At 69.2% G+C, this 48,291-nt stretch carries 45 protein-coding genes and 1 riboswitch; of the genes, 21 read left to right on the top strand and 24 right to left on the bottom strand.

Annotation, left to right across the window (positions count from 1 at the left end; all coding sequences use genetic code 11):
- The first annotated feature begins 197 nt into the window (after positions 1-197).
- Both ACODR1_RS22310 and ACODR1_RS22315 read left to right on the top strand, forming a co-directional pair.
- A complete protein-coding gene (locus tag ACODR1_RS22310; RefSeq protein WP_488882395.1) occupies positions 198-3,995 on the top strand; it encodes a LamG-like jellyroll fold domain-containing protein in 3,798 nt (1,265 codons plus the stop codon).
- A complete protein-coding gene (locus ACODR1_RS22315; RefSeq protein WP_488882396.1) occupies positions 3,992-4,450 on the top strand; it encodes a GlcG/HbpS family heme-binding protein in 459 nt (152 codons plus the stop codon). The genes ACODR1_RS22310 and ACODR1_RS22315 overlap by 4 nt, the downstream gene beginning before the upstream one ends.
- A 103-nt stretch (positions 4,451-4,553) precedes the next feature.
- On the opposite strand, the gene ACODR1_RS22320 is transcribed toward ACODR1_RS22315, so the two are convergent.
- Positions 4,554-5,132, bottom strand: coding sequence for a type 1 glutamine amidotransferase family protein (locus ACODR1_RS22320; RefSeq protein ID WP_488882397.1), 579 nt, complete (start codon positions 5,130-5,132; stop codon positions 4,554-4,556).
- Entirely contained in the window at positions 5,132-5,452 is a 321-nt protein-coding gene (locus tag ACODR1_RS22325) for a heavy metal-binding domain-containing protein (RefSeq protein ID WP_058349561.1), read from the bottom strand. The genes ACODR1_RS22320 and ACODR1_RS22325 overlap by 1 nt, the downstream gene beginning before the upstream one ends.
- 66 nt (positions 5,453-5,518) lie before the next feature.
- On the opposite strand from ACODR1_RS22325, the gene msrB reads away from it, so the two are divergent.
- Positions 5,519-5,998 carry a peptide-methionine (R)-S-oxide reductase MsrB gene (gene msrB / locus ACODR1_RS22330; RefSeq protein WP_101719817.1) on the top strand — a complete coding sequence of 160 codons (480 nt, stop codon included), beginning with the start codon at positions 5,519-5,521 and terminating at the stop codon, positions 5,996-5,998.
- Positions 5,999-6,318: 320 nt separating this feature from the next.
- Here the strand turns inward: msrB and ACODR1_RS22335 are convergent, their stop codons facing one another.
- The 11 genes from ACODR1_RS22335 to ACODR1_RS22385 form a co-directional block, all read right to left on the bottom strand.
- A complete protein-coding gene (locus ACODR1_RS22335; RefSeq protein WP_488882398.1) occupies positions 6,319-6,708 on the bottom strand; it encodes a hypothetical protein in 390 nt (129 codons plus the stop codon).
- Positions 6,709-6,777: 69 nt separating this feature from the next.
- Positions 6,778-7,215: a hypothetical protein gene (locus tag ACODR1_RS22340; protein WP_488882399.1), complete on the bottom strand. Its 438-nt coding sequence runs from the start codon at positions 7,213-7,215 to the stop codon at positions 6,778-6,780.
- Between the two features lie 10 nt (positions 7,216-7,225).
- Positions 7,226-7,579 carry a DUF1428 domain-containing protein gene (locus ACODR1_RS22345; protein WP_488882400.1) on the bottom strand — a complete coding sequence of 118 codons (354 nt, stop codon included), beginning with the start codon at positions 7,577-7,579 and terminating at the stop codon, positions 7,226-7,228.
- 79 nt (positions 7,580-7,658) lie between these two features.
- Positions 7,659-9,020, bottom strand: coding sequence for a S41 family peptidase (locus ACODR1_RS22350; RefSeq protein WP_488882401.1), 1,362 nt, complete (start codon positions 9,018-9,020; stop codon positions 7,659-7,661).
- Between the two features lie 21 nt (positions 9,021-9,041).
- Complete coding sequence (locus ACODR1_RS22355) at positions 9,042-9,203, bottom strand: hypothetical protein (protein ID WP_488882402.1); 162 nt, start codon at positions 9,201-9,203, stop codon at positions 9,042-9,044.
- On the bottom strand, positions 9,200-9,712 hold the full coding sequence (locus tag ACODR1_RS22360) for an ATPase (protein ID WP_488882403.1): 513 nt from the start codon (positions 9,710-9,712) through the stop codon (positions 9,200-9,202). Before ACODR1_RS22360 ends, ACODR1_RS22355 begins: the two co-directional genes overlap by 4 nt.
- An 83-nt stretch (positions 9,713-9,795) precedes the next feature.
- The gene (gene thiC, locus ACODR1_RS22365) at positions 9,796-11,634 is read right to left on the bottom strand and encodes a phosphomethylpyrimidine synthase ThiC (RefSeq protein WP_488882404.1); all 1,839 of its coding nucleotides are present in this window, start codon (positions 11,632-11,634) and stop codon (positions 9,796-9,798) included.
- Positions 11,635-11,708: 74 nt separating this feature from the next.
- Positions 11,709-11,814, bottom strand: a riboswitch (TPP riboswitch).
- Between the two features lie 50 nt (positions 11,815-11,864).
- Positions 11,865-12,056, bottom strand: a complete 192-nt coding sequence (locus ACODR1_RS22370) for a hypothetical protein (RefSeq protein WP_488882405.1) — start codon at positions 12,054-12,056, stop codon at positions 11,865-11,867.
- A 20-nt stretch (positions 12,057-12,076) separates the two neighbouring features.
- Positions 12,077-12,925, bottom strand: a complete 849-nt coding sequence (gene ypfJ / locus ACODR1_RS22375; RefSeq protein ID WP_488882406.1) for a KPN_02809 family neutral zinc metallopeptidase — start codon at positions 12,923-12,925, stop codon at positions 12,077-12,079.
- 14 nt (positions 12,926-12,939) lie between these two features.
- Entirely contained in the window at positions 12,940-13,329 is a 390-nt protein-coding gene (locus ACODR1_RS22380) for a hypothetical protein (protein WP_488882407.1), read from the bottom strand.
- 43 nt (positions 13,330-13,372) lie between these two features.
- A complete protein-coding gene (locus ACODR1_RS22385) occupies positions 13,373-13,990 on the bottom strand; it encodes a tetratricopeptide repeat protein (protein WP_488882408.1) in 618 nt (205 codons plus the stop codon).
- A 217-nt stretch (positions 13,991-14,207) separates the two neighbouring features.
- Between ACODR1_RS22385 and cuyA the strand changes: the two genes are divergently transcribed.
- A complete protein-coding gene (gene cuyA / locus ACODR1_RS22390) occupies positions 14,208-15,209 on the top strand; it encodes a D-cysteate sulfo-lyase (RefSeq protein ID WP_488882409.1) in 1,002 nt (333 codons plus the stop codon).
- A gap of 131 nt (positions 15,210-15,340) precedes the next feature.
- Positions 15,341-16,003, top strand: a complete 663-nt coding sequence (gene cuyB, locus ACODR1_RS22395; RefSeq protein ID WP_488882410.1) for a cysteate racemase — start codon at positions 15,341-15,343, stop codon at positions 16,001-16,003.
- Positions 16,004-16,247: 244 nt separating this feature from the next.
- Here cuyB and ACODR1_RS22400 read toward each other — a convergent pair whose 3' ends face one another.
- From ACODR1_RS22400 to ACODR1_RS22410, 3 genes are all read right to left on the bottom strand, one after another.
- Positions 16,248-18,194 (bottom strand): transglycosylase domain-containing protein, encoded by a 1,947-nt coding sequence (locus ACODR1_RS22400; RefSeq protein WP_488882411.1) that lies wholly within the window; start codon positions 18,192-18,194, stop codon positions 16,248-16,250.
- 221 nt (positions 18,195-18,415) lie between these two features.
- Positions 18,416-19,438, bottom strand: coding sequence for a sensor histidine kinase (locus tag ACODR1_RS22405; protein WP_488882412.1), 1,023 nt, complete (start codon positions 19,436-19,438; stop codon positions 18,416-18,418).
- An 84-nt stretch (positions 19,439-19,522) separates the two neighbouring features.
- Entirely contained in the window at positions 19,523-19,702 is a 180-nt protein-coding gene (locus ACODR1_RS22410) for a hypothetical protein (protein ID WP_101719805.1), read from the bottom strand.
- 501 nt (positions 19,703-20,203) lie between these two features.
- Between ACODR1_RS22410 and ACODR1_RS22415 the strand changes: the two genes are divergently transcribed.
- Positions 20,204-21,841 carry a pectate lyase gene (locus ACODR1_RS22415; RefSeq protein WP_488882413.1) on the top strand — a complete coding sequence of 546 codons (1,638 nt, stop codon included), beginning with the start codon at positions 20,204-20,206 and terminating at the stop codon, positions 21,839-21,841.
- A 116-nt stretch (positions 21,842-21,957) separates the two neighbouring features.
- Here ACODR1_RS22415 and ACODR1_RS22420 read toward each other — a convergent pair whose 3' ends face one another.
- Entirely contained in the window at positions 21,958-23,469 is a 1,512-nt protein-coding gene (locus ACODR1_RS22420) for a DUF885 domain-containing protein (RefSeq protein ID WP_488882414.1), read from the bottom strand.
- A gap of 57 nt (positions 23,470-23,526) precedes the next feature.
- Positions 23,527-23,847 (bottom strand): ArsR/SmtB family transcription factor, encoded by a 321-nt coding sequence (locus ACODR1_RS22425; RefSeq protein ID WP_488882415.1) that lies wholly within the window; start codon positions 23,845-23,847, stop codon positions 23,527-23,529.
- Between the two features lie 84 nt (positions 23,848-23,931).
- On the opposite strand from ACODR1_RS22425, the gene ACODR1_RS22430 reads away from it, so the two are divergent.
- The 3 genes from ACODR1_RS22430 (at position 23,932) to ACODR1_RS22440 (ending at position 27,114) form a co-directional block, all read left to right on the top strand.
- The gene (locus ACODR1_RS22430; protein WP_488882416.1) at positions 23,932-24,279 is read left to right on the top strand and encodes a putative quinol monooxygenase; all 348 of its coding nucleotides are present in this window, start codon (positions 23,932-23,934) and stop codon (positions 24,277-24,279) included.
- 283 nt (positions 24,280-24,562) lie between these two features.
- Positions 24,563-25,141: a hypothetical protein gene (locus ACODR1_RS22435; RefSeq protein ID WP_488882417.1), complete on the top strand. Its 579-nt coding sequence runs from the start codon at positions 24,563-24,565 to the stop codon at positions 25,139-25,141.
- A 146-nt stretch (positions 25,142-25,287) separates the two neighbouring features.
- Positions 25,288-27,114 carry a glycoside hydrolase family 9 protein gene (locus ACODR1_RS22440; protein WP_488882418.1) on the top strand — a complete coding sequence of 609 codons (1,827 nt, stop codon included), beginning with the start codon at positions 25,288-25,290 and terminating at the stop codon, positions 27,112-27,114.
- A 6-nt stretch (positions 27,115-27,120) separates the two neighbouring features.
- Here the strand turns inward: ACODR1_RS22440 and ACODR1_RS22445 are convergent, their stop codons facing one another.
- Together ACODR1_RS22445 and ACODR1_RS22450 are read right to left on the bottom strand one after the other, a co-directional pair.
- Positions 27,121-27,549, bottom strand: coding sequence for a DUF6491 family protein (locus ACODR1_RS22445; RefSeq protein WP_488882419.1), 429 nt, complete (start codon positions 27,547-27,549; stop codon positions 27,121-27,123).
- 74 nt (positions 27,550-27,623) lie between these two features.
- Positions 27,624-28,025 (bottom strand): MerC domain-containing protein, encoded by a 402-nt coding sequence (locus ACODR1_RS22450; RefSeq protein WP_488882420.1) that lies wholly within the window; start codon positions 28,023-28,025, stop codon positions 27,624-27,626.
- 243 nt (positions 28,026-28,268) lie between these two features.
- On the opposite strand from ACODR1_RS22450, the gene ACODR1_RS22455 reads away from it, so the two are divergent.
- Positions 28,269-29,732 (top strand): catalase, encoded by a 1,464-nt coding sequence (locus tag ACODR1_RS22455; RefSeq protein ID WP_488882421.1) that lies wholly within the window; start codon positions 28,269-28,271, stop codon positions 29,730-29,732.
- A gap of 70 nt (positions 29,733-29,802) precedes the next feature.
- Here the strand turns inward: ACODR1_RS22455 and efp are convergent, their stop codons facing one another.
- Entirely contained in the window at positions 29,803-30,369 is a 567-nt protein-coding gene (gene efp, locus ACODR1_RS22460) for an elongation factor P (protein ID WP_101719796.1), read from the bottom strand.
- Positions 30,370-30,504: 135 nt separating this feature from the next.
- Here efp and epmA point away from each other — a divergent pair, with 135 nt between their 5' ends.
- The 9 genes from epmA (at position 30,505) to ACODR1_RS22505 (ending at position 43,575) form a co-directional block, all read left to right on the top strand.
- Entirely contained in the window at positions 30,505-31,557 is a 1,053-nt protein-coding gene (epmA, locus tag ACODR1_RS22465; protein ID WP_488882422.1) for an EF-P lysine aminoacylase EpmA, read from the top strand.
- Positions 31,558-31,666: 109 nt separating this feature from the next.
- Positions 31,667-32,107, top strand: a complete 441-nt coding sequence (locus ACODR1_RS22470) for a VOC family protein (protein ID WP_488882423.1) — start codon at positions 31,667-31,669, stop codon at positions 32,105-32,107.
- 67 nt (positions 32,108-32,174) lie between these two features.
- Complete coding sequence (locus ACODR1_RS22475) at positions 32,175-33,218, top strand: lysine-2,3-aminomutase-like protein (protein WP_488882424.1); 1,044 nt, start codon at positions 32,175-32,177, stop codon at positions 33,216-33,218.
- A 4-nt stretch (positions 33,219-33,222) separates the two neighbouring features.
- Positions 33,223-33,984 (top strand): pseudouridine synthase, encoded by a 762-nt coding sequence (locus ACODR1_RS22480; RefSeq protein WP_488882425.1) that lies wholly within the window; start codon positions 33,223-33,225, stop codon positions 33,982-33,984.
- Between the two features lie 148 nt (positions 33,985-34,132).
- Positions 34,133-34,369, top strand: a complete 237-nt coding sequence (locus ACODR1_RS22485) for a BA14K family protein (protein ID WP_277796285.1) — start codon at positions 34,133-34,135, stop codon at positions 34,367-34,369.
- Between the two features lie 139 nt (positions 34,370-34,508).
- On the top strand, positions 34,509-35,816 hold the full coding sequence (locus ACODR1_RS22490; RefSeq protein ID WP_488882426.1) for an efflux RND transporter periplasmic adaptor subunit: 1,308 nt from the start codon (positions 34,509-34,511) through the stop codon (positions 35,814-35,816).
- Between the two features lie 15 nt (positions 35,817-35,831).
- A complete protein-coding gene (locus ACODR1_RS22495) occupies positions 35,832-38,945 on the top strand; it encodes a multidrug efflux RND transporter permease subunit (protein WP_488882427.1) in 3,114 nt (1,037 codons plus the stop codon).
- Positions 38,942-42,145 (top strand): efflux RND transporter permease subunit, encoded by a 3,204-nt coding sequence (locus tag ACODR1_RS22500; protein ID WP_488882428.1) that lies wholly within the window; start codon positions 38,942-38,944, stop codon positions 42,143-42,145. Before ACODR1_RS22495 ends, ACODR1_RS22500 begins: the two co-directional genes overlap by 4 nt.
- Positions 42,142-43,575: an efflux transporter outer membrane subunit gene (locus ACODR1_RS22505; RefSeq protein WP_488882429.1), complete on the top strand. Its 1,434-nt coding sequence runs from the start codon at positions 42,142-42,144 to the stop codon at positions 43,573-43,575. The genes ACODR1_RS22500 and ACODR1_RS22505 overlap by 4 nt, the downstream gene beginning before the upstream one ends.
- A gap of 113 nt (positions 43,576-43,688) precedes the next feature.
- On the opposite strand, the gene ACODR1_RS22510 is transcribed toward ACODR1_RS22505, so the two are convergent.
- Complete coding sequence (locus ACODR1_RS22510; RefSeq protein ID WP_488882430.1) at positions 43,689-44,057, bottom strand: CZB domain-containing protein; 369 nt, start codon at positions 44,055-44,057, stop codon at positions 43,689-43,691.
- Between the two features lie 215 nt (positions 44,058-44,272).
- Between ACODR1_RS22510 and ACODR1_RS22515 the strand changes: the two genes are divergently transcribed.
- Entirely contained in the window at positions 44,273-44,542 is a 270-nt protein-coding gene (locus ACODR1_RS22515; protein WP_488882431.1) for a FecR/PupR family sigma factor regulator, read from the top strand.
- Positions 44,543-44,666: 124 nt separating this feature from the next.
- Here the strand turns inward: ACODR1_RS22515 and ACODR1_RS22520 are convergent, their stop codons facing one another.
- Positions 44,667-47,666 carry a TonB-dependent receptor domain-containing protein gene (locus tag ACODR1_RS22520; RefSeq protein WP_488882432.1) on the bottom strand — a complete coding sequence of 1,000 codons (3,000 nt, stop codon included), beginning with the start codon at positions 47,664-47,666 and terminating at the stop codon, positions 44,667-44,669.
- A gap of 226 nt (positions 47,667-47,892) precedes the next feature.
- Between ACODR1_RS22520 and ACODR1_RS22525 the strand changes: the two genes are divergently transcribed.
- A complete protein-coding gene (locus ACODR1_RS22525) occupies positions 47,893-48,099 on the top strand; it encodes a hypothetical protein (RefSeq protein WP_058346819.1) in 207 nt (68 codons plus the stop codon).
- Here the strand turns inward: ACODR1_RS22525 and ACODR1_RS22530 are convergent.
- Positions 48,066-48,291, bottom strand: a 226-nt coding sequence (locus tag ACODR1_RS22530) for a hypothetical protein (RefSeq protein ID WP_488882433.1), incomplete at its 5' end; no start/stop codon positions are given. The two genes, ACODR1_RS22525 and ACODR1_RS22530, sit on opposite strands and share 34 nt — an antisense overlap.

Raw genomic sequence — 48,291 nt, forward strand, 5'->3', positions numbered from 1 at the left:
CCCCCCAGCACCGCCTTCGGCGGCCCCCTCAGTCGCTTCGCGACAGCTCCCCCAGAGGGGGAGCATCTCGCGCAGCGCATGCCCTCCTCTAGGCGTATCAGGCCAAGGCCGGTTTGCAACGCGAGCCGCCCGCGCTAAAAGCGTCGCAGGAACCATGACACCGGTTTCCAATAAGAACGACTAGGGAGTGAAGCGTAGTGAAATCGGCGCTCTTTCTGGCTTCGGCCTTCTCGGTAATCGCCGCCGCCGGCGCGGCCTCGGCGGCCGCCCCTGCCGAACCCGCCCTCCTCTTCCACGTTTCCGGCGACAAGGGCCTGAAGGCCGACTACGCCGCCGGCGACGCCATCCCCAACTTCGCCGACAAGGTGGCGGTGATCCCCACCGGCAAGGCCGGCCCCGCCCTCTCGGCCCAGGACGACGGCATCCTGGCCTGGAACGCGCCAGGCAACATCCAGGCCCAGCGCGGCACGCTGTCGTTCTTCTGGCGCTCGGGATATCCGGTCGGCGTCGCGCCCTTCGTGATCTTCCGCGTCGGCTACGCCGACCACACCAGCTGGGACATGGCGTTCCTCCGCATCGACTGGAACGGCCACGGCTTCGACGCCTTCGTCACCGACAACGGCCTGGCGCGCACCCGCGTCTCGTTCAAGCTCGACAAGCCGCCGACCGCCGACGCCTGGACGCATCTGGCCTTCACCTGGGACGAACAGACCGGCGTGCAGCTGTTCGTCGACGGCAAGCCCGTGGCGAAGAAGGAGGCCAAGCGGGTCTATGACGCGGGCCTGGACCAATTCGGCATCGCCGGCCGGGTGATCGCCCCGCACCAGGTGCAGAGCCGCTACAACTTCCTGCGCGGCGGGGATCTTGACGAGATCCGCGTCTACGACCGCGCGCTGGACGCCGCCGGCGTCGCCGCCCTGGCCCGCAACGAGGCTCTCCCCGCCGCCGCCCCGGTCCCGACGCTGGAGGATCCGGCCACGCGCGCGGCCTGGCGCCTGCGCCACGGCTGGACGGGCGAGGCCCCGCCCCTGCTGACCGATCCGGCCACCCGCATCCGCAAGGTCGAGTTCACAGACGCCAAGGACATCAAGGAATGGATGTGGCGGGCCAACGACGGCATCCCCGAGACCACCTGGCCCGGCGTCTACAACCGCTCGCGCCTGGAGGGCCGCGACGACTATTTCCCGCTGCCGGACTGGAACACCTATGTCGAGGGCGGCAAGGCGCTGACGCTGGCCCTGCCCGACGAGCCGATCAGCCGCCTGGAGATCCAGGGCACGGCCTATGGCGACCTGACCTGGGCCGCGAAGGCCGGTGAAAAGGGTACGAAGATCGGCGTGCGGCCCAAGGGCCTCTACCGCTCGGTGACCACCCTGGCCCAGCCGCTGAAGGGCGGCGTGCTGACCTTCACCAACACCGACCAGGAAACCCCGATCCAGGAGCTCTGGGCCTATGACGTCTCGTCCGGCAAGGAGCCCGACGGCGTCTTCAAGATGAACTACACGGTCCGCGCCGAGGTGGCGCCGGACTATCTGAACCTCTCCGACCTCAACGCCTATGTCGCCGGGCGCTTCCCGGCCGGCGAGCGGGCGACGGTGGTGGCCATTCCGGACGCTGCCCCGCAGCGCAAGCGCCCCGCCGCCGATCTCTCCGCGCCCGGCCTGCCGATCGTCCACGTGATGATCCCGTCGGGCTTCGGCGACGCGCCAGCCGCGCAAGCCCTGGCCCGCAACTGGGCCTATGGCTGGGAGAACGCCCGCGACGGCCTGGACGGGATCGCGCTCGACATCCCCGCCCTGCCCGGCGCCGCAGGGACCACGATCCCGCTGAACATCCAGGTCAAGGACCCGATCTGGCCGGGCCGCAACATGATCGACGTCTCGGTCTCGGTGAAGGCCGGGCAGGCCCGCACCCTGTGGCTGGACCTGCGCGACCGGGTCCTGACCGCCGACAGCCTCTACCTGACCATCGCCGCCGACAGCGCCGAGTTCGGGCCCAAGGCGCTGGACGGGGCCAAGGTGCGGCTGGTGTTCAAGGCCCGCGAGGAGGCCAAGGCCGAGCACGTGGCCGACCGCTTCAACCAGGTGAAGGACAACTGGGCCTTCCTGGTGGAAGAGCACACCACCTCCAAGCGCCAGGGCCTCTATCGCCGTCTCTACGCCGACATCTCCGACCTGCTGCGCGTGGATCCAGACCACAAGGAAGGCCGCGAATACTGGGGCGACATCACCTATGGCAGCCAGGGCTGGCCGGCCTTCGAGCAGCCCAAGGCGCCTGACGGCGTGCCGCTGTGGGCCTTCCGCCAGACCGAAGACCTCAAGCGGGTGGCCAAGTTCATCAACTGGTGGATCGACGAGCGCCAGGTTCCGTACGGCGACTTCGGCGGCGGCCTGTCGGACGACACCGACCTTCTGCAGCAATGGCCGGGCCTGGCGCTGATGGGCGTCGATCCCGACAAGGTGAAGGGTTCGCTGAACCTGCTGACCGACGCGGTCTACCGCAACGGCATGTTCACGAACGGCCTGTCGACCATCGCCACCGACGAGCTGCACGCCTACGAGGAGGGCATCAACTCCAACAGCGAGGCGATGTATCTCGACTACGGCGACCCGCTGGCCGTCGAGCGGCTGTTCACGACGGTGAAGGCCCTGCCGGGGATCATCGATCGCAATCCGGCCGGCCACGTCCACTTCAACACCAACTGGTACAGCGGCTCGATCTCCTACCGCGAAGGCCCGTGGGAGTGGCAGAAGCCCTATTCGTTCGGCGTGGTGCACCCGGCGATCCTGATCGGCGACTACAACCGCGACCAGACCGCCCGCGACATCGTGCTGGGCCTGGCCGACGGCTATCTGGCCCACGCCAAGGCCGACGGCTCCTATCCCAACGAAATCAACTGGCGCACGGACGCCGAGCGCGGCGGCACGGTGCTGCAGGGCTCGGGCGCGGGCGGGCCGTTCCAGATCTTCTGGCAGGCCTGGCGCTGGACGGGGGAGCCCAAGTACCTGGCCCCGATCCAGTGGCGGATCGGCAAGAACGGGGTCAAATCGCTGAACGACCTCAACGACAACGCCCTGTCGATGCTGAACCTGGGCGACGCCAACAAGGACGCCATCGTCAAATCGGCCGCCAAGGGCGGGCCTATGGAGCGCTTCGCCGCCTGGAGCCTGACCGGCGACAAGACCTGGCTCGAAAAGGCCTATGCCGACGAGATCCAGTGGGCCGACCAGCACATGTATATGCACACCGACGGCCACTGGTGGTCGGACCGGGTGGAGATCCCGTCCGACGTGCTGCAACGCTCGCGCCTGGGCGGCATCGCCAACAAGCGCGGCCAGATGACGCCGGGCCACCTGGTCAGCTGGCGCTTCGAGGGCGGCGGCTCGAAAGCCGTCGGGGGCGAGGACGTGGCCATCCTGGTCAAGGACGGGACGGCCAAAGGCTTCAAGGTCGTGGCCTACAACCTGTCGGACAAGCCGGTGACGGCGACCATGACAGGCTGGATGGTCGCGCCCGGCCAGTGGACGCTGACGCAAGGGATCGACACCACGGGCGACGACGCCATCGACAGTGCGGGCGAGACGCGGCAGGTCGCCTTCGAGCGCACCAAGAGCGTCAGCGTGGTGCTGCAGCCGGGCCAGACCACGATCATCGACATGGCCCTGGCGACGCCGGGCGACGATCCCGCCCAGCGCGCCGATCTCGGCATCGGCCGCGGCGACGTGACGGTGAAGGGCTCGGCGGTCACCGCCAAGGTCCACAGCCTCGGCGCCCAGGACGCGACGGCCTCGAAGCTGGAACTGGTCGACGCCTCGGGCAAGGTGCTGGCCAGCGCCGCCGTCCCGGCCCTGGCCGCGCCCAGGGACCTGCTGCCCAAGGTCCACACCGCCCGCCTGAAGATCCCCGCCGGCGCCAGGCCGTCGGAACTGCGGCTGCGCATCGTCAGCGACCAGCCGCAGATCACCGCCCTCAACGACGAGGTGAAGCTGCCATGATCCGTATCGCACTGATCGCCGCCGGCCTGCTGGCGGCCTCCACCGCCTGGGCGGCCGAGCCCTATGGCCGCAACGTCACGCTGAAGGAGGCCAAGGCCGTGGCCGCCGCCGCCGAGGCCGAGGCGGCCAAGGCCGGCGTCGCCGTGGCCATCACGGTGGTCGAGCCGAACGGACAGCCGGTTCTGGTCTGGAAGATGGACGGGGCCTCTTACTCGGCCCCGGAGGTCTCGCGCCGCAAGGCCGAGACCGCCACCGCCTATCGCCGGCCGACCAAGGCGTTCCAGGACGCGGTGAAGGGCGGCAACCTCAACGCCATCTCCAACGGCGCCCTGGCCATCGAGGGCGGCGAGTTGCTGCTGGTCGAGGGCAGGATCGTCGGGGCGGTCGGCGTGGCCGGCGCCACGCCCGAGCAGGACGGCGTCCTGGCCCGGGCGAGCGCGGCGGCGGTGAAGTGAGTGAGCTTCTCGTCCTTCGACAAGCTCAGGATGAGGAACTCAAGTCCGCGTCGGCAATCACCCTCGTCCTGAGCCTGTCGAAGGACGAGGGTGACGCAGGGCCTCAGCCCTGGCCGAACTCGCGGGCGAACATCGCCACGTAGCCGTCCAGGCGCTCGGAGGCTTCCGGCGCGATCAGCCGGGTGACCTCGGCCGAGAAGGTGACCGGGGCCGAGCCGGCGGCGGTGACGATCCTGCCGTCGACCACCGCGCGGGGGCTTTCGACATAGCCTTCGGCGCCGGCGTAGCCGGGGGCCTGCTCGGCCAGCCAGTCCTTGCCGTTGGAGGTGTGGGCCTTGCCCGCCAGCAGGCCGGCCTTGGCCAGGGCGATGGTCGCCCCGCAGATGCCGGCGACGATCTTGCCGTCGGCGTGGGCCTGGCGCAGCAGGCTGAACACCGCGTCGTTCTCGTACCCCTGCCAGGCCTCGGAGCCGATCAGCAGATAGGCGTCGGCGTCCGACAGCACCGGATCGTCGAACCGGTAGTCGGCGGCGGCCAGGATCCCGCCGATCGAGGTCTCGGGATCACCAGTGGGGGTGGCGATCTCGATCTGGACGCCGAAATATTCACGCAAGGACGCCAGCACGGGACCGGCTTCCCAGTCGGCCCAGCCGGGCTGGAGGAAGGCGACGGCGATCGTCATCAGCGCAGCTTCACGGCGGTGCCGGCGGCGGTGACCATCAGCATGCCGTTGTCGGCGCCAAGGGCCTCGTAGTCGAGATCCACGCCCACCACGGCGTCGGCGCCCTGGCGGCGGGCCTCGTCGATCATTTCCTGCAGGGCGATGTCGCGCGCCTCGCGCAGGGCCTTCTCGTAGCCGCCGGCGCGGCCGCCGATGATGTTGGTGATGCCGGCGAACAGGTCGCGGAAGATGTGCGCGCCGATGATCGCCTCGCCCGAGACGACGCCCAGGGTGGCCACGGTCTCGCGCTCGGCGACGTACGGAGTGGTCGAGGTGATCATGCGGTTCCCGTCCCTTGATGCGGCCTGCCCTACCGGCGGGCCGTGCGAGCCCCTAGATTGGCACGCATGACCCAAGCCGCCACCCTCTCTTCCACAGGTTTCGACCTGACCCCGCCCACCGAAGCCGAGCGCGAACGCCTGGAAGGCGACCTGACCGCCGAGGAGGCCCGCGTCCTGCTGCACCACGGCACCGAGGCGCCGTTCTGCGGCGGCCTGCTGGGCGAAAAAAGCCCCGGCGTCTACGGCTGCCGGCTGTGCGGCCTGCCGCTGTTCAAGCACGAGACCAAGTTCGAGAGCGGCACCGGCTGGCCCAGCTTCTACGCGCCGTTCGACGAGGACCACGTCAAGGCCGTGCGCGACACCTCCTACGGCATGGTGCGCATCGAGACCCGCTGCGCGCGCTGCGACAGCCACCAGGGCCACGTCTTTCCCGACGGCCCGGCGCCGACCCGCCTGCGCTACTGCATCAACTCGGTGTCGCTGCAGTTCGTGAAGGCCGGCGATCCCCTGCCCGACCCGCTGCATCGCGGCGATCGCCTGCCATAGACGGCTGGACGCCTCTCGCAGGGGCGCCCAAATGCAAGGCAAAGCTTTCCCCGGCGGAACTTCGACCCTCGGTGGAAAAAATGGATTGCTCGGCACAACTATAAAGAGCATGGTCAATTCGAGGCCGCAGGTGCGGCGACTCGCTCGGACGGCGCTCCCTAGGCGACGGCCCGAACCGCCCGCGCACAACCTCCGGCAGGGTTGTGGCGCTCCATGGCGGACGCGTCGGGAGAAGGCCCCTTCCCCCCAGTCTTCTCCCGACGCGAACCCGTTTTCCGAAAACGTGACTGCTCAGACGTGACTGTTCAGGGCGCGACAATTCAGGGCGCGACGGGGCCGTAGGCGACATAGCCGCGCTCGACCATTCGGCGCAGGGCCTCGTAGGCGGCCGACAGCTCGTCATAGGCCAGGCGCAGGCCAGCCAGCTTCTCGACCTCGGCGGCGTCCGGCGCGCGGCCCGACTGGCCTATGGCCAGCGCCATGGCCGCCCAGCGCGCCCGGGCCTGGGCCGTGGACACGGCCAGCTTCTGGAAATGGCCGGCGTCCAGCCGTCCCAGGGCCTGGGCCATGATCTCTCGATTGGAGAGAAAGGCCGTGTAGTCGATCTGCTCAAGGTGGCCGCGCAGGCGGCGCTGCTCCTGGGGATCGATGTCCTGCGGCTCGAAATGGTCGCTGAAGCGACGCGTGCTGGACGTGACGGTAGACGACATGACGGCCTCCCTGACCGCATCGTTCTGGCCGCTGAGTCTGCGCCTCGCCCCTTAAGCGGTCGTTACCCGTCAATCGGGCGTCAGCAGTCCCTGCAACCCGACGATCATGGCGATGATCCCGAAGATCGCCAAGACCAGTCCCGCCCCTTGCGCGCCGCTGGCCGGCAGGTCTCCGGATCCGCCCAGGCGGCGCGCCACCGCGCCGGCCCGCAGGCGGTCCCACAGCAGCAGGACGCCGACGGCGAGCCCGACGATCTCGAAGTGGAAGACGTGCGGCCCAGAGACCAGGTGCACGATCAGGAAATAGCCGCCGCAGACCAGGGCCGCGATCCCGACGATCCAGCCGAACGGCGCCAGTCGCGCGGCGAACCGCCCCAGGTCGTCGCCCGCCCTGGGCAGCAGAGCCAGAAGGCCGATCGCCAGCAGGAAGCCGCCGACGAGATTGCATAGGTCGAGGATCAGTTCGAGCATGACCGTGGAATGCCGGCCGGGCCGCCGGCGTTCCACGGCCGGGGCTTCAGCGCTCGACGATGGTCTCGAAGCCGCCGAAGATCATGCGCTTTCCGTCGAAGGGCATGTTGTCCATGTACGGCTTGAGGCGCTCGTCCTGCATCACCTTGGCCATCACCTCGTCGCGCTTGGCCTTGCTGTCGTAGGTGATCCACGAGAACACGGTGATCTCGTCGTCCTTCAGCTGGACGGCGCGGGGGAACGAGGTGAGTTCGCCGTAGGGCACGTCGTCGGCGATGGCCTCGACATAGGACAGCGCGCCCAACTCCATCCAGATCGAGCCCGCCAGGGTCGCCATCTCCTTGTAGGCCTCGACATTGGCCTTGGGCACGGCGAGCACGAAACCGTCGACATAGGTCATGGGATCCTCCCTTGGATCGTTGTTGGCCCCCTTAGGACGTTTCAACGCGGAGAGGCCCGACACGGGCGCCTCGAAAAGTTCAGCGTCCGCCGATCAGGTCGAGCACGCGGTCCAGCGCCCTGGCGTGGCCTTGCGGGGCACTGGGCGGATCATCCGGCGGAAAGACCGGCAGCGGAACCTGGGGGACGATCCCCAGCCCTTCCACTATCTGGCCGCCGGCGTCGCGATGCACCTCGGCCGGCAGGGCGAAGCGCCAGCCGTTCGGCAGCGGCTTCTGCAGCTGGTCCGACAGCGCCCCGCGCGTGGTCTCGCCCGCCTGGCGCACATTGGGCAAGGCCCGCATCGACAGGGTGAAGGTCTCGCCGGCGCTGACCGTGACCTGGCTGGTCAGCAGCCAGACGGGCCCGAGATAGCGCGGGCGGTCGGACGGCGTAATGAACAGCGTCTGGGCGACGCCGTCGCCGCCGACTGCGACCTTGGACCCGACCTCGCGCCGGCGATCGGCGAAGCGCGCGGCGATCCGGCGGGCGACCACGTCATAGCCGCCGCGATTGTCGCTGACGTCGACGATCACCGCCCTGGCGCCGGCGAAGGCGTCAATGGCCTCGTCCAGCGTCGCGTCGAGCAGCGCCGTGTCGTCGTCGCCGGCCTTGGGGTCGAAGCCGCCCATGGCGGTCAGAGCCAGATAGCCGACCTCGCCCTTGCGGCCCCACAGGATGCGACCGCCGGCCGCCTCGCGCACGCCCAGGGGCGCGGCCAGCACCTGCGCCCGCCAGGCTCGTCCCCAGGCCGCCTCGCCCCCGGGCGCGGCCTTGGCCCGCAGCAGCACAGCCGCCTCGCCCAGCCGCCGGGTGCGCCTCCGGCTCTCGATCAGGCCATCCAGCTCCACGTGGGCGTCGTCGATGCCGCGCAACAGCACGGCCAGCGCCTTCCACAGCGCCTCGTCGTCGGGCGTCTTGCCCAAGGCGGCGAAGGCCGCGCTTCGCCGGACGGTCCAGTCGAGGCCGCGCTCCCTGGAGAGCGGATAGTAGGCGGCGAAGGTGTCGGCGACGGCGGTCAGGGTCCGTTGCTGCGTCCACGGTCGGGCCTCGGCGCAGGCCCCCGGAAGGGCCTTCAGCCGGTCGAAGCGATAGACCGTGCCGCCGGTCTCGCCCGCCGTCTCGATCGCGCCGCCGACAGGCCGCCACAGCTTCAGCACGCCGTCGGGATCGCCCTGCGGCCTCGGATCCCGCCAGCAATCCTCGCCGGCCAGGTGATAGAGGCTGGGGCCAGAAGCGTCGAACCGCACGATCCAGCCGTAGCCGCGGGACTTCCAGACGCCTCGCAGGGGTTCGGCGACGACGTCGGCCTCGGCGACAGGTCGGAAACCGGCCGGAGTTGCGGCCGCTGGCGCGACATGAAGCAGCGCCGCCGTCAGGGCGACACCGACGAGGATCTTCAATGCCCGTGGGTCAGCCAGAGCCTAGCCGCCGGATTTCTTCTGAAGCACGGCGATCGCTCTTTCGACAGCCGTTTGCTTTCCGAGAAACTTGCCCGCGCGCTCGTCCCGCGTACCGTGGCGCGCTTTCCAGGCCGCCTCCTTCAAGGCCTCCTCGACAAGCTTGATATCGGTGCGCTGGTTCATGACGAAGAGTCTAACAGTTCGAGGCCCATCTCGCCACTAAGCCAGACCTGCCAAGCATCTACCAAGGGCTTGTAGATCTCATCGAGATAACGAAGGCTTCGAGGAAACCGTCGGCGGATGTCTTCCTCAGGAATATCGTGGCCGCCCATCTCGACGCGTCGACGCACGCGACCCAAAGAGTCCGCCACCGTGGGCAAGCGTAGATAGACTAGTTCCACTCGGTAGCCGCTGCGCCGCCATTGCTGGATGCGGCGGGCGTATGAACGGCTCGCCAGCGTCGTCTCCAGCGCTATGTCACGTCGGTCCAAGGTCAAGGTGTCGAGCAGACCCAACATCTGTCGTCCAGCAAGGATGTGGGTTGCCGCATCCAGGGAACTTAAGCCCATCCGACGAGCGATCTCATCCGCGTTGACGAACTCGAATGGCTCGCGCCGACGCGCCAGCAGAGCATTGGCGAAGGTCGTTTTGCCCGCTCCGTTCGGTCCGGCGATGATCAGGACGGTCGGCATGAGCCTCCACATGACAAGGGCCCGGTTCCCAAGAACCGAGCCCCGTCAACTTCATCGCGAAAACGACTTCTGGAAAGCCGTCCCTATTCCGTCTTCAGGTAGATCTCAGACCCCTGCTCGCGGAACTTCTCGCTCATTTCGGCCATGCCCAGTTCGGCCGTGTTCGGCGCCTGGGCGGCGGCGAAGTCGCGGACTTCCTGGCTGATCTTCATCGAACAGAACTTCGGGCCGCACATCGAGCAGAAGTGCGCGGTCTTGTGCGCCTCCTTGGGCAGGGTCTCGTCGTGGAAGGCCTGGGCCGTCTCGGGGTCGAGGCCGAGGTTGAACTGGTCTTCCCAGCGGAACTCGAAGCGCGCGCGGCTGATGGCGTCGTCGCGCATCGAGGCGCCTGGGTGGCCCTTGGCGAGGTCGGCGGCGTGGGCGGCCAGCTTGTAGGTGACCACCCCGACCTTGACGTCGTTGCGGTCGGGCAGGCCCAGGTGCTCCTTGGGCGTGACGTAGCAGAGCATCGCCGTGCCGAACCAGCCGATCATCGCCGCCCCGATCGCCGAGGTGATGTGGTCGTAGCCAGGGGCGATGTCCGTCGTCAACGGACCAAGCGTGTAGAAGGGGGCCTCGTGGCAGTGCTTGAGCTGCTCTTCCATGTTGGCCTTGATCTTGTGCATGGCCACGTGGCCCGGCCCCTCGATCATCACCTGCACGCCGTGGTTCCAGGCCACCTTGGTCAGCTCGCCCAGGGTGCGCAGTTCCGAGAACTGGGCCTCGTCGTTGGCGTCGGCGGTCGAGCCCGGCCGCAGGCCGTCGCCCAGAGAGAACGACACGTCGTAGGCGCGCATGATCTCGCAGATCTCGTCGAAGCGCTCGTAGAGGAAGTTCTCCTTGTGGTGGGCCAGGCACCACTTGGCCATGATCGAGCCGCCGCGCGACACGATGCCGGTCACGCGCTTGGCGGTCATCGGCACGAAGGGAAGGCGTACGCCGGCGTGGATCGTGAAGTAGTCGACGCCCTGCTCGGCCTGCTCGATCAGGGTGTCGCGGAAGACCTCCCAGTTCAGGTCCTCGGCCACGCCGCCGACCTTTTCCAGCGCCTGGTAGATCGGCACGGTGCCGATCGGCACGGCGCTGTTGCGGATGATCCAGTCGCGGATGTTGTGGATGTTGCGGCCCGTCGACAGGTCCATGACCGTGTCGGCGCCCCAGCGGGTGGCCCAGACCATCTTGTCGACTTCCTCGGCGACGGTGCCGAGCACGGCCGAGTTGCCGATGTTGGCGTTGATCTTGACCAGGAAGTTGCGGCCGATGGCCATCGGCTCCAGTTCGCCGTGGTTGATGTTGGCCGGGATGATGGCGCGTCCGCGGGCCACTTCCTGGCGCACGAACTCGGGCGTCACGAAGTCGGGGATCGAGGCGCCGAAGTCCTCGCCGTCGCGCACGCACGGACGGGTCTGCTCGCGGCGCAGGTTCTCGCGGATGGCGACGTATTCCATCTCGGCGGTGATGATCCCGGCGCGGGCGTATTCCAGCTGGGTGACCAGCTTGCCTTGCGTGCCGCGGAAGATCTTGCGGCCGTTGTCGGGGAACTGCGGGGCCAGGTGCTTGCCCTGGGCGAAGCCGTTGTCCTCGGGCTTCACCTCGCGCGGATTGGCCACCACCTCGACGTCGCCGCGGGTGACCACCCAGGCGTCGCGGGCGCGGTCCAGGCCCTTGGCGATGTCGATCGTCGCGTTCGGGTCGGTGTAGGGACCGGACGGGTCGTAGATCGTCACCGGCGGCTCGTTGGCCGACGGGTGGACGGCCACCTCGCGGAACGGCACGCGGATGTCGGGGAAGATCTCGCCGGCCTGGTAGACCTTGCGCGATCCCGGCACGGGGCCGGTGGCGACGTCGCCAGTCGCCGGCAGGATGGGGGTTTGGGCGTTCATGTTGCGGGCTCCTCAAGCACTGAAGAGACCCGGACGTGTCGAGCTAAGTCGGTCTTACGGCCTGGACTATACGCTCCCAGGCCGCGTTCCCTCCCTTCGCCGGCATGACCCGGATCAGGTTCGACGGGTCAGGGCTCAAGCCCAATCTCAGCCGCGACAGCGACCCCCCGGTGAACAGGGCGGACACTAGGAGGATTGACGCGCGGGTCAAGGGCGACGAGCGACGTTCGTCAGGACGCCTTCACCATGCGCTTCAGGACGGCCTGCATCTGCTCGTGATGCGCGTCGCCCTCGACCACACGCCACGGAGCATTGTGCGTGTGCCAGGCCAGTCGGGCTTCGCGCAGCTTCTGCCTGAAACGTTTCGGGTCGACACCGGCGGCGCGGGCCATGTCGACCGCCGTCACTTCCCTCTCGCCCATCGTCTCCTCCCTAGCGGCGACTAAAGATCGTCCGTCGCGAAGGTGTCGCAGGCGGCGGGCTTGCCGGCGTCGTAGCCCTTGCCGAACCAGCGCATGCGCTGCTCGCTGGTGCCGTGGGTGAAGCTGTCGGGCATCACCCGTCCCTGCGCCTTGGACTGGATAGCGTCGTCGCCGACGGCGGCGGCCGCGCCCAGGCCGTCCTCGACGTCGGCGCGGGTGATGCGGATGCTGGAGACCTCGGGCGCGTGGCGGGCCCAGACCCCGGCGTAGCAGTCGGCCTGCAGCTCCAGCCGCACCGAGCCGCTTTCGGCGCCGCGACGGCCCAGGCGGTCGGCCTGGCGGGTGGCGCCCAGCTGGTTCTGGATGTGGTGGCCGATCTCGTGGCTGATGACGTAGGCGCGGGCGAACTCGCCCTTGGCCCCGAACCGGCTCTCCAGCTCGTTCCAGAAGCTGAGGTCGAGATAGACCTTGCGGTCGGCCGGGCAATAGAACGGCCCCATCGCCGACTGGCCCAGGCCGCAGCCGGTGCCGGTCTGGTCGTCATAGAGCACGACCGAGGTCGGCGGGACGTAGCGGCCGCCCGAACGGGCGAAGATCGGACCCCAGACGTCGGTGTTGGACGTCTCGATGACGTCGACGAAGCGGCCGCCCTCATCCTGCACCGAGCCGCGACGGCCCTCCTGCTGCTGGGCCGTCGGCGCCTGCGCGCCCTCGACGGCGTTCAGCGTGGTCTGCGGATCGACCCCGAACACGAAATAGCCCACCGCCGCCAGCACCAGGGCGCCGATGCCGCCGCCGGCCGCGGCCACGGGTCCCAGGCCGCGCCGGTCCTCGATATTGCCGGACTGCCGGCCGCCTTCCCATTCCATGCGCGCAAGACCCTCTAGCGTTCCGAAGCGGGCTTGATGGCCCGCAGCACCTCATTGCTCCGCGCCAGCCGCGCGTCGGTCAAGCGGTCCAGTTCGTCCAGACGCAGCGACAGGCCCGCCGACGGATCGCCCCGCTCGGGCAGCACCTCGGCCGGCGGCGGCCGGTAGGGCTGGCCGGCGCTCGCCCCCTGCGCCTGCAGCGAGCGCAGGGTCTGGGCGGCCGCCGCGTGGTCGCGGGCGGCCTGGGCCTGCCGGGCCTGCGCCATCTGCTCCTGGCGCAGGGTCTCGATCTCCATCCGGGCGGCCGCGCGCTGCTGGGCCAGGCCAGCATCCGTCTGGGCGCTCGCCGACCCCGCCGCCATCGCCAGGCCCGTCGCGACCGCTCCCGCCAACAACAGCTTCATGCCACGCCTCCGTCGCCGCCCCGCGCGCCGGAAAAGCGCGGCCTCAGCGGCTCTTGAACGAGAAACGCGCCAGCTCTTCCTTCGGCGCCGTCCATTTCGGATCGAGCTCGGCCGCGCGCTGGAAGTCGTAATAGGCCGCCTTGACGTCGCCGAGGTTCTCGTGGGCCAGGGCGCGGTTGTAATAGGCGCGCTCGGGCTGCTTGACGCCCAGGGCCAGGCCCCGGTCGATCTCGCTCAGCCCCTCGGCGAAGCGATCCTCGGCCACCAGGGCCGCGCCCCGGTTGACATAGACCTCGCCCAGCTTCGGCTCGATGCGGCCGGCCGCGTCGAAATCGGCCCGCGCCTCGACATAGGCCTGGCGCCGCAGCTGGATCACGCCGCGATTGACCAGGGTGCGGGCCCGGTCGCCCATCGACAGGGTCTCGACCTCCAGCGCCGTGGTGCACAGCCGCATGGTGTCGTCGTCGTAGCGCCCCCGGATCACGGCCTCGGAGCAGTCCTTGGCGATGCCGCCGCCGATGATCAGCACCGAACCCGCCGCGTTCGCAGCCGGGGGCAGCATCGCCAGAACGGCGACGCCGAGGATCCAGCCGCGCAGCATCCTGGCGCCGGAGCGAGCGATGCGCGGCGGCGGCCGAGACTTGAGGATCTTGGCATTCATGCGTTTTCTCCCAACGTCCGCCCGGCCTTCCGACGGGCCCGCGGGGATGGGGAAAACCAAGCCGCGGGTACGCGGGGACAGGCTTTTTGCGCCCGCCGACGTCGAGGCCGCCAGGCGAGCGCCAGCATAGCACCGTTTGGGCCCGACGCCTCGCCGAAACGCTTTGCCAGCCGCCCTCGCGCGGCCTATCTCCAGGCGTCCGGATCGGAGTTCCCGCATGCACCTGGCCCGCTTTCCCCGCGCCCGCTTCGCCCACCTGCCGACGCCGCTGGAGCCCCTGCCCCGCCTGGGCGCGGAACTCGGCGTCGACCTCTGGGTCAAGCGCGACGACTGCACGGGCCTGGCCGGCGGCGGCAACAAGACCCGCAAGCTGGAATTCCTGCTCGGCGAGGCCCTGGCCCTGGGCGCCGACACCCTGGTGACGCAAGGCGCGGTGCAGTCCAACCACGTGCGCCAGACCATCGCGGCCGGCGCCCGCTACGGCCTTGCGACCGAAGTGATCCTCGAGGAGCGCACGGGCTCCAAGGCCAGCGACTACATGGGCAACGGCAATGTGCTGCTCGACCGGCTGATGGGCGCTTCGATCCGCTTCGTGCCGGGCGGAACCGACATGAACGAAGAGCTGGAAGCCACCGCCGAGATCGTCCGCCGGCGCGGCGGCAACCCCTATGTGATCCCCGGCGGCGGCTCCAACACGGTGGGCGCCCTGGGCTATGTCGACTGCGCCCGCGAACTGGTCGTACAGGCCGACGGCCTGGACCTGAAGATCGACCGCCTGGTCACCGCCACCGGCAGCGCCGGCACCCATGCGGGCCTTGTGGCCGGCTTCGCGGCGCTTTCAGTCGACATCCCCATCCTCGGCTTCGGCGTGCGCGCGCCCAAGGCCAAGCAGGAAGAGAACGTCTTCAACCTGGCCGTCGCCACCGCCGAGACCATCGGCGCGGCCGGCCGGGTGCGGCGCGAGGCGGTCGTGGCCGATTGCGACTATGTGGGCGAAGGCTACGGCCTGGTCGACCAGGGCGTGATCGACGCCCTGGCGCTGGCCGCACGGACGGAAGGCCTGCTGCTGGATCCGGTCTATTCGGGCAAGGCGATGAAGGGCCTGATCGACCAGGCCCGCAAGGGAACGTTCAAGAACGAGCGGGTGGTGTTCCTGCACACCGGCGGCGCCCAGGGGCTGTTCGGCTACCAGTCGGTGCTGGAACCGGCGCTGGGCTGAGGAACCGAAAACCACGTCCTTCGACAGGCTCAGGATGAGGTTTTCTACTGAACTACGGCGCTGGATCTGGTCCTCATCCTGAGCCTGTCGAAGGACGTGGGCCACGCAAGGCGCCGGCTAGGAGATACCCGATGAGCAAGGTCCTCGGCGTGCTGGGCGGCATGGGTCCGGCCGCCACCCTCGACTTCCTGGCCAAGTTGCAGGCGGCGACCCCGGTGGTGCGCGAGCAGGACCACATCCGGGTGCTGGTCGACATCAATCCCAAGATCCCCGACCGCAACACCGACGGCGACGCGGCCGGTCCGGTGCTGGCGGCCATGGCCGCGGGCCTGCGCGACGCCGGCGCCGAAGTTCTGGCCATCGCCTGCAACACCGCCCACGCCTTCGCCGATGAGGTGAAGTCCAGCGGCCTGCCGCTGATCGACCTGCCGGAAACGGCGGTCGAAGCCGCCCGCGTGGATGGCGCGACCCGCATCGGCGTGCTGGGCACGGCCGGCGCGCTGTCGATCTATCGCGACCGCCTGGCGCACCTGGGGCTGGAGGCCGTGACGCTGGGCGACCACGAACAGGTCGAGTTCATGGCCCTGCTCTACCGCATCAAGCGCGGCGACCTGTCGGCGGCCTCGCGCCAGACGATGGCGGCGCTGTCCCATCGGCTGGTGGGACTGGGCGCGCAGGCCGTGGTGGCGGGCTGCACGGAAGTGCCGCTGGTCATGGGCCAGCACGACCTGACCGTGCCGTTCGTGGATGCGACCCAAGCCTTGGCGCGCAAGTGCGTGGAGGTTTGCCGGTAGGCGCCTGCAGCCCCCTCACCTAGTCACCGCAAGCAAATCCGCCTTCCTCGCCCTCGTGGCGAGGATCCATGGTTCAGCCTGCTCCGACCTTTCGAGCTCTAGCTAGATTTGAGCAGCGGCCGGCATGGGCCCTCGCCACGAGGGCGAGGGAAGCGGGATTTTATAGCCGGCCCGACTACACCGGGAACTTCCCCCCTCCGGCCCTTCGGGCCACCTCCCCCTTCAGGGGGAGGATCTTGAGATATCACCCGCCGAAGATCCGCCGCAGCCAGCGCGGGATGCCGCCGAGGTCCTGTTCCAGTTCACGCTCCAGACCGTCCTCTTCCGACGGCGGCTGCACGCGCGGAACCGGGGCGCGGTCGCGGGCGATCAGGCCGGCCTTCAGGCCCTGGCCGACGAAGTCGCGCCAGATCTGGGCCGGCAGGCCGCCGCCGGTGACGCCGTTCATCGGCGAGTGATCGTCGTTGCCGACCCACACCCCGACCACCAGGTCGCCGGTGAAGCCGACGAAGACGGCGTCGCGGTGCTCCTGGGTGGTGCCGGTCTTGCCATAGGTCAGCTGGCCGGTGCGCGCGGCGCGGCCGGTGCCTTCCTCGACCACCGCGCCGAGCAGTTCGTAGAGCGCCGCGCGCTGGGCGGTGTCGAGCGGCCGGCTGGGCGGCGGCGCCTCGCCGTCCTTGCGCGGCCGGCCGTAGGGCGCGACCGGCATGTGGCCCGAGGCGACGGCGGCGTAGGCGCTGGTCAGCTCCAGCAACGTGGTCTCGGCCGCGCCCAGCGACAGGCTGGCGTCGGTCGCCTTCAGCGGCGAGTTGATGCCGAGATCACGCGCGGCCTGCACCACCGCCTCGCCGCCGGCCGTCTGCCAGATGCGGGCGGCGATGACGTTGTTGGACTGGGCGAAGGCGTCGCGCAGGGTCAGGTCGGTTCCCGTACCGCCCTCATAGTTCCTGGGCGTCCAGCCATTGATGGTGACCGGATCGCCGACCACCCGCATGTCGGGCCGGGCCCCGTCGCGCAGGGCGGCCAGGTAGACGAACAGCTTGAAGGCGCTGCCCGGCTGGCGCTTGGCCTGGACGGCGCGGTTGAACTGGCTCTTGGCGTAGGAGCGGCCGCCGACCATGGCCACCACCTTGCCGTCGGGGCGCATGGCGACCAGGGCCGCCTGCCCCGCCTTCAGCCGGGTTCCCGACTTGGCCAGGGCGTTGTTGACCGCCTGCTCGGCGCGGCGCTGCAGCCGGCCGTCCAGGGTGGTGGGAACCCGGACCTCGCCATAGCGGGCGGTCTCGAAGGCGTCGGCGATCTGCGGCGAGACCCAGTCGGCGAAATAGCCGCCGACCGGCAGGCTGGCCCGCGTGGCTCGCGCGCGGGCGCCGTGGGCATTGGCGGCCTGCTCGGCGCTGATGAACTTGACCTCGACCATGTCGGCCAGCACCCGGTCGGCGCGGGCGGCGGCGGCCTTGGGGTTGTCGACGGGATCCAGGCGGCTGGGCGCATTGACCATACCGGCCAGGATTGCGGCCTGGCCAAGGGTCAGCTTCTCGGGCGGGCGGCCGAAATAGTGCCGCGAGGCCGCGCCCAGGCCATAGACCCCGTCGCCGAAATAGATGCTCGACAGGTAGCGGGCGAGGATCTCGTCCTTCGACAGGCGCAGTTCCAGCCAGACGGCGATCACCGCCTCCTGCGCCTTGCGGCGAAGCGTACGCTCGTTGCTGAGGAAGGCGTTCTTGGCCAGTTGCTGGGTGATGGTGCTGGCGCCCTCGCGAGCCTTGCCGGCCTTGATGTTGACCGCCGCCGCCCGGCCCATGCCCCAGAGATCCAGGCCGAAGTGGCGGCGGAAACGCCGATCCTCGATGGCGATGAAGGCATTCGGCACATAGGCCGGCAGTTGGGAGACGACGACAGGCGCCTCCTTGTAGGCCCCGCGTCGGGCGAAGGGCTTGCCCTGGGCGTCCAGCAGCACGACGGCAGGACTGTCCAGCGGCTCCAGCGAGCGCGACAGCGGCAGGCTGACGCCGATCCAGACGAAGGCGGCCAGCAGGGCGGCGAAAATCAGGCCGAAGAAACCCATCCAGCGCGGATGGCGACGGACGAAGGCGACGAGGCCGCGCGCCCTGGCGGCGACGAAGGCGGTCGCGGTCAGGGCTGCATGCCGCGCCTTCACCGTCCAGGATCGCCAGTCGAAATCGGCCACTCGGCCCCCGTTTCCTGTTTCAGCCCTCGCCTGAATGGCAAGAACTTGCGGCAGGAAAGCGTCACAGCAGGCTGGAGGTTGCCCAGCCCGGCGCGTGGCCCTCGTCCTTCGACAGGCTCAGGATGAGGACAACTCGTCGGCTTGCGGCGGTCGAAAAACCTCATCCTGAGCCTGTCGAAGGACGAGGTTTTCGTCTCAGGCGAGGGTCGCCGATCCCGCCCTCAGGCCTGCAGCGCCATGAAGGCGTCCACCCGGTCGAGCGCCGCCAGGGGCGCGCGGAGGGTGCAGACCAGGCCCTCGGGGCGGTAGTCGAGCTCGACCTCTCCGTCCAGTTCGCTGGCCAGGGCCAGTTCGATGATCCGCGAGCCGAAGCCGCGCCGCGAGGGCCGCGCCACCGGCGGGCCGCCGCGCTCGGTCCAGGTGACCAGGAGGCGCGCGCCGGGCTGCGAGGTCCATCGCACCTCGACCTCGCCGCCGGGAACCGACAGGGCGCCGTACTTCAGGGCGTTGATCGCCAGTTCGTGAAAGGCGAGAGCCATGACCACCGCCGGCTTGGGCGAGACCATCAGGTCGGGTCCGTCGACCAGCACTTCGTGGTCGGCGTTGCGATAGGGGCGCAGGGAGCCCTCGACGATCTGGCGCAGGCTGGCGGCGGCCCAGTTCTCGTCGGTCAGCACGTTGTGGGTGGCGGCGATAGCCATCAGCCGGCCCTCGAAGGCCCGCCGCACGGCCGGATCGACGCCGGCGTTGCGCAGCGACTGGGCGGCGATCGACTGGACGATGGCCAGGGTGTTCTTGACCCGATGATTGAGCTCGTTGACCAGCAGCTGGCGGTGGCGCTCGGCCAGCATGGCGGCGGTGACGTCGCGCGAGGCGGCCAGCACCCGCACCACCCGGCCCGCCTCGTCCAGCACCGGCGAGACGGTGGTGTCCCACCAGCGGACATTGCCCCTGGCGGTGGGGCACAGGGCGCGGAACGACGAGGAGCCGCCGGCCAGGGCCTTGTTCAAGGCGTCCTCGACCGCGGGGCGGCTTTCGGGCGGCCACATGTCGGGCCAGTAGCGATCGCGATTGCGGCCCTCGAAATCGTCGATCTCGAACAGCTCGCGGCCGCGCACGTTCATGTATTCGATCAGCCCGTCGCGACTGATGACACGGATGCAGTCCTGGCTGGCTTCCAGCACGCTGTGGAAATAGGCGCCGGCGCTGGCCAGCACGCCATCGTCCATGAGCTCCTGCCCCATGCCCCCTCCGTCGCCCGGCTCCAGGCGGAGCCGAAGTTGCGCGAGGCCGCGACGGTCGTCAGGAACGCGTAGCGCCGAGCCGCCTCAACAGGCGCCGGCGGGCGCGTCCTCGGCGCAGGCTTCCATCAGTCCGACCATGGCGGCGGTGATCCGCGAGGTCTGGGCCATGCGGCGAAGGGCTTCGCGGGCGTGGGCGCTGTCGGCGATCTCGGCCTGACGCTCCAGCCGTTCGGCTTCCCTGAGATGATCGTTTTGGCTCGGCATGGGTCGATTCTTTACTGCGAATGAACGTCGTTCTCCATGCGACCGCGCGACGCAGGCCGAAGGGTTTCGTTAACGCTCTCAGCTGGTTAGGTGCGACAGCACATATGAAAACACCCCCGGGCCATAGGACCCGGGGGTGTCGTCCTGTTCCCCAACAGGACGGCGTCGCCCGCTGCCTCTCCGGCGCGGCGGCGTCGCCTCATGAACCGATGGCGGTCATTTGTTGGATATCGCCTCCCGAGACAACGCGACGGCCTGTCGCACACGTCTCAGGGGAAATTTGGCGCCGTCTCGCCAACAGGGCGCTTGCCAAGCATGACACCGGTGGACATTGTGTCGTCCAAACGCGCGCCGGGCCAACGGCGGCAAGGATTCGAGGCCGCCAGCCTCGACGGGGAAGGAAACCAAGGCGCAGCTTGGAAACGAGCATCGCGACCAGCCTCCGGACCCTGCCGCCTGCGTCCCCGCGTCGCGCCCGCCCGCTCTGGAGTTATCGCGTCGATGCCGCTCAGCCCCCTCTCCCGCCGCCGCCTGCTGGCGACCACCGCGGCCGCCTTCGCCGCCTCGGCGGGCCTGGCGCCCTTCAAGGCCCTGGCGGCCGAGGCGCCGAGCAAGGAAGCGGCGCTGGCGACGATGAAGCGGGCGACGACCTTCATGGTCGAAAAGGTCGCCTACCAGGGCGGCTATGTCTGGAGCTACCTGCCCGACTTCTCGCGCCGCTGGGGCGAGATGGAGGCCTATCCGACGATGATCTGGGTGCAGCCGCCCGGCACGGCGACCATGGGCCACTTGTTCCTCGACGCCTATCACGCCACCGGCGACGAATATTACTACGAGGCCGCCAAGCAGGTGGCCGGCGCCCTGATCAAGATCCAGCACCCGGCCGGCGGCTGGAACTACCTGGGCGACCTGGCCGGCGAGCAGTCGATCAGGAAGTGGTACGACACCATCGGCAAGAACGGCTGGCGGCTCGAGGAATTCCAGCACTACTACGGCAACGCCACCTTCGACGACGCCGGCACGGCCGAAAGCTCGCAGTTCCTGCTGCGGCTCTATGTCGAGAAGAAGGATGCGGCCTTCAAGCCGGCGCTCGACAAGGCCATCCAGTTCGTTCTCGACAGCCAGTATCCGGTCGGCGGCTGGCCCCAGCGCTTCCCGCTGAAGGACGAGTTCCACCACCACGGCCGGCCCGACTACACCGGCTACATCACCTTCAACGACGACGTGGCCGGCGAGAACATCGAGTTCCTGCTGATGGTCTGGCAGGCGCTGGGCGATCCGCGCGTGCTGCCGGCCGTGAAGAAGGCCATGGACTGCTTCGTCGCCTGCCAGCAGCCCCTGCCCCAGGCCGGCTGGGGCCTGCAGCACAAGGTCTCCGACCTCAAGCCGTCCGGCGCGCGCACCTACGAGCCCGAGGCCTTCGCCACCCACACCACGGCGGCCAACATCACCGCCTGCATGGGCTTCTACGAACTGACCGGCGATCCGAAGTACCTGGCGCGCCTTTCCGAGGCGCTGGACTGGCTGGAAACCACCAAGCTGCCGGTCGAATACCAGAAGGGCCGCCAGTTCCCGACCTTCGTCGAGATCGGCACGAACAAGCCTCTGTTCGTGCACCGCACCGGCAGCAACGTCGTCAACGGCCGCTACTATGTCGACGACAACCCCGAGAACACCGTGGCGCACTACTCCTCGTTCCGGGGGGTCAACATCCCGGCGCTGCGCAAGCGGCTGGAGACGCTGAAGGCCACCCCGCCCGAGGTCGCCAGCAAGGCCTCGCCGCTGAAGGGCGGCCGCCAGGCGCTGCCGAGATACTACACGCTCAAGGATGTCTCGGTTTCGGACCTGAACGTCGGCGCGCTGAAGGGCGATGCGGCGGCGGGCGCGCCCGACAAGGCCGCGGGCCTGATCGCCGCGCTCAACGAGGCCGGCTGGTGGCCGACCGAGCTGAAGGCGACCAGCAACCCCTATATCGGCGACGGCTCGCCCACCCCGGCCCCGGGCGACTTCAGCCGCACCCACGTAGGCGACGCGAGCGACACCTCGCCCTACGTGACCGACAAGCCGAAGATCGGGATCTCGACGGGCAGCTACATCGAGAACATGGTCACGTTGCTGAAGTACGTCGGGGCGGCGTAAGCCCCCCTCAGTCGCTTCGCGACAGCTCCCCCAAAAGGGGGAGCATCTAGTTCGGCGCTCTTAGATCCTCCCCCTCTGGGGGAGGTGGCCCGGAGGGCCGCAGGGGGCCAGCGGCGTCAAAGCATCGCCAGTGGCAGCGTCCCGCGGTCCAGCACCCGGCCGTGGAACTCCCGCAGGGTCCCGCCCCACGCGCGACGCAGCCGCGCCAGTTCCAGCCAGTAGATCCCCTGCGCCGCAGCCGCGCCCGGGGCGATGGCGGCGCGTTCGACCTCCTGGGCGAACGGCGCGAAGATCACCGGCGCGCCCTGCACGTCGGCCAGGAAGGCCATAGCCCGCTCGGGCGTCCAGCCCTCCAGATGGACGCCGATGTCCATGCGGGCGCGGGCGGCGCGGAACAGGATCCAGTAGAGGCCGCCGATCTCGGCCAGGGGCTCGCCGTCGAAGGCGCCCGTCTCCCAGGCCAGGTGCTCGGCATAGACAGCCCAGCCCTCCATCGCCGCAGGGCACGCCACGCGCGAGCGGTATGGATGGGCGCCCGACAGCTCTTCCTTGGGGATCTGCAGCATGTGGCCGGGCAGCACCTCGTGATGCACCACCGCCGGCAGGCTCCAGCTTGGCCGGTCACGGATGCGCTTGAGGTCGACATAGTAGGCGCCGGGCTTCCTACCGTCCGCCGAGGGCAGGTCGCGATAACCCTGACGGCCGGCGGCCTCGTCAGCGGGCGACATGCGGCGCACCGACACCGCGTCGACGGCGCCGGGCAGGTTTCCGAAGGCCAGGGGCAGGCGCGCGCGCGCCTTGGCCAGCCACGGCGCCATGTCGGCAATGGCGCGATCGCGGCCGGCGTCGTCGTCGGAATACAGGAAGCGCTCGTCGGCCATCAGCGCCCGCAGGCGCTCGCCCACCCCGCCCTGGGTCAGGCCCTGGGCCTTCAGCAGGACGTCGGCGCGGGCGTGCAGGCCCTTGATGGCCTCGTCCAGCCGCCGACAGGCATCGACTGGGGCCATGGGCGCGCCCAGCTGGGTCTTCAGCATGGCGGCGTAATAGGCCTCGCGATCCTTGAAGCGGACGCCGGCCGAGGCGCCCGCGCGGGGCTTCAGGGCCAGCAGCGCATTACGCTGGCCGTTCAGCGCGCCCCCCACCGACGGCGATGCCTTCGACCGCGCCTCGACCAGGGCCTTGTCCAGGCGATCGATCAGGAAAGCGGGCGGGACGACTCCGGCTGCGGCGTCCTTGCGGATCCGATCGGTCTCGGCCTGGATGCGCGCGACCATCGCGGGCGCGGCGTCGCCCCAGGCCTCCGAGGCCTTCTGCCAGGCGCCCGAGCGGGTGGTGACGACATAGGGACCGGCGACGCCCGCGCCGAACGGGAAGCGGCGGACGAGCTCGGTCTCGGCCTGGGTGGCGATGCGCACGGCGTCGTAGTCGAGGCGGGCCTTGGGCGACAGCGCAAGGGGATCGAGAGCGGCCAGCGCCTTCAGCTTGTCGGCGGCGGTTCCGCCCTTGGCGAAGCCGTCCAGCAGGGTCCTCAGCGCCGCATCCCCGTCCTCTCTCCCAGATTGGGCCAGGGCCGGACCGGCGGCCAGGCTCGCGCCGGCCAGCAGCATCATCGCGCGACGATCGATCATCCGGCCGCCTCCCTCTTGTCTCGTTGCCCCCTGTCGTAGCGGGAAAGACACCGGTGTCTAGAGGGGCTGATCCTCGGCCGCGACCAGGGCCAGCAGGCCCGGAAAGCGGGCCTCGATCTCGTCGTGGCGCAGCTGGGCGGCGCGGCTGTTGCCCCGGTCGACCTGGCGGATCAGGCCCGCCTCGCGCAGCACCCGGAAATGATGGGTCAGCGAGGCCTTGCTGACCGGCAGGCCGAAGGAGACGCAGGTGCGCTCGGTCAGCGGTGCGCTGCGCACCAGTTCGGCGATCACGCGGCGGCGCAGCGGGTCGGCCAGGGCGGCCAGCAGCGCGCCCAGCTGCATTTCCTCGGGTTTGGGGTGGCCTTCGGCGTCGGGCATCGGACATCCATGACAAAGGTAAGGATTGATCCATACCTTCAAAGAGCTTTAGGTAAGGACATATCCATACCTATGAGGACCAGCATGTCCAACACTCCCTTCGGCCCGCCCCTGCCCGACGCCGGCGAGACCGGGCCCTACGCCCTGGTCGGCACGGCCCGCGCCCGTCCCGGCATGGCCGACCAGCTGGAAGCGCGGCTGGTGTCGCTGGTCGCGCCGACGCGCCAGGAGGCCGGCTGCGTGGCCTATCACGTGCATCGCGACCGCGCCGACCGCGACCTCTTCGTCTTCTACGAAGCCTGGAGCGACCGCGCCGCACTGCTGAAACACTTCGACGAGCCCTGCATCGTCAGCTTCCTGGCCGACCGCGCCGATTACCTGGACGGCGAGCTCGACGTGCGCTGGCTGCGGATGAGCAGCCCAGAGGCCTGACGGCGGGAGGCTGGGTGCATCCGCGCACAATACATTCATAGATTGCAAAATTGATGAATTCTCCCGAAGGTGCCGGCGGAGCCTTCGGGGGGCGACCACCCTGTCACGCCGGCGCGGGCGCGCCCGTTCCCGGACGGGCGGCGCGGCCGTGCTCCCCACGGCGCCAGCCTGTCTTCGAAGGCGCCCTTCGCGCCCGAAAGACCCAGTAGCCAGTCCGCGTCCGCGTCCAGCCCATCGCGCGCGGTCCATGTCGGCCGCCGCTTTTCCACGGAGGTACGACCCGATGACCTTGACCACCCGCCGCTCCCTGATCGCCTGCGCGGCCGCCCTGGCCGCCGTCGCGGCCTCGCCCGCCTCCGGCCTCGCCCAGCCGATAACCCCGCGCGTCTCGGAGGCCGAGGTGATCGCCGCAACCGAGGCCTGGGGCAAGGGCCTGGTGTCGATCTCGATCGCCTATGACGGCAACGAGAACAACTTCGAGAAGGCCAAGGCCGTCGCCAGCGACTTCATCGACAAGGCCTATGGCTATCAACTGGGCCCGGTGCTGTTCAAGCCGACCCTGACCCGCCAGCCGCAGACCTTCCGCACGACCAAGGTCGGCGCCCTGGCCTATTTCGTCGGTCACGACAAAGCCTATCCCTATGACGACGGTTTCGCCCTGCTGCCGTGGCGCAGCGTGACCTACAAGCCGGTCGGCATCCAGATCAACGGCGCGGTCGCCAGCACCATGGGCCGACTGGAGTTGCGCGACGCCGACGGCAATCCGACCGTGGTCGACAAGACCTGGGTGTTCAAGAAGGACGAGCGGGGCGCGCTGCGGATCATCGTCCACCACTCCTCGCTGCCGTTCGTGGGCTACTAGGGTCGACGGCGGGCTCGGCTCGCCCAGGCTCGGCTCGTCCGGGCCCGCCGCGCCACACCGACGCGTGACAACGCTGTCAGATATCGCCTAGGGTCTCGCCGGGGCGCGAAAAGACGCCCATCTGTTTCGCGTCCCGGAGGAAGCCCTTGCCGCACCGTTCGATGCCCGCCCTGCTGGCGGCGACCGCCATGGCCGCCCTCGCCTCGCCCAGCCTCGCGGCCGAACCGATCGCGCCGATCCGCCTGAACCAGGTCGGCGTACTGGAAAGCGCAGGCAAGCTGGCGGTGCTGCCGGAAACCTCGACGACGCCCCTGGCCTGGACCCTGGAAGACAAGGACGGCCGGGTCGTCGCCAAGGGCCAGACCCGCGTGGTCGGCCCCGACGCGGCCTCGGGCGAAAGCCTGCACCAGATCGATTTCTCGGCCGCCCCGGCCGGCTACGGCTATCGGCTGAAGGTCGGCCAGCGGGCCAGCCGGCCGTTCGCGATCGACGCCCACCCCTATGCGCGGCTCAAGCGCGACGCTCTCGCCTTCTTCTACCAGAACCGCAGCGGCGTCGCGATCGAGGCCAGGAACGGCGACGATCCCAAGCTGGCGCGTCCGGCCGCCCACGCGCCCGACCGCGCCACCTGCTTCAACGGCCAGGACCAGCGCGGCCAGGTCTGGGCCGGCTGCGGCTACGAACTGAACGGCAGCAAGGGCTGGTACGACGCCGGCGACCACGGCAAGTACGTGGTCAACGGCGGCATCGCCGTCTGGACGCTGGTGAACTATCACGAGCGGCTGACCGCCCGAGGCAAGACGCCCGACTTCGCCGACGGCGCCCAGCGCATCCCCGAGGCCGGCAACGGCGTCTCCGACCTGCTGGACGAGGCCCGCTGGGAGCTGGAGTTCCTGCTGCGCATGCAGGTTCCGCCGGGAACCACCATGGCCCTGCCGATCGGCAAGCAGGGTCAGGGACAACTGGCGCTCACCGAGGTCGACGCCTCGGGCATGGCCCACCAGAAGCTGACCGACGCCTATTGGACCGGCGTGCCGACCGCCCCGCACGAGGACCCGGCGCCGCGCTACCTGTTCCACCCGACCACCGGCGCGACCCTGAACCTGGCCGCCGTCGCCGCCCAGTGCGCGCGAGTGTGGAAGGACGTCGACCCGGCCTTCTCGGCCCGCTGCCTGAAGGTGGCCCGCAGCGCCTTCGACGCGGCGCGGCGCAACCCGGAAGTCTACGCCCATAGCCAGTTCAACGGCGGGGGTGGTTATGGCGACGGCGAGTTGTCGGACGAACTGTTCTGGGCCGCGGCCGAGCTTTGGGCGACCACGGGAGAAGCGTCTTACGGCGAGGTCGTGCAGGCCTCGCCCTACAGGCCGACCGCCGGCAAGCCGGCAGAGGCGCCGGGCTGGGGCTCGACCTCGACGCTGGGGGTGATCTCGCTGGCGCTGTCTGACAAGGTTCCGGCGCCGGTGCGCGACGCCGCCCGCGCCGGCGTGGTCGCCGCCGCCGACAGGTACGCCGCCGAGGACCTGCAGGCCGGCTACCGCCTGCCGGACGCAGGAGCGCGCTATGTCTGGGGCTCGAACGGCGTGGTCATGAACCGCGCCATGATCCTGGGCCTGGCCTACGACTTCACCGGCAAGGCCGCCTATCGCCAGGCCGCCGCCGACGCCATGGACTACGTGCTGGGCCGCAACCCGCTGGACCAGTCCTATGTGACGGGCTGGGGCGCTCGGCCGATGAAGCATCCGCACCACCGCCTCTGGGTGGGCAAGGGCAAGTACCCCGCCCCGCCGCCCGGCGTGATCTCGGGCGGGCCCAACAACACCGCCTTCAGCGACGAGGTCGCCAAGCAGATGGAAGGCAAGTGCGCGGCCCAGACCTGCTGGACCGACAGCATCGACGCCTTCACCCAGAACGAGGTGGCGGTGAACTGGAACGCGCCGTTCTTCTGGGTGGCGGCGTTCCTCGACGAGCGGTGAGGCCGTCTAGCGTCGGCTGGCCTTGGACAGCGCCGTGACTTCGTCGGCGCTCAGGCGGCGCACCTCGGCCACGCGGCAATGCTGCGGGCCGGCGGAGGTCTTGGCCACGACGTCAGCCGTTTCGCCTGGGCAGACCACGTCGCTGCCGCTCGAGCGAACATTGATCTTCTCGGCGGCGTTCAGGCCATCACAGTCGCTGGCCAGGCGCAGGCGGTAGATGCCCTGGATGGACTGGACATAGACCGTCTTGTCGCCCGAGCGGTTGGCGCCGGCGATGAACGCCCCGTTGAAGCACTGGCGGGCGTTGTCGCGCGGCAGCGCGCTGGAATAGGCCCGCTGCTGGGCGGCGTAGTCGAAGACCTGGCCATTGTCGGCCATGGCCGGCGCGGAGCCGAGGGCCAGTGCGGCCAATGCGATGAGAGACGCGGACTTCATGGGCGGACCTCGCGACTGTCTTGTCGGTTGCGACGATAGCCCAGCCTCGACCGTTGCGAAAGCGCGCTTGTCCCTTAAGCCGCCGGCTCCAGTTCCGCCTGCTCGGCGCAGGAGCAGATGCGGGCGTTCAGCAGGTGGACGCCGGCCAGGGCCAGACCGCCCAGGCTGGTCAGGGCGGCTTCGGCCCAGTCGGCCATCGGCACGAAGGCGCCGGCCGCCATCAGCGACAGGCCGGCGACCGCCAGGGCCACCATGCCAGGACGCCGCCAGTTGCCCGAGCGCGCCAGGGCGAAGACCGAGACCGGCGCGGCCATGGCCAGGAACAGCGGGTGCAGCCACTCGGCATGCGACAGGTTCGCGGCCAGCGGCAACAGGGCGGCCATGGCCGGCAGGGCCAGGCAGTGCACCAGGCACAGGCCCGAAAGGCCGATCGCAGCGCCGTCGAGACCCCGTTGCAGGTGGTTGTGGCGAGCCATGGGGTACTCCGGATGCGAACGGTCGAGGCGACTTAAATGTTATTACGTAACACCAGGTCAAGAGTGAGGCGGCGAATTTTGTGACCCCCTCAGTCGGCTTCGCCGACAGCTCCCCCAAAGGGGGAGGTGGCCCGGAGGGCCGGAGGGGGTGCGACTTGCACCTTCTGAACGACGCGATCGTTCAAGCCCGCAACCAGGGCCATCGGCGAGTCTTGCCGCTACGCAACACCGTCGGAGGCCGCCATGTCGGACGCCCGTTTTTCCCGCGCCAACGGCGCGCCCGTCCATGACAACGTCAATATCGAGACCGCCGGGCCCCGCGGCCCCGCCCTGCTGCAGGACATCTGGCTGCTGGAGAAGCTGGCCCATTTCGACCGCGAGGTGATCCCCGAGCGCCGCATGCACGCCAAGGGCTCGGGCGCCTACGGGACCTTCACGGTGACCGGCGACGTCACCCGCTTCACCAAGGCCAGGCTGTTCTCGGAGGTGGGCAAGGAGACGCCGGTGTTCCTGCGCTTCTCGACCGTGGCCGGCGAGCGCGGGGCGGCCGACGCCGAGCGTGACATCCGCGGCTTCGCGGTGAAGTTCTACACCGAGGAAGGCAACTGGGACCTGGTGGGCAACAACACCCCGGTGTTCTTCTTCCGCGACCCGCTGCGCTTCCCCGACCTCAACCACGCGGTTAAGCGCGACCCGCGCACCGGCATGCGCAGCGCCCAGAACAACTGGGACTTCTGGACCCTGCTGCCTGAGGCCCTGCACCAGGTGACGATCGTGATGAGCGAGCGCGGCCTGCCGCGCGGCTATCGCCACATGCACGGCTTCGGCAGCCACACCTTCAGCTTCATCGACGCGGCAAACGAGCGGGTTTGGGTGAAGTTCCACTTCCGCAGCCAGCAGCCGATCGAGAACCTGACCGACGGCGAGGCCGAGGTCCTGGTCGGCAAGGACCGCGAGAGCAGCCAGCGCGACCTCTTCGAGGCCATCGAGCGCGGCGAGTTCCCCCGCTGGACCCTCTACGTGCAGATCATGACCGACGCGGAAGCCAAGGCCTTCCGCTTCAATCCCTTCGACCTGACCAAGGTCTGGCCCAAGGGCGAGTTCCCGCTGATCGAGGCCGGCGTGCTCGAGTTGAACCGCAATCCCCAGAACGTCTTCGCCGAGGTCGAGCAGGCGGCGTTCACGCCGGCCAACATCGTGCCGGGGATCGGCTTCTCGCCCGACAAGATGCTGCAGGCGCGCCTGTTTTCGTACGGCGACGCCCAGCGCTATCGCCTTGGGGTGAACCACGTGCACATCCCGGTGAACGCGCCCAAGTGCCCCTATCACAGCTATCACCGCGACGGGGCGATGCGGGTCGACGGCAATCTCGGCGCCACCCCGACCTACTGGCCCAACAGCCGCGGCGAATGGATCGACCATCCGCACATGGCCGAACCGCCGCTGGCCATCGAGGGCGCCGCCGCCCACTGGGACCACCGCGTCGACGACGACCACTACCAGCAGCCGGGCGACCTCTTCCGGCTGATGGACGCTGGGCAGCGGCAGGCCCTGTTCGACAACACCGCCCGCTCGCTGGGCGGCGCCACCGCCGACATCCAGCAGCGGCATATCGCCAACTGCACGAAAGCCGATCCGGCCTATGGCGCGGGCGTGGCCGAGGCCCTGTCGCGCCTCGCCCCGCCCCAGGTCGCGGCGGCCGAGTAGCGCCCAAGAAAAATCCCGGCGGCCTCGCGGTCGCCGGGATCATCTGTGTTCAGACGCTGTCGAAGGACGATCAGTCCTTGGCGCGTTCCTGATAGCTGTTGTCTTCCGTCAGGATGATCACGCGGGTGCCGACGGTGATGTACGGCGGAACGGTCGTCTTGACGCCGTTGCTGAGCACGGCCGGCTTGTAGGACGACGAAGCGGTCTGGCCCTTCACCGACGGTTCGGTCTCGACGATCTCGAGGACCACGGTGCGCGGCAGTTCGATGGCGATCGGCACGTCGTTGTGGGTCGACAGCTGGACCGTCATGTTTTCCTGCAGGTAGGGCGCGGCGTCGCCGATCACGTCCTCGGTGGCCACGAGCTGGTCGTAGCTTTCCGGGTTCATGAAGTGGAAGCCCTCGCCGTCCTGGTACAGGAAGGTGTGGTTGCGCTGGTCGACGAAGGCGCGCTCGACCTGCTCGGTGGTGCGGTAGCGTTCCGACACCTTAACGCCGTCGCTGATGCGGCGCATGTTGAGCTGGGTCACCGGGGTGCCCTTGCCCGGGTGGATGTTGTCGACGGTCAGGACGACATAGAGCTTGCCTTCCATGTCGACGACGGCGCCCTTGCGGAGCGAGCTGGCGGCTACCTTCACGTGAGAGTCCTCGAAGATCGGGCGACGGCGCGTTGACCGCGCGCGCGTATATTGCAGATGAATCCGTGTGCCCCTCTATAGCGAACGGGGCTAGATCGCCAGCCCTTCCGTCGTTTCGAGCCGCCGAGAGCCAAAGTGTCAGCCCCCTCTCCTTCTCCCTGGTGGAGCCCCGGCAAGCACCAGGACCGTCGTCCGTTCCTGCTGGCCCGCAACCGGATCACGGCGGCGGTGCGGAGCTGGTTCGCCCAGCGCGACTTCCTGGAGATCGACGCGGCCTGCCTCCAGGTCTCGCCCGGCAACGAGGCGCACCTGCACGCCTTCTCGACGCAAGCGATCAGCCTGACGGGCCAGCGCGCCGAGATGCACCTGCACACCTCGCCCGAGTTCGCCTGCAAGAAGCTGTTGGCCGCAGGCGAGCAGCGGATCTTCAGCCTGGGCAAGGTGTGGCGGAACAGGGAACGCGGGCCGCTGCACCATCCGGAATTCACGATGCTGGAGTGGTACCGGGTCGGCGAGCCCTACGAGACCCTGATGGACGACTGCGCGGCCCTGCTGGCGCTGGCGGCGGAGACGGCGGGGACGAAGCTGTTCAGCTTCCGGGGCCTGGACTGCGATCCCTTCGCCGCGCCCGAGCGGCTGACGGTGGCCGACGCCTTCATGCGCCACGCGGGCGTCGACCTGCTGGCCAGCCTCGGCGAGGGCGGCCAGACCGATCGCGGCTCCCTGGCGGCCTCTGCCATGACGGCCGGGGTCCGGGTCTCGGACGACGACACCTGGGCCGACGTCTTCAGCCGTGTGATCGTCGAGAAGGTCGAGCCCAACCTCGGCATCGGCCGCCCCACGATACTATGCGAGTACCCCACGGCCGAGGCCGCCCTGGCGCGGCCCAAGCCCGGCGACCCGCGCGTGGCCGAGCGCTTCGAGCTCTATGCCTGCGGGGTGGAGCTGGCCAACGCGTTTGGCGAACTGACCGACGCGGCCGAGCAGCGCCGCCGGTTTATCGCCGAGATGGACGAGAAACAGCGCGTCTATGGCGAGCGCTATCCCATCGACGAGGACTTCCTGGCGGCGCTGGAGCACATGCCGGCCTCGGCGGGCTCGGCCCTGGGCTTCGACCGCCTGGCGCTGCTGGCCACGGGCGCGCGGCGCATCGACGAGGTGCTGTGGGTCCCGGTGGCCGAGGTCTGAACGAGCGATCGACGCCGACTGTACGATTTTTCTCGGCGGATTGTCGGTTCCGGCCGGGCTCGAACGTCCTATGGTCCGCATATCAGCAGCGGAACATGGGAGATCCGCCATGAAGATCGTCACCAGCCTGAGCTTCCAAGGCGAATGCCGCCAGGCCTTCGATTTCTACGCCAAGGTGCTTGGCGGCAAGGTCACCTCGGCCTTTCCGTTCGGCGAGGGCCCGCCCGACATGCCGGTCGATCCGAAATACAAGGACTGGCTGATGCACGCCTGGCTCGACGTCGGCGACCAGTCGCTGATGGGCGCCGACATGCCGCCCGAGTTCGCTCCCAATATCGACAAGCCCAAGAACGGCTTTGACGTCACCTTCCATACCGAGGACGCCGCCGAGGCCAGGCGGGTGTTCGAGGCCCTGTCCGAAGGCGGCAAGGTCGGCATGCCGTTCGCGCCCACCTTCTGGTCGCCCGGCTACGGCAGCCTGACCGACCGGTTCGGCATTCCCTGGATGGTCAACACCATCCCCGGCGCGGACTGGACGCCGGGACCCTGACCGGAGGGCCGGGGCGAGGCGCCGCATTTGCCAACCTCGCCCGTTCGGCGCATATCCCGCAGCGATCATGATCGCCGCCAAGAAGACCCTTCGCAGCGCCAGCGCGCTGGCCGACGCCGGACTCGTCGCCGCCGACCGCCTGCCGGCGCTGGAGCGCGTGGCCGCCCAGTACGCGGTGGCCATCACGCCCGACATGGCGCAGCTGATCGACGAGGCCGATCCGTTCGATCCGATCGCGCGCCAGTTCGTGGCCGACGAGGCCGAACTGACGACCCTGCCCGCCGAGTCCGAAGACCCGATCGGCGACTTCGCCCACAGCCCGGTCGAGGGGATCGTCCACCGCTATCCCGACCGCGTGCTGCTGAAACCCACCCATACCTGCGCGGTCTATTGCCGGTTCTGCTTCCGGCGCGAGATGGTCGGCCCCGAGGGCCTCAAGACCCTGTCGCCGGACGAGCTGGACGAGGCCTTCGCCTATGTCGCCGCCCGCCCGCAGATCTGGGAGGTGATCGTCACCGGCGGCGACCCGTTCGTGCTGTCGCCGCGCCGCATCGCCGACCTGATGGACCGGCTGGAAGCGGTCGAGCACGTCAAGGTCGTGCGCTTCCACACGCGTATTCCTTCCGTGGATCCAGCGGCGGTGACGCCCGAACTGGTGGCGGCGCTGAAGCGGGGCTCCAAGGCGGTCTATGTCGCCCTGCACGCCAACCATGCCCGCGAACTGACCCCCGCCGCCCGCGCCGCCTGCGCGCGCCTGGTCGACGCGGGCGTGCCGATGATCGGCCAGACCGTGCTCTTGAAGGGCGTCAACGACGATCCCGAAAGCCTGGGCGCGCTGATGCGGGCGCTCGTCGAGACGCGGGTGAAGCCCTACTATCTGCACCAGAGCGACCTGGCGCCTGGCACCAGCCACCTGCGCACCTCGGTCGAGGAAGGCCGGGCGCTGATGAAGGCCATCCGCGGCCGGTTCTCGGGCCTGTGCCAGCCGACCTACGTGCTCGACATCCCCGACGGCCACGGCAAGGTTCCGATCGGTCCCAACTATCTGGACGACGGCGCGGTCGAAGACCCGCGCGGCCAGACCCACGCCTATCCCCCGAAAGCCGACTGATCCCATGGCCTGGACCCGCACCTACGACGAGGCCGAGCCTCAGCGCGTCAACAAGTGGCTGGCCCAGAGCGGGGTCTGCTCGCGCCGCGAGGCCGAGGCCCTGATCGGCCAGGGCCTGGTGACGATCGACGGCGAGGTGGTGGAAGACGCCGGCCGCAAGATCCAGCCCGGCCAGACCCTGGTGCTGAACGACGGCGCGACCGCCAAGCTCGGCGCGGCCATGACGGTGATGATCCACAAGCCGGTGGGCATCGTCTCGTCCCAGCCCGAGGGCGAGCAGATCCCGGCCGTGCGCCTTTTGACCAAGGCCGCCCAGTTCGGCCAGCCCGGCCCCGTGCCCGGCCGCGACAGCAAGCTGGCGCCGGTGGGGCGGCTGGATATGGACTCGCGCGGTCTGCTGATCCTCTCGGAGGACGGCGTGGTGGCCAAGGCGGTGATCGGCCCGGAGTCGACGCTGGAGAAGGAGTACCGCGTCCGCGTTCGCGGCGAACTGACCCGCGAGAAGATCGACTGGCTGCGCCACGGCCTCGAACTCGACGGCCGCAAGCTCAAGCGCGCCGTCGTCGACCGCCTGGGCCAGGAGACCCTGCGCTTCGTGCTGACCGAAGGCCGCAACCGCCAGATCCGCCGGATGTGCGATCTCGTCGAACTGGACGTCATCGACCTGTTTCGCCACCGCGTCGGCCCGATCGAGCTGGGCGACCTGCCCGAAGGCCGCTGGCGCCCCCTGACGCCCGCCGAGCGCGAGGCGCTGATCCGGGGGTAGATCCCTCTCTCTTTGAGAGAGGGTTTCCGCACGCCTGCCCAACTCCCGCCACGGCGTGTTGCAAGTTCGCCGAAAGCCGTTTCAAAGCCGCAACATCGTCGCGACGTGACGTTGTTAGCCAGTCGATCCCAATACACTGGAGATCGACATGAAAGTCGTCGTCACCGCGCTCGCCCTCGGCGCCCTCGCCCTGTCCACCCCCGTGCTCGCCCAGGGCCACGACCGTCACGACACGCCGGCGCCGCGCCACGAGCAGGCCAAGCCGGGCAAGGAAACCAAGCAACAGCGCCACGTGCGCGCCTGCAAGGCCAAGTACCGCTCCTACGACGTCAAGCGCGACGCGTATCGCGGCCAGGGCGGCCGATGGATCAAATGCCGCCTCTAGCAGTTTAGCTTGAGCGTCGGGTCGCCAGGGTCGGCGACCCGACTTTTCGTGCATCGCTTAAGCTTCCGCCGGGGTCCTCCAGGGACGACGGCGTTTTCGACCATCTTCGTCGCCGCCAGTCCGCGCCCAGAGGCCGTCCATGACCGATCCCCGCCCGTCCCTCGCCGTCCGCAAGCCCAGCCGCCGGGCGCGGATCATCGGCGGCGCCGTCGCCCTGGCCGCCCTGGCGGGCGTGGGCGTCCTGGCCTGGACGCTACTGAACGGCGGCGGCGGCGACACGGGTCCGGGCGGCCCCGGCGGTCCCGGCGGCCCGGGCGGCGGCGGTCGTCGCGGCCCGGCCAGCACCGTGGCGGTGGCGACGGCGGCCAAGACAGACCTGCCGGTGGTGGTCGAGGCGCTGGGCACCGTCACGCCAGCGGCGACCGTCACCGTCAAGCCGCAGGTCTCGGGCGTCATCACCCAGGTGCTGTTCCGCGAGGGCCAGATGGTCCAGGCCGGCCAGACCCTGGTGCAGATCGACCAGCGGCAGTTCCAGATGGCGCTGATGGAGGCGCAGGGCAACCTGACCCGCGACGAGGCCCAGCTGGCCGTCGCCCGCCTGACCCTCAAGCGCTACCAGACCCTGCTGGAGCAGGACTCCATCGCCCGCCAGGAGGTCGACACCCAGGCCGCCACGGTCAAGCAGATGGAAGGCACGGTGATGAGCGACCGGGCCGCGGTCGGCACGGCCCGGCTCAATGTCGGCTTCTCGCGCATCACCGCCCCGGTCAGCGGCCGCGTGGGCCTGCGCGTCGTCGATGTCGGCAACTACGTCGCCTCGGGCGACGCCAGCGGGGTTGCGGTGATCACCACCCTGTCGCCGATCGACGTGGAATTCACCGTCCCGCAGGACGACGTGCCGCGGATCTCGCAGCGGGTGTTCGGCGGAGCCACCCTGCCCGTCACGGTGCTGGACCGCACCCGCACCAACACCCTGGACCAGGGCACGTTCTCGACGCTCGACAACCTCGTGGACACCGGCACCGGCACCGTGAAGGGCAAGGCCCGCTTCCCCAACACCGGCGGCAAGCTGTTCCCCAGCCAGTTCGTCAATGTCCGCATCCAGCTCGACACCCTAAAGGACGCCGTGGTCGTGCCGGCCACCGCCGTGCGCCAGGGCTCGGACGGCGCCTTCGTCTGGAAGCTGAAGGACGACCAGACCGTCACCAAGACCAAGGTCACGACCGGCCAGTCGACCACCACCCAGGTGGCGATCACGCAAGGCCTCGCCGTCGGCGACAAGGTCATAACCGAGGGCGGCGACCGCCTGACCGAGGGCGGCAAGGTGCAGCTGCCGGGCCAGGCCGCCCAGCGCCAGGGCGGCCAGCGCGGCGAGAAGGGTCAGCGCGGCAAGCGTCCGGAAGGCGCGCCTCCTGGCGGCGGTGAAGGCCGCCGGCGTCCCGAGTAAGCCGGCGGACGGTCGATGAACCCCTCGCGCCCCTTCATCCAGCGGCCGGTCGCCACGGCCCTGTTCATGGCGGCCATCGTGCTGGCCGGCCTGGTCGGCTTCAGGCTGCTGCCGCTGTCGGCCCTGCCGCAGGTCGACTATCCCACCATCCAGGTGCAGACGCTCTATCCGGGGGCCAGCCCCGAGGTGATGAGCCAGACCGTCACCGCCCCGTTGGAACGCCAGCTGGGCGAGATGTCGGGGCTTGCGCGCATGAGCTCGGTCAGCACGGCCGGGGCCAGCGTCATCACCCTGCAGTTCAACCTGGGTGAAACCCTCGACGTCGCCGAGCAGGAAGTGCAGGCGGCGATGAACGCGGCCAACTCGCTGCTGCCGGCCGACCTGCCCGCTCCGCCGGTCTACGCCAAGGTCAACCCGGCCGACGCGCCGGTGCTGACCCTGTCGATCACGTCCGACACCCTGCCGCTGACCGAAGTGCAGAACCTCGTCAACACGCGCCTGGCCCAGAAGATCAGCCAGGTCTCGGGCGTGGGCCTGGTCAGCTTGAGCGGCGGCCAGAAGCCGGCGATCCGCATCCAGGCCGACACCCAGGCCATGGCCTCATACGGCCTGACCCTGGCCGAACTGCAGAGCGCCATCGACAACTCCAACGCCAACAGCGCCAAGGGCAGCTTCGACGGCCCCACCCGCACCTACACCATCAACGCCAACGACCAGCTGCTGACGGTCGACGACTATCTGAATCTGATCGTCACCTACAAGAACGAGGCCCCGATCCGCATCCGCGACGTGGCCAGCGTCGTGCAGAGCGCCGAGAACACCCGCCTGGGCGCCTGGGCCGGCAAGACCCCGGCGATCATCGTCAACGTCCAGCGCCAGCCCGGCGCCAACGTCATCAAGACCGTCGACGCCATCAAGGCCAAGTTGCCCGAGCTTCAGGCCGGCCTGCCCGCCACTCTGAAGGTCGAGGTGCTGGCCGACCGCACCACCGGCATCCGCGCCTCGGTCCACCACGTGGAGCTGGAGCTGATCCTTGCCGTGGTGATGGTCGTGCTGGTGATCTTCTTCTTCCTGCACTCCATGCGGGCGACGATCATCGCCAGCCTGGCCGTGCCGATCTCGCTGATCGGCTCGTGCGGGGTGATGTACCTGCTGGGCTACTCGCTCAACAACCTCTCCCTGATGGCCCTGACCATCGCCACCGGCTTCGTCGTCGACGACGCCATCGTGATGATCGAGAACATCATCCGCCACATGGAGAAGGGCGAGAAACCGATGCAGGCCGCCCTGAAGGGCGCGCGCGAGATCGGCTTCACCATCATCTCGCTGACCATCTCGCTGATCGCGGTGCTGATCCCGCTGCTGTTCATGGGCGACGTGGTGGGGCGCCTCTTCCGCGAGTTCGCCGTCAGCCTGGCCATCACCATCCTGATCTCGGCCGTGGTGTCCCTGACCCTGACGCCGATGCTGTCGGCCCGCTGGCTGAAGAGCCACGAGGAAGACAAGCCGGGCCGCGTCGGCCGCAAGGCCCAGCAGGTCTTCGAGCGTATCGAGGCCCGCTACGAGACCGCGCTCGCCTGGGTCATGGCCCGCCAGAAGGCCACCCTGGTCGTCGCCGTCGCCACCCTGGTGCTGACCGGCGTGCTCTACATGGTCATCCCCAAGGGCCTGTTCCCGACCCAGGACACCGGCCAGTTGCAGGCCCGCACCGAGGTCGAGCAGTCGGTGTCGTACGAGCGCATGGCCGGCCTGCAGCAGCAGGCGGCCGCGGCGATCCTCGAGGACCCGGCCGTGGCCAGCGTGGCGTCGTTCATCGGCGTCGACGGGGCCAACAACAGCATGCTCCACACCGGCCAGATGCAGATCAACCTGAAGGGCGACCGCAAGGGCTCGCAGGAGAAGATCATGCAGCGGCTGCGCGAGCGCGTGGCCGGCGTGCCGGGCGTCACCCTCTATCTCCAGCCCACCCAGGACCTGACCATCGACGCCGAGAGCGGTCCGACCCAGTACCGCCTGTCGCTGGAAGGCGCCGACACCGCCACCGTCAAGGAATGGGCCGGCAAGCTGTCCGAGAAGCTGGCCAGCGTGAAGGCCGTGCGCAACATCTACAGCGACGCCTCGGCCACCGGGGCTGCGGCCTATATCGATATCGACCGCGACACAGCCGCGAGGCTTTCGATCACCGCCTCGGACGTCGACGACGCTCTCTACAGCGCCTTTGGCCAGCGGATCGTCTCGACGATCTTCACCGAGACCAACCAGTACCGCGTGATCCTGGAGGCCAAGCCCGGCCTGCTGACCGACCCGGCGTCGCTGGGGAACCTGAACCTGCGCACCGGCGGCGGGTCGCCTGCGCCGCTGGCGGCCTTCTCGACCATCAAGGAGCAGCAGTCGCCGCTGCAGGTGACCCACGTGGCCCAGTTCCCGGCCACCACCATCGGCTTCGACACCGCGCCGGGCGTCTCGCTGGGCCACGCCGTCGACGAGATCCGCGCAGCGATGAAGGACATCGCCATGCCCTCGTCGGTGACCCACACCTTCCTGGGCGCCGCCGGGGCCTACGAGAACTCGCTGTCCAACCAGCTGTGGCTGATCCTGGCGGCCGTGGTCTGCGTCTACATCGTGCTGGGCGTGCTCTACGAGAGCTACATCCACCCGCTGACCATCCTGTCGACCCTGCCCTCGGCCGGCGTCGGCGCCCTGCTGGCCCTGTGGCTGACCGGCCATGACCTGGGCGTGATCGGGATCATCGGCATCATCCTCCTGATCGGCATCGTCAAGAAGAACGCGATCATGATGATCGACTTCGCCATCGAGGCCGAGCGCAACGAGGGCAAGTCGCCGGAGGAGGCCATCTTCCAGGCCGCCATCCTGCGCTTCCGCCCGATCCTGATGACTACGCTGGCGGCCCTGTTCGCCGCCGTGCCGCTGATGCTGGGCTTTGGCGAAGGCGCCGAACTGCGCCGTCCGCTGGGCATCGCCATCTTCGGCGGCCTCTTGGTCAGCCAGCTCCTGACCATGTTCACGACGCCCGTCGTCTACCTCGCCTTCGACCGCATCGCGCCCTCGGGCAGGAAGCGCCGCGACGAGGATCGCGTCGACCAGCCGCTGCCGGGGCTGCCGTCATGAACCTGTCGGCGCCCTTCATCCGCCGACCGGTGGCCACGGTCCTCTTGACCATCGGCCTGGCCCTGGCCGGCGTCTTCGCCTTCTTCGTGCTGCCGGTCTCGCCGCTGCCGGAGGTGGACTATCCGACCATCTCGGTGTCGGCCAGCCTGTCGGGCGCCAGCCCCGAGACCATGGCCTCCAGCGTGGCCACGCCGCTGGAACGGCGCCTGGGCGTGATCTCCGGCGTCAACGAGATGACCTCGCAAAGCTCGTCGGGCTCGTCCCGGGTGACCCTGCAGTTCGACCTCAACCGCAAGATCGACGGCGCCGCCCGCGAGGTGCAGGCGGCCATCAACGCCGCCCGCGCCGACCTGCCCGCCACGCTGCGCAGCAACCCGACCTATCGCAAGATGAACCCGTCGGACTCGCCGGTGATCATCCTGGCCCTGACATCCGACACCAAGACCCCCGGCCAGATCTACGACGCGGTGTCCAACATCGTCTCGCAGCGCGTCTCGCAGGTGCAGGGCGTGGGCGACGTCGAGATCGGCGGCGGCTCGCTGCCGGCCGTGCGGATCTCGGTCAATCCGTTCCTGCTCAACAAGTACGGGGTCAGCCTGGAGGACGTGCGCGCGGCCATCCAGTCGGCCAACGCCAACCGCCCCAAGGGCGCGGTCGAGGGCGACGGCAAGCGCTTCCAGATCTACACCTCCAGCAGCGGCCGCAAGGCGGCCGACTATGCCGGCCTGCTGGTCGCCTGGCGGGGCGACGCGGGCGTCAAGCTGTCGGACGTGGCCAGCGTCACCGACAGCGTCGCCGACACTCGCACCCTGGGCCTGTTCAACGGCAAGCCGGCCATCATCGTGCTGATCACCCGCCAGCCGGGCGCCAACATCATCCAGACCGTCGACAGCGTGCGCGCCGCCCTGCCCGAGCTGCGCGAACAGCTGCCCGCCGACATCAAGGTGCAGGTGGCCAGCGACAGCACCAACTCGATCCGCGCCTCGCTGCACGAGATCGAGGTCACCCTGCTGATCTCGATCGTGCTGGTGGTGCTGGTGGTCAGCGCCTTCCTGCGCAGCGCCCGGGCGACCTTCATCCCGACGGCGGCGACCATCGTCTCGCTGCTGGGCACCTTCGGCGTGATGTACCTGATGGGCTTCTCGCTGAACAATCTCTCCCTGATGGCCATCACGGTGGCGACCGGCTTCGTGGTCGACGACGCCATCGTGGTGCTCGAGAACACCCAGCGCCACATCGAGGCGGGCATGGACCGCTTCAGGGCCGCCGTGCTGGGGGCGCGCGAAGTCGGCTTCACCGTGCTGTCGATCAGCGTCTCGCTGGTGGCGGTGTTCATCCCCCTGCTGTTCATGGGCGGCCAGGTGGGGCGCCTTTTCCGCGAGTTCGCCGTCACCCTGTCGGCGGCGGTGCTGATCTCGCTGGTCATCAGCCTGACGACCACGCCGATGATGTGCGCCTACCTGCTCAAGGCGCGCCCCGAAGGCCACAAGGAAGGGCCCATCGCCCGCTTCTTCGAGCGGATGTTCGACAGGATCCAGTCGACCTACGCCCACACGCTGGACTGGGCCCTGCACGCCAAGCCGCTGGTGATGGTCGTGCTGGTCGCCGTCATCGGCATGACCGTCTGGCTCTACATCGCCGTGCCCAAGGGCTTCTTCCCGCAGCAGGACAGTGGCCAGCTGATGGCCGGCATGCGCGCCGACGAAAGCGTCTCGTCCCAGGCCATGCAGGCCAAGCTGCGGACCGTGGTCGACATCATCCGCAAGGACCCCGCCGTCGACACCGTGGTCGGCTTCACCGGCGGCAATCGCGCGGGCGGCGGCTTCATGTTCGTCAATCTGAAACCGATGAAGGAGCGCAACGAGAAGGGCAGCGCCGTCATCGCCCGCCTGCGGCCGCAGCTGCAGAAGGTCACCGGCCTGTCGATCTTCCTCAACCCCGTGCAGGACGTGCGCATGGGCGGCCGGTCGAGCAATTCGACCTACCAATACACTCTGACCAGCGACTCCAGCGCCGCCCTGAAGGAATGGGCGCCGAAGCTGGCCGGGGCGATGAAGGAACACTCCGACGTCATGACCGACGTCGACAGCGACCAGTCGGAAAACGGCGTCGAGACCCTGGTGACGATCGACCGCGACAGCGCCTCGCGCATGGGGGTCACGCCTCGGGCGGTGGACAACGCGCTCTACAACGCCTTCGGCCAGCGCCAGGTCGGCACCATCTACGAGGACGTCAACCAGTACGGCGTGATCCTGGAGTGGGACCAGAAGTTCGCCCAGGGCCCCGAGGCGCTGAACGACGTCTATGTGCCGACCTCGACCAGCGGGACGACCACGGCGGCCAGCACCAGCGGGGCGTCGGTCAATCCCTCGCAGCGCGACGCCTCGACCGGCTCGACGCTGAACACCTCGGCCACGCCGATGACGCCGCTGACGGCCATCGCCAGCGTGAGCCAGAACGCCACCCCGACCAGCGTCAACCACCAGAACGGCGAACTGGCGACCACCGTATCGTTCAACCTGCCCGACGGGGTGTCGCTGTCCCAGGCCCAGGCCGCCATCACCCAGGCCGAGGCCGACATCGGCCTGCCGACCAGCGTGCGCGGCAGCTTCCAGGGCAGCGCCCGCAGCTACAACGAGCAGATGAAGCAGCAGCCGTTCCTGATCGCGGCGGCCATCGTGGCGATCTACATTGTGCTGGGCATCCTCTACGAGAGCTACGTCCACCCGGTGACGGTGCTGTCGACCCTGCCGGCCGCCGGCGTCGGGGCGGTGCTGGCCCTCCTGCTGTTTGGCATGGAGTTCTCGATCATCGCCCTGATCGGGGTGTTCCTGCTGCTGGGCATCGTCAAGAAGAACGCCATCCTGATTATCGACTTCGCCCTGGAGGCCCAGCGCGGCCGGGGCCTGACGGCGATCGAGGCGGTGCGCGAGGCCAGCCTCCTGCGTTTCCGCCCGATCCTGATGACCACCCTGGCCGCGGCCCTGGGCGCCCTGCCCCTGGCCATCGGCTTTGGCGAAGGCGCCGAGCTGCGCCGGCCGCTTGGCATCACCATCATCGGCGGCCTGATCGCCAGCCAGCTGCTGACCCTCATCACCACCCCGGTCGTCTACGTCTACATGGACCGCCTGCGCGGCAAGCGGCGCAAGGACGAGCGCGACCTGACCCACATGCCCGCCCCGCCGGAGCCCGCCCGATGACCGCCCGCTTCCTGACCGCCCTGCCCCTCGTCGCCCTCATTGCGGCCTGCTCGACGACGCCGGCCTACGAGACGCCCAAGCTTTCCTCGCCGACGCCCGCCACTTGGAAGGCGATGGATGGCTGGAAGGCCGCCACGCCGTCCGACCACCTGGATCGCGGCGACTGGTGGACCCTGCTGGGCGACGCCCAGCTGAACGCCCTGGCCGAGCGGGTGAAGGTGGACAACCAGACCATCGCCGCCGCCGAGGCCGCCTATCGCCAGGCCCGCGCCCTGGTGAAGGAGCAGCGCGCCTCGCTGTTCCCCAGCATCGACCTGTCGGGTTCGGGCACGCGCTCGGGCGGCGGCGGGACCAGCAGCGCGCCGGGCGCGGGCGGGGCCACCAGTTCGGGCGACACCAAGCGCTATGCCGCCAGCATCGGCGCCAGCTGGGAGCCCGACGTCTGGGGCCGCATCCGCGCCTCGATCGGCAACGCCAACGCCAGCGCCCAGGCCAGCGCCGCCGACCTGGCCGCCGCCCAGCTGTCGGCCCAGGGAGAATTGGCGGTAAGCTATCTGGGCCTGCGCCAGAGCGACATCGAGATCGCCCTCGTCCAGGCCACGGTCGACGGCTACCAGCGCGCCCTGAAGATCACCCAGAACCGCTACGACGCCGGCATCGCCCCGCGCTCGGACGTGCTGCAGGCCCAGACCACCCTGGCCAACGCCCAGTCCAGCCTGGAGGGCCTGACCCAGACCCGCGCCACCTACGAGAACGCCATCGCCGTGCTGGTCGGCCAACCGGCCAGCAGCTTCCGCGTCGCCGCCGATCCGAACTGGACCGCCGCCGTGCCGGAGATCCCCGTCGGCCTGCCCTCGGCCCTGCTGGAGCGCCGCCCCGACGTCGCCGCCGCCGAGCGTCGCGTGGCCGCCGCCAACGCCCAGATCGGCGTGGCCCGCGCAGCCTACTTCCCAACCTTCACCCTCAGCGGTTCGGGCAGTTCGACCGCCAGTGTCTTGGGCGACCTCTTCTCGGCCTCTGCCAACACCTGGTCGCTGGGGCTGTCGGCGGCCCAGACCCTGTTCGACGCCGGCGCCCGCAAGGCCCAGGTCGCCCAGGCCCGCGCCTCGTACGACGCGGCCGCCGCCAACTACCGCCAGACCGCGCTGACCGCCTTCCAGGACGTCGAGAACCAGCTGACGGCGGTGCGGGTGCTCGGGCGCCAGTACGCCCTCCTGGAAACCGCCTCCAAGGCCGCCGACCAGACCGAGCAGATGCTGCTGAACCAGTATCGCGCCGGCCAGGTGGCCTATACCGACGTCGTCACCGCCCAGGCCTCGGCCCTGTCGGCCCGTCGCGACCTGGCCAGCGCCCGCGTGTCGCGCCAGACCGCGGCCGTGGCGCTGGTCCAGGCGATCGGCGGCGGCTGGACGGGGGTGGAGGCCAAGTAGAAGCTGGACGCAGTGGGGTCCTCGTCCTTCGACAAGCTCAGGAAGAGGACCAGTTCAGGCGCCAACGATGAAAAACCTCATCCTGAGCCTGTCGCAGGACGAGGTTTCGCCCCCTAGCCCGCCGGGGCTTCCATCGCGATGCGCAGCTTGCGGAGGGCGGCGGCGAGTTCGGCCTTGGCGCCGGCCAGCGCCCCGCCGTTGCGGATCGCGCGGCGCGCGTCGGCGACCGCGCCGCGATTGATCTGGTCGGCCACCTGGCCGGCGATGCGGTGGAAGTCGCGATGCGCCTCCAGGCAGTGCAGATGCAGGTGGCTGCCGGGCATGAGCCGGTGGCCCTCGCCGTGCAGCCACTGGCCGGCGGCGCAGGTCCGCTCGGCCCGCACGGCGGCGGCGTCGACGCTCTGGCCGGCGGCCATGGCGGCCTCCAGTTCGTCGCAAACGCCGCTGTGAAACCTTGTCTGCTCCAGGAAATCCATGAGCACGCCCCACGCGCCTAGCCAATTGAAGCCGGGGCATGGCGGCTCTCGGTTTCGGCAGTGTTGCGGCAAGGTTGCGGTTTGACGAAACCGCCGCCGCAGCCTGATGGCGCATCTGTTTTGGGAGCGGAGGGTCGGAGGCGTCGGGCGATATCCCGAGCCATCCCACGCGAAACACGCACGCAACACCAGCCCGCATGATCGCAGTCAGGAGTGTGTGCATGACCCGAACCGAAGACGACCTCCGCGAAGCCGCCGCCTGGCTCGAGCGCCTGCGCTCGCCGGACGCCGGGCAAGGCGACCGCGAGGAGTTCGAGACCTGGGTGGCCCATCCGCGCCGCCGTGACGCCTTCGAGGCCGTCCGCGCCGTCGACGCCGAGATCACCAGCTGGGACCCGCCGGCGCCCGTCTCGCCCTGGCCGATCCTCGGGGCCCTGGCCCTGGGGGCCGGCGGGCTTGTGGCGGCCGCGGCGGGACTGCTGATCCACTGAACGCGAAAAGGGCGCCGGTCCGCCAAGACCAGCGCCCTTCCTCGCCGCCGCCGGGGCTGACTGGGCGGCGAGCGCCGGGCGCGCAAAGGGGGAGAAGCGCGCCCGGGTTGGCTTCAAGCTTCGACTAGAAGCGCTTGCGGATGCCCACGTAGTAGGAGCGGCCGAGCACGTCGTAGTTCTGCGGGTCGTAGTTGCCCTCGGTGTCGCCCACCTGCGGCGGAGCCTTGTCGAACAGGTTGTTGACGCCGAAGCGCAGGGCGGTGTCCCAAGGCAGCTCGACGCGGCCGTTGAGGTCGAAGGCGTTGTAGGCCTTCACGCCGCGCGAGGTGCTGGTCGGGGTGACGACCTTGGCCGAGTTCTCCATGGCCTCGATCCAGCGCCAGCGCAGGCCCAGGCTCGCCGGACCCCAGGTGTAGGTGCCCGAGGTCACCGACTTCCACTTCGGGTGAGCCGTGCCGGCGGTGCTTTCCACGCCCGTGCCGATGGTGCCGACATAGTCGTAGACCGGCGCGCCCGGCAGGTTCTGGATCTTGAACTTGTCGGTGTAGCCCAGGGCCACGTTCAGGGCGAATGAGCCCGGGATCATGTCGAGCGCGCTGTCGGCGAAGTCGAAGCTCCAGTCGACCTGCACGTCGACGCCGGTGGTCTGGAACTGGCCCAGGTTCAGCAGCGGCTGGACGGGGTTGGTCGGCACGCCGCTGGCCGAGTTGCGGGTCAGCAGCGAGCAGTAGTAGTTGCTGGCGTCATAGGTCGGGTTGGAGCCGCCCGAGTTGAAGCAGAACTGGAAGGCGTTGACGATCGACAGGCTGCCGATCGCGTCCTTCACCTTGATGTCGTACCAGTCGATCGAGGCCGTCAGACGGCTGAACAGCGGGTTCTCGAACGGCGAGCGCAGCACCGCGCCGAACGAGTAGGTGTCGGCGGTTTCTTCCTGCAGGTCCGGGTTGCCGCCGGTGAGGGCGAACACCTGGGCCGTGCCCAGCTGGTAGCTGTCGATGATCGCGGTCGGCACGCCCTGCGCCAGGCAGAGGCTGCGCACGGCCGCGGCGTTGGCGCCCGTCCGCCACGACGAGCGCACGTCGCAGGGATCGCCGTTGGTGGTGGTCGCCGAGGCCGTGCCGATGGCCACCGAACCGGTCGAGACCGGCGCATAGAGCTCGCCGACGCTCGGGGCGCGGATGGCGCGGTTGTAGCCGCCGCGCAGACGGACCGGCTCGACGATCTTCCAGTCGAAGTCGGCCTTGTAGGTCTGCACCCCGCCCACCGAGCTGTAGTCGGAATAGCGGTAGCCCAGGTCGAGGTTGAACTCCTGCACGAAGGGCAGGTCCTTGACGATCGGCACCAGCAGTTCGCCGTAGACCTCGTAGGTGTCGACCGAGCCGGCGGCGTCGCGCAGCACGCTGTAGCCCAGGATGTCGCTGGTGCCGTCGGGCTGGTTCAGCTGGCTGTCGGGGGTGAAGGTGTATTCGTTCGAGCGATAGTCCGTACCGGCGGCGAACTTCACCGTGCCGGCCGGCAGGTCGAACAGCGAACCCGACACGTTCACCTCGACCATGCGCTGCTCGAGGGTGTTCTGGTTCAGGGTGCGGCGCGACATGTAGCGCGCGCACTCGGCCGACGGCGTCAGGTTGCCGAAGGGATTCCAGCCGCCGGCGCAGTATTCCGTGCCGCCCGTCGGGCTGTTGAGCAGGCGCGAGATGGCGCTGGCGCTGGCGCCGCCGGTCTGCTCGTTGTCGAACTTGGCGCGGCTGAACGAGACGTAGCCGTCCCAGGTCCAGTCCTTGAAGCCGGTCTCGCCCGACAGGCCGTTGGTGAACTGGAAGACGTCGTAGCTATACTTCTGGACGCGCGGACCCAGGATATCGAGCGCCTTGTAGAAGGTGAAGGCGGCGTTCGGGGTCGGGCGCGAGGCCAGGATCGGACGGAAGTCGGTCGGGACGAACGGGTTGGTGACCGGCACGGTCAGGCCGTAGACGTTCGAGGCCAGGGTCGGGTTCGAGACGCCCACCGAGACGTAGTCGGTGAAGGTGAACTGGGAGAAGAACTTGATGCTGTCGGTCAGGTCGTAGTCGACCTTGGCGAAGACGGCATATCGGTCGAGGTCCGACTGCATCGAGCTGCCGTTGTAGCCGAAGTTCACCTGTTGCGAGGTGCCGGCGGCGTTGGCGTTGACGATGTAGGCGTTGTCGGTCTGCGGGTCGCGGAAGTTCAGGACCGGCACGCCCGAGGTCGAGAACAGGGTCTGGTCGGTGTTGAAGCCGATCTGGCCGGTGTAGCGGCCGGCGGCGTTGCCGGTCAGGGCGGCGGTGCCGTAGCTGCCCTGGAACAGGCTGTTGATCGAGGCCAGGGTCGGCAGGTTGGCGCCGAACAGCACCGTACCCTGCGGGATGGTCGACAGGCCCGGGGCCGAGGTGCGGAAGATGTAGTAGTCGCGGGCGCTCTGCAGGGCGCGGTCACGGTTGGTGTAGTCGAACGACAGCACCGCCCGGCCCTTGCCCTCGGCGAAGTCCGAGCCGCCGGTGATCGAGAAGCGGAACGACTCGGCGTCGCCCTTCTCGGAGATGCCGTACTGGGCGTCGGCGGTCAGGCCGTTGAAGCTGCGCTTGAGCTTGAAGTTGACGACGCCGGCGGTGGCGTCCGAGCCGTAGGCGGTGGAGGCGCCGCCGGTGATGACTTCGACGTTCTCGATCAGGGCTTCGGGGATGATGTTGAGGTCGACCGAACCGTCGGGGTTGGACGGCTGCAGGCGGCGGCCGTCGAGCAGGATCAGGGTGCGCTTGGCGCCCAGGCCGCGAAGGCTGGCGTAGGACTGGCCGCCGTTCAGGCCCGTGCTGGTCGAGCCGGTGTTGCCCTGGCCGAACGAGCCGGTGAACTGCGGCATCTGCGACAGGGCCTTCTCGACCGTCACCTGGCCGGTGGCCTCGATGGCGGCGGCGCCGACGGTCTGGATCGGGCTGTTGGCCACATAGTCCTGGCGGGCGATGCGCGAGCCGGTGACGACCACGGCCTCGACGGCCTGAGGCTCTTCGGGAGCGGCGGCCTCCTGGGCGTGGGCGACGCCGAGCATCAGCGCGCCATACGCGCAGCCGCCGGCCATCATCCGCTTCAAGGTCCTCGATCGCATACTTGCATCCCCTTTGGATTGGGTCGCGCCCCTCGCGCTTCCGATCCTCAAGACGCAGCCTGTTTCGGAACCCACACCTTCCCGACAACTTTTTGCCGCAGAGCCAAGTCACGGATTGGTAACGGGAAAAATTTTTGCTTTCGGACGTGAGGAAACGCCGATGGCCTGCGTCTTGATAGATGCGGGCCGCTCATGTCGGCCTCCTGAACAGAGCTACGGGACCGCCATGCCGGACGTGATCCAGATCCCCGCCGAACATTTCGAGCGATTGAAGAGCCGCCTGCCCGCCATCACCCGCGAGCACCTCAACAACGTCTACGGCATCAGCGAGACGACCTGGACCAAGCTGCGTCGTGGCGAGCCGATCAAGCGCGTCACCTGGGAGCGGCTGCTGAGCCGCTACGAGCGCCTGCAGAAGGCCGCCGCATCCTGATCTTCGCGCTTTAGCGCTCCCGACACCGCCGGGCCGGCCTCGCTGCGCCCGCTGTCCTTTTCTTTCCCAAAATCCACGCGCTTCACGGACGCCCAGGCGGCGCCCGGCGCGTTCGCCGCGTGCGCAAAGGCTCCTTCATGAACAAACGCTTCGCCTATCTGATCGTCGGCGCGATGGTGCTGGGGGTGCTCG

The sequence above is a fragment of the Caulobacter sp. FG7 genome (assembly GCF_057808875.1).

Coding starts and splice junctions, on each gene's coding strand:
- ACODR1_RS22315 (WP_488882396.1), top strand. CDS start 3,992: ATGATCCGTATCGCACTGATCGCCGCCGGCCTGCTGGCGGCCTCCACC.
- ACODR1_RS22320 (WP_488882397.1), bottom strand. CDS start 5,132: ATGACGATCGCCGTCGCCTTCCTCCAGCCCGGCTGGGCCGACTGGGAA.
- ACODR1_RS22325 (WP_058349561.1), bottom strand. CDS start 5,452: ATGATCACCTCGACCACTCCGTACGTCGCCGAGCGCGAGACCGTGGCC.
- msrB (WP_101719817.1), top strand. CDS start 5,519: ATGACCCAAGCCGCCACCCTCTCTTCCACAGGTTTCGACCTGACCCCG.
- ACODR1_RS22335 (WP_488882398.1), bottom strand. CDS start 6,708: ATGTCGTCTACCGTCACGTCCAGCACGCGTCGCTTCAGCGACCATTTC.
- ACODR1_RS22345 (WP_488882400.1), bottom strand. CDS start 7,579: ATGACCTATGTCGACGGTTTCGTGCTCGCCGTGCCCAAGGCCAATGTC.
- ACODR1_RS22355 (WP_488882402.1), bottom strand. CDS start 9,203: ATGAACCAGCGCACCGATATCAAGCTTGTCGAGGAGGCCTTGAAGGAG.
- ACODR1_RS22360 (WP_488882403.1), bottom strand. CDS start 9,712: ATGCCGACCGTCCTGATCATCGCCGGACCGAACGGAGCGGGCAAAACG.
- thiC (WP_488882404.1), bottom strand. CDS start 11,634: ATGAACGCCCAAACCCCCATCCTGCCGGCGACTGGCGACGTCGCCACC.
- ACODR1_RS22370 (WP_488882405.1), bottom strand. CDS start 12,056: ATGGGCGAGAGGGAAGTGACGGCGGTCGACATGGCCCGCGCCGCCGGT.
- ypfJ (WP_488882406.1), bottom strand. CDS start 12,925: ATGGAATGGGAAGGCGGCCGGCAGTCCGGCAATATCGAGGACCGGCGC.
- ACODR1_RS22380 (WP_488882407.1), bottom strand. CDS start 13,329: ATGAAGCTGTTGTTGGCGGGAGCGGTCGCGACGGGCCTGGCGATGGCG.
- ACODR1_RS22385 (WP_488882408.1), bottom strand. CDS start 13,990: ATGAATGCCAAGATCCTCAAGTCTCGGCCGCCGCCGCGCATCGCTCGC.
- cuyA (WP_488882409.1), top strand. CDS start 14,208: ATGCACCTGGCCCGCTTTCCCCGCGCCCGCTTCGCCCACCTGCCGACG.
- cuyB (WP_488882410.1), top strand. CDS start 15,341: ATGAGCAAGGTCCTCGGCGTGCTGGGCGGCATGGGTCCGGCCGCCACC.
- ACODR1_RS22405 (WP_488882412.1), bottom strand. CDS start 19,438: ATGGGGCAGGAGCTCATGGACGATGGCGTGCTGGCCAGCGCCGGCGCC.
- ACODR1_RS22410 (WP_101719805.1), bottom strand. CDS start 19,702: ATGCCGAGCCAAAACGATCATCTCAGGGAAGCCGAACGGCTGGAGCGT.
- ACODR1_RS22415 (WP_488882413.1), top strand. CDS start 20,204: ATGCCGCTCAGCCCCCTCTCCCGCCGCCGCCTGCTGGCGACCACCGCG.
- ACODR1_RS22420 (WP_488882414.1), bottom strand. CDS start 23,469: ATGATCGATCGTCGCGCGATGATGCTGCTGGCCGGCGCGAGCCTGGCC.
- ACODR1_RS22425 (WP_488882415.1), bottom strand. CDS start 23,847: ATGCCCGACGCCGAAGGCCACCCCAAACCCGAGGAAATGCAGCTGGGC.
- ACODR1_RS22430 (WP_488882416.1), top strand. CDS start 23,932: ATGTCCAACACTCCCTTCGGCCCGCCCCTGCCCGACGCCGGCGAGACC.
- ACODR1_RS22435 (WP_488882417.1), top strand. CDS start 24,563: ATGACCTTGACCACCCGCCGCTCCCTGATCGCCTGCGCGGCCGCCCTG.
- ACODR1_RS22445 (WP_488882419.1), bottom strand. CDS start 27,549: ATGAAGTCCGCGTCTCTCATCGCATTGGCCGCACTGGCCCTCGGCTCC.
- ACODR1_RS22450 (WP_488882420.1), bottom strand. CDS start 28,025: ATGGCTCGCCACAACCACCTGCAACGGGGTCTCGACGGCGCTGCGATC.
- ACODR1_RS22455 (WP_488882421.1), top strand. CDS start 28,269: ATGTCGGACGCCCGTTTTTCCCGCGCCAACGGCGCGCCCGTCCATGAC.
- ACODR1_RS22470 (WP_488882423.1), top strand. CDS start 31,667: ATGAAGATCGTCACCAGCCTGAGCTTCCAAGGCGAATGCCGCCAGGCC.
- ACODR1_RS22475 (WP_488882424.1), top strand. CDS start 32,175: ATGATCGCCGCCAAGAAGACCCTTCGCAGCGCCAGCGCGCTGGCCGAC.
- ACODR1_RS22480 (WP_488882425.1), top strand. CDS start 33,223: ATGGCCTGGACCCGCACCTACGACGAGGCCGAGCCTCAGCGCGTCAAC.
- ACODR1_RS22485 (WP_277796285.1), top strand. CDS start 34,133: ATGAAAGTCGTCGTCACCGCGCTCGCCCTCGGCGCCCTCGCCCTGTCC.
- ACODR1_RS22490 (WP_488882426.1), top strand. CDS start 34,509: ATGACCGATCCCCGCCCGTCCCTCGCCGTCCGCAAGCCCAGCCGCCGG.
- ACODR1_RS22495 (WP_488882427.1), top strand. CDS start 35,832: ATGAACCCCTCGCGCCCCTTCATCCAGCGGCCGGTCGCCACGGCCCTG.
- ACODR1_RS22500 (WP_488882428.1), top strand. CDS start 38,942: ATGAACCTGTCGGCGCCCTTCATCCGCCGACCGGTGGCCACGGTCCTC.
- ACODR1_RS22505 (WP_488882429.1), top strand. CDS start 42,142: ATGACCGCCCGCTTCCTGACCGCCCTGCCCCTCGTCGCCCTCATTGCG.
- ACODR1_RS22515 (WP_488882431.1), top strand. CDS start 44,273: ATGACCCGAACCGAAGACGACCTCCGCGAAGCCGCCGCCTGGCTCGAG.
- ACODR1_RS22520 (WP_488882432.1), bottom strand. CDS start 47,666: ATGCGATCGAGGACCTTGAAGCGGATGATGGCCGGCGGCTGCGCGTAT.
- ACODR1_RS22525 (WP_058346819.1), top strand. CDS start 47,893: ATGCCGGACGTGATCCAGATCCCCGCCGAACATTTCGAGCGATTGAAG.